This window comes from Stenotrophomonas sp. ZAC14D1_NAIMI4_1 (assembly GCF_003086775.1).
Lineage (GTDB): Bacteria > Pseudomonadota > Gammaproteobacteria > Xanthomonadales > Xanthomonadaceae > Stenotrophomonas.
In genome coordinates this window covers 1,823,594-1,880,711 of record NZ_CP026001.1, presented here as the reverse complement: position 1 = coordinate 1,880,711, position 57,118 = coordinate 1,823,594, and the positions used below count along the sequence as shown (strand labels likewise).

At 68.0% G+C, this 57,118-nt stretch carries 48 protein-coding genes and 4 tRNA genes (2 of these 52 cut by a window edge); 27 read left to right on the top strand and 25 right to left on the bottom strand.

What is annotated here, in order from left to right:
• The 4 genes in view from sdhA to C1927_RS08815 are tightly spaced (at most 57 nt apart) and all read right to left on the bottom strand, a layout consistent with a single transcriptional unit that may run on beyond the window.
• Nucleotides 1–195: the beginning of a succinate dehydrogenase flavoprotein subunit gene (gene sdhA, locus C1927_RS08830; RefSeq protein WP_079221504.1), read on the bottom strand. It extends 1,596 nt beyond the left edge of the window; 195 of the gene's 1,791 nt are visible here — the first part of the coding sequence; the start codon lies at nt 193–195; the stop codon falls past the left edge of the window.
• A 31-nt stretch (nt 196–226) separates the two neighbouring features.
• Nucleotides 227–613 carry a succinate dehydrogenase, hydrophobic membrane anchor protein gene (gene sdhD, locus C1927_RS08825; RefSeq protein ID WP_079221503.1) on the bottom strand — a complete coding sequence of 129 codons (387 nt, stop codon included), beginning with the start codon at nt 611–613 and terminating at the stop codon, nt 227–229.
• Entirely contained in the window at nt 610–1,002 is a 393-nt protein-coding gene (gene sdhC / locus C1927_RS08820) for a succinate dehydrogenase, cytochrome b556 subunit (RefSeq protein ID WP_079221502.1), read from the bottom strand. The genes sdhD and sdhC overlap by 4 nt, the downstream gene beginning before the upstream one ends.
• Nucleotides 1,003–1,059: 57 nt before the next feature.
• Nucleotides 1,060–1,233 carry a DUF1674 domain-containing protein gene (locus C1927_RS08815; protein ID WP_079221501.1) on the bottom strand — a complete coding sequence of 58 codons (174 nt, stop codon included), beginning with the start codon at nt 1,231–1,233 and terminating at the stop codon, nt 1,060–1,062.
• A 39-nt stretch (nt 1,234–1,272) separates the two neighbouring features.
• On the opposite strand from C1927_RS08815, the gene C1927_RS08810 reads away from it, so the two are divergent.
• Nucleotides 1,273–2,148 carry a folate-binding protein YgfZ gene (locus C1927_RS08810; RefSeq protein ID WP_108746477.1) on the top strand — a complete coding sequence of 292 codons (876 nt, stop codon included), beginning with the start codon at nt 1,273–1,275 and terminating at the stop codon, nt 2,146–2,148.
• A 104-nt stretch (nt 2,149–2,252) separates the two neighbouring features.
• On the opposite strand, the gene ugpC is transcribed toward C1927_RS08810, so the two are convergent.
• Entirely contained in the window at nt 2,253–3,335 is a 1,083-nt protein-coding gene (gene ugpC, locus C1927_RS08805; RefSeq protein WP_108746476.1) for a sn-glycerol-3-phosphate ABC transporter ATP-binding protein UgpC, read from the bottom strand.
• A 354-nt stretch (nt 3,336–3,689) separates the two neighbouring features.
• Here ugpC and zwf point away from each other — a divergent pair, with 354 nt between their 5' ends.
• From zwf to eda, 5 genes are all read left to right on the top strand, one after another.
• The gene (gene zwf, locus C1927_RS08800; RefSeq protein WP_079221498.1) at nt 3,690–5,126 is read left to right on the top strand and encodes a glucose-6-phosphate dehydrogenase; all 1,437 of its coding nucleotides are present in this window, start codon (nt 3,690–3,692) and stop codon (nt 5,124–5,126) included.
• Nucleotides 5,123–6,130 carry a glucokinase gene (glk, locus tag C1927_RS08795; RefSeq protein WP_108746475.1) on the top strand — a complete coding sequence of 336 codons (1,008 nt, stop codon included), beginning with the start codon at nt 5,123–5,125 and terminating at the stop codon, nt 6,128–6,130. The genes zwf and glk overlap by 4 nt, the downstream gene beginning before the upstream one ends.
• Nucleotides 6,127–6,849 (top strand): 6-phosphogluconolactonase, encoded by a 723-nt coding sequence (gene pgl, locus C1927_RS08790; RefSeq protein WP_108746474.1) that lies wholly within the window; start codon nt 6,127–6,129, stop codon nt 6,847–6,849. The genes glk and pgl overlap by 4 nt, the downstream gene beginning before the upstream one ends.
• Before the next feature lie 57 nt (nt 6,850–6,906).
• Nucleotides 6,907–8,823, top strand: a complete 1,917-nt coding sequence (gene edd, locus C1927_RS08785) for a phosphogluconate dehydratase (RefSeq protein WP_079221495.1) — start codon at nt 6,907–6,909, stop codon at nt 8,821–8,823.
• Between the two features lie 227 nt (nt 8,824–9,050).
• A complete protein-coding gene (eda, locus tag C1927_RS08780; protein ID WP_108746473.1) occupies nt 9,051–9,710 on the top strand; it encodes a bifunctional 4-hydroxy-2-oxoglutarate aldolase/2-dehydro-3-deoxy-phosphogluconate aldolase in 660 nt (219 codons plus the stop codon).
• 142 nt (nt 9,711–9,852) lie between these two features.
• On the opposite strand, the gene C1927_RS08775 is transcribed toward eda, so the two are convergent.
• The 3 genes from C1927_RS08775 to ispG form a co-directional block, all read right to left on the bottom strand.
• Nucleotides 9,853–10,500, bottom strand: coding sequence for a response regulator (locus tag C1927_RS08775; protein ID WP_079221493.1), 648 nt, complete (start codon nt 10,498–10,500; stop codon nt 9,853–9,855).
• Between the two features lie 200 nt (nt 10,501–10,700).
• A complete protein-coding gene (locus tag C1927_RS08770) occupies nt 10,701–11,450 on the bottom strand; it encodes a phosphatase PAP2 family protein (protein ID WP_108746472.1) in 750 nt (249 codons plus the stop codon).
• The gene (ispG, locus tag C1927_RS08765) at nt 11,431–12,696 is read right to left on the bottom strand and encodes a flavodoxin-dependent (E)-4-hydroxy-3-methylbut-2-enyl-diphosphate synthase (RefSeq protein WP_079221491.1); all 1,266 of its coding nucleotides are present in this window, start codon (nt 12,694–12,696) and stop codon (nt 11,431–11,433) included. Before ispG ends, C1927_RS08770 begins: the two co-directional genes overlap by 20 nt.
• 114 nt (nt 12,697–12,810) lie before the next feature.
• Between ispG and C1927_RS08760 the strand changes: the two genes are divergently transcribed.
• Complete coding sequence (locus C1927_RS08760) at nt 12,811–14,037, top strand: ATP-binding protein (protein WP_108746471.1); 1,227 nt, start codon at nt 12,811–12,813, stop codon at nt 14,035–14,037.
• Nucleotides 14,034–14,597, top strand: a complete 564-nt coding sequence (locus C1927_RS08755; RefSeq protein WP_005409063.1) for a response regulator transcription factor — start codon at nt 14,034–14,036, stop codon at nt 14,595–14,597. Before C1927_RS08760 ends, C1927_RS08755 begins: the two co-directional genes overlap by 4 nt.
• Before the next feature lie 103 nt (nt 14,598–14,700).
• Here the strand turns inward: C1927_RS08755 and pgi are convergent, their stop codons facing one another.
• The 6 genes from pgi to pcnB all read right to left on the bottom strand — a co-directional run bounded on the left by pgi (nt 14,701) and on the right by pcnB (nt 20,264).
• Entirely contained in the window at nt 14,701–16,215 is a 1,515-nt protein-coding gene (gene pgi / locus C1927_RS08750; RefSeq protein ID WP_108746470.1) for a glucose-6-phosphate isomerase, read from the bottom strand.
• Nucleotides 16,212–16,592 (bottom strand): aspartate 1-decarboxylase, encoded by a 381-nt coding sequence (gene panD, locus C1927_RS08745; protein WP_006432456.1) that lies wholly within the window; start codon nt 16,590–16,592, stop codon nt 16,212–16,214. Before panD ends, pgi begins: the two co-directional genes overlap by 4 nt.
• Before the next feature lie 117 nt (nt 16,593–16,709).
• Nucleotides 16,710–17,549: a pantoate--beta-alanine ligase gene (gene panC, locus C1927_RS08740; protein WP_108746469.1), complete on the bottom strand. Its 840-nt coding sequence runs from the start codon at nt 17,547–17,549 to the stop codon at nt 16,710–16,712.
• Nucleotides 17,546–18,361, bottom strand: a complete 816-nt coding sequence (panB, locus tag C1927_RS08735) for a 3-methyl-2-oxobutanoate hydroxymethyltransferase (protein ID WP_079221487.1) — start codon at nt 18,359–18,361, stop codon at nt 17,546–17,548. Before panB ends, panC begins: the two co-directional genes overlap by 4 nt.
• Nucleotides 18,362–18,395: 34 nt before the next feature.
• Nucleotides 18,396–18,881: a 2-amino-4-hydroxy-6-hydroxymethyldihydropteridine diphosphokinase gene (gene folK / locus C1927_RS08730; RefSeq protein WP_108746468.1), complete on the bottom strand. Its 486-nt coding sequence runs from the start codon at nt 18,879–18,881 to the stop codon at nt 18,396–18,398.
• Nucleotides 18,882–18,884: 3 nt separating this feature from the next.
• Nucleotides 18,885–20,264, bottom strand: coding sequence for a polynucleotide adenylyltransferase PcnB (gene pcnB / locus C1927_RS08725; protein ID WP_108746467.1), 1,380 nt, complete (start codon nt 20,262–20,264; stop codon nt 18,885–18,887).
• A gap of 49 nt (nt 20,265–20,313) precedes the next feature.
• On the opposite strand from pcnB, the gene C1927_RS08720 reads away from it, so the two are divergent.
• Nucleotides 20,314–20,388 (top strand) — tRNA-Glu (locus tag C1927_RS08720).
• 308 nt (nt 20,389–20,696) lie between these two features.
• Here the strand turns inward: C1927_RS08720 and C1927_RS08715 are convergent.
• From C1927_RS08715 to xylB, 3 genes are read right to left on the bottom strand one after another with little or no spacing between them, the layout of a single operon-like run.
• On the bottom strand, nt 20,697–22,121 hold the full coding sequence (locus C1927_RS08715) for a sugar porter family MFS transporter (RefSeq protein ID WP_108746466.1): 1,425 nt from the start codon (nt 22,119–22,121) through the stop codon (nt 20,697–20,699).
• A gap of 32 nt (nt 22,122–22,153) precedes the next feature.
• On the bottom strand, nt 22,154–23,494 hold the full coding sequence (xylA, locus tag C1927_RS08710) for a xylose isomerase (protein WP_108746465.1): 1,341 nt from the start codon (nt 23,492–23,494) through the stop codon (nt 22,154–22,156).
• A 23-nt stretch (nt 23,495–23,517) separates the two neighbouring features.
• Entirely contained in the window at nt 23,518–25,011 is a 1,494-nt protein-coding gene (xylB, locus tag C1927_RS08705) for a xylulokinase (RefSeq protein ID WP_108746464.1), read from the bottom strand.
• Nucleotides 25,012–25,257: 246 nt separating this feature from the next.
• Here xylB and fdxA point away from each other — a divergent pair, with 246 nt between their 5' ends.
• Nucleotides 25,258–25,581 carry a ferredoxin FdxA gene (fdxA, locus tag C1927_RS08700; protein ID WP_079221482.1) on the top strand — a complete coding sequence of 108 codons (324 nt, stop codon included), beginning with the start codon at nt 25,258–25,260 and terminating at the stop codon, nt 25,579–25,581.
• A 129-nt stretch (nt 25,582–25,710) separates the two neighbouring features.
• Here fdxA and C1927_RS08695 read toward each other — a convergent pair whose 3' ends face one another.
• Together C1927_RS08695 and dapA are read right to left on the bottom strand one after the other, a co-directional pair.
• Complete coding sequence (locus C1927_RS08695; protein ID WP_079221481.1) at nt 25,711–26,226, bottom strand: hypothetical protein; 516 nt, start codon at nt 26,224–26,226, stop codon at nt 25,711–25,713.
• Nucleotides 26,227–26,258: 32 nt separating this feature from the next.
• Complete coding sequence (dapA, locus tag C1927_RS08690; RefSeq protein ID WP_108746463.1) at nt 26,259–27,152, bottom strand: 4-hydroxy-tetrahydrodipicolinate synthase; 894 nt, start codon at nt 27,150–27,152, stop codon at nt 26,259–26,261.
• 163 nt (nt 27,153–27,315) lie between these two features.
• Between dapA and C1927_RS08685 the strand changes: the two genes are divergently transcribed.
• From C1927_RS08685 to C1927_RS08640, 10 genes are all read left to right on the top strand, one after another.
• On the top strand, nt 27,316–27,876 hold the full coding sequence (locus tag C1927_RS08685; RefSeq protein WP_108746462.1) for a glycine cleavage system protein R: 561 nt from the start codon (nt 27,316–27,318) through the stop codon (nt 27,874–27,876).
• A 91-nt stretch (nt 27,877–27,967) separates the two neighbouring features.
• The gene (locus tag C1927_RS08680) at nt 27,968–28,447 is read left to right on the top strand and encodes a peroxiredoxin (protein ID WP_108746461.1); all 480 of its coding nucleotides are present in this window, start codon (nt 27,968–27,970) and stop codon (nt 28,445–28,447) included.
• 84 nt (nt 28,448–28,531) lie between these two features.
• Complete coding sequence (locus tag C1927_RS08675; protein ID WP_079221478.1) at nt 28,532–29,932, top strand: PhoH family protein; 1,401 nt, start codon at nt 28,532–28,534, stop codon at nt 29,930–29,932.
• Nucleotides 29,929–30,438, top strand: a complete 510-nt coding sequence (locus C1927_RS08670; protein WP_108746460.1) for a hypothetical protein — start codon at nt 29,929–29,931, stop codon at nt 30,436–30,438. Before C1927_RS08675 ends, C1927_RS08670 begins: the two co-directional genes overlap by 4 nt.
• 9 nt (nt 30,439–30,447) lie before the next feature.
• Entirely contained in the window at nt 30,448–31,116 is a 669-nt protein-coding gene (locus C1927_RS08665) for a YoaK family protein (RefSeq protein ID WP_079221476.1), read from the top strand.
• 64 nt (nt 31,117–31,180) lie between these two features.
• The gene (gene thiD / locus C1927_RS08660; protein ID WP_108746459.1) at nt 31,181–31,990 is read left to right on the top strand and encodes a bifunctional hydroxymethylpyrimidine kinase/phosphomethylpyrimidine kinase; all 810 of its coding nucleotides are present in this window, start codon (nt 31,181–31,183) and stop codon (nt 31,988–31,990) included.
• Nucleotides 31,987–32,913 carry an alpha/beta fold hydrolase gene (locus C1927_RS08655; protein ID WP_108746458.1) on the top strand — a complete coding sequence of 309 codons (927 nt, stop codon included), beginning with the start codon at nt 31,987–31,989 and terminating at the stop codon, nt 32,911–32,913. Before thiD ends, C1927_RS08655 begins: the two co-directional genes overlap by 4 nt.
• Nucleotides 32,904–32,980: transfer RNA gene (locus C1927_RS08650), tRNA-Arg, on the top strand. The genes C1927_RS08655 and C1927_RS08650 overlap by 10 nt, the downstream gene beginning before the upstream one ends.
• A gap of 71 nt (nt 32,981–33,051) precedes the next feature.
• Nucleotides 33,052–33,128, top strand: a tRNA-Arg gene (locus C1927_RS08645).
• A gap of 32 nt (nt 33,129–33,160) precedes the next feature.
• A tRNA-Arg gene (locus tag C1927_RS08640) sits at nt 33,161–33,237 on the top strand.
• A 633-nt stretch (nt 33,238–33,870) separates the two neighbouring features.
• Here the strand turns inward: C1927_RS08640 and C1927_RS08630 are convergent.
• Entirely contained in the window at nt 33,871–34,785 is a 915-nt protein-coding gene (locus tag C1927_RS08630; protein ID WP_108746457.1) for a LysR family transcriptional regulator, read from the bottom strand.
• Nucleotides 34,786–34,925: 140 nt separating this feature from the next.
• Between C1927_RS08630 and C1927_RS08625 the strand changes: the two genes are divergently transcribed.
• Nucleotides 34,926–35,627 carry a pirin family protein gene (locus tag C1927_RS08625; RefSeq protein WP_108746456.1) on the top strand — a complete coding sequence of 234 codons (702 nt, stop codon included), beginning with the start codon at nt 34,926–34,928 and terminating at the stop codon, nt 35,625–35,627.
• 173 nt (nt 35,628–35,800) lie between these two features.
• Nucleotides 35,801–36,940, top strand: a complete 1,140-nt coding sequence (locus C1927_RS08620; protein WP_108746455.1) for an MFS transporter — start codon at nt 35,801–35,803, stop codon at nt 36,938–36,940.
• Between the two features lie 9 nt (nt 36,941–36,949).
• Here C1927_RS08620 and C1927_RS08615 read toward each other — a convergent pair whose 3' ends face one another.
• On the bottom strand, nt 36,950–38,095 hold the full coding sequence (locus tag C1927_RS08615; protein WP_108746454.1) for an alpha/beta fold hydrolase: 1,146 nt from the start codon (nt 38,093–38,095) through the stop codon (nt 36,950–36,952).
• Between the two features lie 183 nt (nt 38,096–38,278).
• On the opposite strand from C1927_RS08615, the gene C1927_RS08610 reads away from it, so the two are divergent.
• Together C1927_RS08610 and C1927_RS08605 are read left to right on the top strand one after the other, a co-directional pair.
• Complete coding sequence (locus C1927_RS08610; protein ID WP_108747802.1) at nt 38,279–39,625, top strand: cytochrome c; 1,347 nt, start codon at nt 38,279–38,281, stop codon at nt 39,623–39,625.
• Nucleotides 39,622–40,545, top strand: a complete 924-nt coding sequence (locus C1927_RS08605; RefSeq protein ID WP_108746453.1) for a c-type cytochrome — start codon at nt 39,622–39,624, stop codon at nt 40,543–40,545. The genes C1927_RS08610 and C1927_RS08605 overlap by 4 nt, the downstream gene beginning before the upstream one ends.
• A gap of 4 nt (nt 40,546–40,549) precedes the next feature.
• Here the strand turns inward: C1927_RS08605 and C1927_RS08600 are convergent, their stop codons facing one another.
• On the bottom strand, nt 40,550–41,914 hold the full coding sequence (locus tag C1927_RS08600; RefSeq protein ID WP_254051561.1) for an OmpA family protein: 1,365 nt from the start codon (nt 41,912–41,914) through the stop codon (nt 40,550–40,552).
• A gap of 311 nt (nt 41,915–42,225) precedes the next feature.
• On the opposite strand from C1927_RS08600, the gene C1927_RS08595 reads away from it, so the two are divergent.
• Nucleotides 42,226–44,604 carry a TonB-dependent receptor gene (locus C1927_RS08595; protein WP_108746451.1) on the top strand — a complete coding sequence of 793 codons (2,379 nt, stop codon included), beginning with the start codon at nt 42,226–42,228 and terminating at the stop codon, nt 44,602–44,604.
• A 7-nt stretch (nt 44,605–44,611) separates the two neighbouring features.
• A complete protein-coding gene (locus tag C1927_RS08590) occupies nt 44,612–46,723 on the top strand; it encodes a phospholipase C, phosphocholine-specific (RefSeq protein ID WP_108746450.1) in 2,112 nt (703 codons plus the stop codon).
• Between the two features lie 146 nt (nt 46,724–46,869).
• Here the strand turns inward: C1927_RS08590 and C1927_RS08585 are convergent, their stop codons facing one another.
• Entirely contained in the window at nt 46,870–51,555 is a 4,686-nt protein-coding gene (locus tag C1927_RS08585) for an ATP-dependent helicase (RefSeq protein ID WP_108746449.1), read from the bottom strand.
• 91 nt (nt 51,556–51,646) lie between these two features.
• On the opposite strand from C1927_RS08585, the gene C1927_RS08580 reads away from it, so the two are divergent.
• Entirely contained in the window at nt 51,647–53,992 is a 2,346-nt protein-coding gene (locus tag C1927_RS08580; protein ID WP_108746448.1) for a TonB-dependent receptor, read from the top strand.
• Nucleotides 53,993–54,062: 70 nt separating this feature from the next.
• On the opposite strand, the gene C1927_RS08575 is transcribed toward C1927_RS08580, so the two are convergent.
• The gene (locus C1927_RS08575) at nt 54,063–56,594 is read right to left on the bottom strand and encodes a TonB-dependent siderophore receptor (protein WP_108746447.1); all 2,532 of its coding nucleotides are present in this window, start codon (nt 56,592–56,594) and stop codon (nt 54,063–54,065) included.
• Between the two features lie 90 nt (nt 56,595–56,684).
• On the bottom strand, nt 56,685–57,118 hold the 3' portion of the coding sequence (locus C1927_RS08570; protein WP_108746446.1) for a FecR domain-containing protein. The gene runs 721 nt beyond the window's last position; 434 of the gene's 1,155 nt are visible here — the last part of the coding sequence; its start codon lies beyond the right edge, outside the window — the gene reads right to left on this strand; its stop codon occupies nt 56,685–56,687.

Sequence of the window (57,118 nt, the reverse complement as noted above, 5' to 3'; positions counted from 1 at the left end):
TTCGCCCATGTTGGCGAGCGCCGCGGAAATACCGCCCTGGGCAGCGACGGTGTGCGAACGGGTCGGGAAGACCTTGGTCAGGCACACGGTCTGCAGGCCCTTGGCGGCAAGGCCGAACGTGGCGCGCAGGCCGGCGCCGCCGGCGCCCACCACGACCATGTCGTACTTGTGTTCGGTGATCTTGTAAGCGGACATCTAGTCTGGATTCCTGTCTTGGTGCCTGGGCTCAGGCAACGCCGAGGGCGATGCGGCCCACCGCAAACACACTGACGATCATGCCGAGCACGGCGACGAACTTCACCGCGGTCTGCAGCACCAGGGCCAGCAGCGATTCGTGGATGTAATCTTCCAGCACGACCTGCATGCCGAGCTGTGCGTGCCAGAACATGGTGATCAGCAGGCCGATCAGCGGCACGGCATTCCACGGCTTGGCGATGGTGGCCACGGCCGTGGCGTAGTCGGCGCCGGCCATGCGCACCACGAACACCAGGAACCACAGGCCCAGCACCACCAGGGCGGCGGCGGTCAGGCGCTGGTGCACGAAGTGCTCGGTGCCGGTCTTGGCCGAGCCAAGGCCGCGCACGTTCTTCAGCGGGGTACGGAACTTGCTCATGCGGCACCTCCGAACAACACGTAGGCCCAGACCAGCGCGGTGATCACCAGGCTGCCGAAGACCGAGATCCAGCTGCTGCGGACGAAGGCCGGGATGCTGAAGCCGACGGCGAAGTCCTGCACGACATGGCGGATGCCATTGCACAGGTGATAGGCGAACGACCATGTCCACGCAAACAGGAACACGCGGCCATACCAGGCCCCGGCATGACCGGTGAAGCAGTTCCAGGAATCGGGTCCCATCATCAGGGCCAGCAGGCCAGCGGCGATGATGAGGGCACCCACGGACAGAAAGACGCCAGTGGCTCGATGCAGGATCGAGGTGGCCATCTGAATCTGCCAGCGATACACCTGAAGGTGCGGGGATAGGGGGCGTTGTCTGGTCGCCATTTCGCTGGGCTCGTTGTCTCGGCTGGGCGGCACGATGCCGCGTTGGCTCAATGCTGATCAGAAATCGATGCAGCGTCCGTTTTTCTCCCAATCGCCATACCGCACCGGATCAAGTCCGCCGCGGCCGCCGAATTCTTCTTCCGCCTCTGGTTTTTCCACGGGCACAGGTGCCGCGGGAACCAGCGGGGCTTCAGTTTCGTCGTCGGGAGTGGGGGTTGTTTGGCCTATCATGTTCGGTCTCGCAACGCACAAATTTTAGACCTCGTTCACGTGCCTGACAACCTTCCCCCTGCTTTCGTCGCATATCCGCGCCTGCCCGGCCACCAGTTGCTGAGCCTGCAGGGCGTGGATGCGGCCGTTTTCGCCCATGCCCAGTTCAGCAGCGACGTCACCGCCCTGCCCCTGCAGCACTGGCAATGGAGCGCGTGGCTGAGCGCCAAGGGCCGCACCCTGGCGGTGTTCCAGCTGCTGCGGCTGGCCGAGGATCACGTGATGCTGGTGCTGGCCGATGGCGATGCAGATGCGATTGCGTCGCAACTGCAGCGCTTCGTGTTCCGCCGCAAGGTGAAGCTGCAGGTGCACGCGGATCTGGCCGTGGCCGGTGCCTTCACTGCACCGGAAGCGGCCAGTGGCGCAGCGATCGCCGGGGGTGGCGAGGCGGGCTGGGAGCTGGACCTGGGCAGCGATGCCCTGCCGCGCACTCTGCGCATTGGGCCGGCTGAGGGATTTGCGGCCGGCAGCGAGGCCGATGAAGCCGCGTTCGCCCTGGCCTGGCGCCAGGCCGACCTGCGCTTCGGCCTGCCCCGCCTGGACGAAAGCCAGCGCGAAGTGTGGACGCCGCAGCAGCTGGGCCTGGACCGGCTGAACGGCTACAGCGTGAAGAAGGGCTGCTACCCGGGCCAGGAAATCGTGGCCCGCACCCATTTCCTCGGCAAGGCCAAGCGTGCGGTGCAGCTGCTGCATACCGCCGCCCCGGCACAGGCCGGCGATGGCGTGCAGCAGGACGGTGCGGCGCTGGGCAGCATTGCCAGCGTGGCCGCCGACCTGGCCCTGGCCGTGCTGCCACTGGAAACCAGCGACGCCGAACTGCAGGTGGGCGGCGTGGCCGCGCAGCGCATGCCGCTGCTGGACGGCCTGGCGCGCTGAGGTCCGCAGCCGAGCGTGGGCTCGGCTCTACAAAATCGGGTGGGTGCGGACCGTTGGTCCGCACTCCGGTCATGACGCCGGGCATGGCCCGGCGCTACCGCCCCTTACAGGCGCTCGCCGGTATCGGCATTGAAGAAATGCAGGCCCTGCGGGTGGATCGCCACGCGGATGTCCTCGCCCACGCCCGGCAGCGACTGCGGCGCCACGCGCATGGTCAGGGCATGCTTGCCGCTGCTCATGTTGACGAAGATCTCGTTGCCGACCGGCTCGATGCCCTCGATGCGTGCGGTGAACGCATGCGTATCGTCGGCACCCGCCGGCTGCAGGTGCTCCGGACGCACGCCCACGGCAATCGGCTTCTGCAGCCACGCCGGGTCGATGGTGGCCTGGCCCAGCGGCGCGCGCCATTCGCCGTCGAGCACCGACACACCTGCAGCATCGCCCTGCAGCGTGCCGCGCAGCACGTTCATCGCGGGGCTGCCGAGGAAGCCGGCCACGAACAGGTTGGCCGGGCGGTCATACAGCGCCATCGGCGTGTCGATCTGCTGGATGATGCCGTCCTTCAGCACCACGATGCGCTGGCCCAAGGTCATTGCTTCCACCTGGTCATGCGTCACGTAGATCATGGTGGTGCCCAGCTTGCGGTGCAGCTGCGCGATCTCGGTACGCACGCTGTGGCGAAGCTTGGCATCCAGGTTGGACAGTGGCTCGTCCAGCAGGAACACCGCCGGTTCGCGCACCAGTGCACGGCCCAGGGCCACGCGCTGGCGCTGGCCGCCGGACATCGCCTTTGGCAGCTTGTCCATCATTTCGGTCAGGCCCAGCGTCTGCGCCGCCTCGGCGATGCGCTTGTCGATGGTCGCCTTGTCGTGGCCACGCAGCTTCAGGCCGAAGGCCAGGTTCTCGGCCACGGTCATGTGCGGGTACAGCGCATAACTCTGGAACACCATGGCGATGTCGCGGTCCTTCGGCGCCACATCGTTGACCACCCGGTCGCCGATGGTCAGCGTGCCGCCACTGATCTCCTCAAGGCCGGCCACCATCCGCAGCAGGGTCGACTTGCCACAGCCGGACGGTCCGACCAGCACCATGAGCTCGCCATCGGCGACCTCGAAGGTGGCGTCCTTCACCGCGACCTGGCCGTTGTCGTAGACCTTGCGCACACCCTGCAACTGCACTTTTGCCATATCAATCTATCCAGTCCGCCCGACGCCCGGGCTGTCATTGGGGACTGCCTCGGCCCTCCCGATGGCAGTGATGATTGCGCAGCTGCCGCATGACGGCGACCACTGCAATCGAATACAGTTGCCCATTCTGCCATGTAAACGTTTTCACGTGGCACTATCCGAACGTCGGTGCGCGCCGATCTGCTTCGACGACCAGACGAAAGGTCATCGTCGTAGTGGTTACGCATGGAACGGTCTTCCGGTTCGCCGGAAATCCGACCCCAGCGAGCCTCGGACAGACAGTAGCGCGGATGTCCCCTGAACCCAGCCATGAAGCGATTGACAACGATGTCACCCGGATCTGAAACTCGAGCGATGCACGACACCCTCTTCCTGTTTGGTGCCACAGGTGATCTGGCCCAGCGCTACCTGTTCCCTTCGCTGCTGCGCCTGCTTGGCGACGGCCTGCTGCCGGAGGACTTCCGCATCCGTGCGCTGGCCCTGTCCGGCCATGACACCGAAGCCTTCCATGACATCCTGCGGCCGCGCCTGCAGCAGGCCATGCCGATGGCCAGCCAGGAGGACATCGCCTCCCTGCTGCGCCGCATCGACTACCGCTCGGTGGACCTGCGCGACGTCGACTCGGTCGCCGCCGCGGTGTCCGACCTGGTCGACCGCCGCTGCGTCAGCTACCTGGCCATCCCGCCGGGCCTGTACATCTCCACCTGCGAAGGCCTGGCCAAGGGCGGCGCCCTGGCAGCACCGTCGCGCCTGATGCTGGAAAAGCCGATCGGCAGCGACAGCGAAAGCGCCGAGGAGATCATCTCCACCATCGGCCAGTGGATCGACGAAGACCGCGTGTTCCGCCTGGACCATTACCTGGGCAAGGCGGCGGTGCAGAACCTGATCGCCCTGCGCTTCGGCAACACGCTGCTGGAAGCGGTGTGGAACCGCAACTACATCGAATCGGTGCACATCCTGGTGGCCGAGAGCGAAGGCGTGGACGGCCGCGATGCCTACTACGCCCGCTCCGGCGCCCTGCGCGACATGGTGCAGAGCCACATCCTGCAGCTGCTGTGCATGGTGGCGATGGAGCCGCCGGCCTCGCTCGAAGCCGACCGCATCCGCGACGAGAAGGTCAAGGTGCTGCGCGCCCTGCGCCCGCTCGATGCCAGGCACGCGGCGCGTGACAGCATCCGTGGCCGCTACACCGCCGGCAGTATCAACGGCCAGCCCGCCCAGGCCTACCAGCCGCCGGAAGGCAGCGACGTGGAAACCTTCGCCGGCGTCACCGCGCACATCGACAACTGGCGCTGGAGCGGCGTGCCGTTCCACCTGGTGACCGGCAAGCGCCTGCCCGAGCGCACCACCCGCGTGGTGGTCACGCTGAAGCCGGTCACCCACTGGCTGTTCGAGCGCCCGCAGCGTGCGCAGGCCGCGCCGAACCGCCTGGTGTTCCAGCTGCAGCCGCAGGAAAACATCGAGCTGGGCCTGATGAGCAGCCTGGCCGGCCCGGAATGGGGCGCGCTGGAACTGCACCCGCTGGAACTGGAACTGTCCGTGCCGACCGGCCTGCACCGCCGCATCGCCTACGAACGCCTGTTCCTGGATGCCTTCAACGGCAACCACACCCTGTTCGTGCGCGATGACGAAGTGCGCGCGGCCTGGGCCTGGATCGACAGCGTGGCCGATGCCTGGAAGGCCGCCAACCTGCCGCTGGAGCCCTACCCGGCCGGCCAGTGGGGCCCGGACAACGCCACCGATTTCCTGCCGCAGGGCGTGGACGCACCGGACAGCGGAGCATCGGCATGAGTGTCGGCAGCCAGCCTGTGCTGGTCGCCGACATCGGCGGCACCAACGCCCGCTTCGCCCTGGCCGACACCTCGCTGAACGCGCCCCTGCAGAAGGACAGCATCCGCGAATACGCGGTGGCCGAGTTCCCCTCGCTGGGCGATGCCGCGCGCCACTACCTGGAACAGGCCGGCGCCACCGCGCGCCGCGGCGTGTTCGCGGTGGCCGGCCGCGTCGACGGCGATGAGGCACGCATCACCAACCACCCGTGGGTGATCTCGCGCAGCCGCACCGCCGCCATGCTCGGCTTCGACGAGCTGCACCTGATCAACGACTTCGCCGCACAGGCGATGGCCGTGGCCCTGCTGCAGCCGCAGGACGTGATCCAGATCGGCGGCGCGCACTGGACCCCGGCCGCACCGGGCGAGCCGCGCAACTACGGCGTGATCGGTCCTGGCACAGGCCTGGGCGTCGGCGGGCTGATCGTGCGCCACGGCCGCAGCTACCCGCTGGAAACCGAAGGCGGCCACGTCAGCTTCCCGCCCGGCACGCCGGAGGAAATCCGCATCCTGGAAATCCTCTCCGAGCAGTTCGGCCGCGTATCCAATGAGCGCCTGATCTGCGGCCCGGGCCTGGTCAACATCCATCGCGCCGTATGCGAGATGGCCGGCTTCGATCCGGGCCAGCTGCAGCCGGTCGACGTCACCGCGCGTGCTGCGCTGGGCGACCCGCAGGCGATGCGCACCGTGGATGTGTTCTGTGCCGTGTTCGGTGCCATCGCCGGTGACCTGGTGCTGGTGCAGGGCGCCTGGGATGGCGTGTTCCTGACCGGCGGCCTGGTGCCGAAGATGCTCGATTCGCTGCAGCATTCGGGTTTCCGCCAGCGCTTCGAACACAAGGGCCGGTTCTCTTCGATCATGGCGCGGGTGCCGTCGCTGGCGATCATGCACCCCTGCCCCGGGCTGCTGGGCGCCGCCGCCTATGCCGCCGACGCCGAACGTGACGCCCAAGGAGTTGCCGCATGAGCCAGACCTTCCACGACGACCGCATCGATTTCATCAGCCACGGCGATGCCGATGGCTGGATCGAAGCGGTGGCCGCCGAAATGGCCCAGGCCATCAACCACGACATCAACGAAGTTGGCCGCGCCCGCATCCTGCTCTCCGGCGGGACCACGCCGGCGCCGGTGTACCAGGCGCTGGCCGAGCTGGACGTGCATTGGGACCGGGTGGAAGTGAGCCTGGCCGATGAGCGCTGGCTCTCGCCGCAGGATCGCGACAGCAATGCCTGGCTGGTGCGCGAGCATCTGCTCAAGCGTGCCGAAGGGGCGCACTTCGATCCGCTGGTGCGCGTCGGCAAGCCGCTGGCCGAATGCGTGTACACCGCCAACCTGCAGGCCCAGCACAGCCAGGCGCCGAGCGTGGTCGCCCTGGGCATGGGCAACGATGGCCACACCGCCTCGCTGTTCCCGGGCTCGAAGGATCTGGCCCGCGCCCTGGAAAGCACCCTGCCCTATGCCTCGCTGGATGCCACCGGCTGCCCTGGCGCCAACCAGTGGCCGCTGCGCATCACCCTGACCCCGCGTGGCCTGGGCCAGTGCCGCCAGCGCCTGCTGCTGCTGCGCGGCAAGCAGAAGCTGCAGGTGCTGCGCCAGGCGCTGGACAGCAACGACGCACAGCTGTACCCGATCCTCAATGCAATCAACCTGGACGGCGCGCGCCTGCGCGTGCACTGGGCTGATTGACGTCGGCGGCGGCGCCCGCCGCCGCCAGCCTCTCGCCACCTTGAACGCTGGTAGCCAATGAGCCTCCATCCGCAACTGCAAGCCATCACCGATCGCATCATCGCCCGCAGCGCGGCTTCGCGCGCCGCCTACCTGGCCGCGATCGACGCCGCCCTGCGCGATGGCCCGTTCCGCAGCCGCCTGAGCTGCGGCAACCTCGCCCACGGCTTCGCCGCCTGTGGCACCACCGACAAGAGCCGGCTGCGCGGCGGCGTGACCCCGAACCTGGGCATCATCACCGCGTACAACGACATGCTGTCGGCGCACCAGCCGTTCGAGACCTACCCGGAGCAGATCCGTGCGGTCGCCCGCGAACTCGGCGCGACCGCACAGGTGGCCGGCGCGGTGCCGGCGATGTGCGACGGCGTGACCCAGGGCCGCGGCGGCATGGAACTGTCGCTGTTCTCGCGCGATGTGATCGCGCAGGCCACGGCCATCGGCCTCAGCCACGACATGTTCGACACCACCATCCACCTCGGCGTGTGCGACAAGATCGTGCCCGGCCTGCTGATCGGCGCACTGGCCTTCGGCCACCTGCCGGCGGTGTTCGTGCCGGCCGGCCCGATGACCCCGGGCATTCCCAACAAGCAGAAGGCCGAAGTGCGCGAGCGCTACGCCGCCGGCGAAGCCACCCGCGAGGAACTGCTGGAAGCCGAGTCCGCCTCGTACCATGGCGTCGGCACCTGCACCTTCTACGGCACCGCCAATTCCAACCAGGTGCTGCTGGAAGCGATGGGCGTGCAGCTGCCGGGCGCCTCCTTCGTCAACCCGGATACGCCGCTGCGCGATGCGCTGACCCGCGAAGCCACCGAGCGTGCGCTGGACATCACCGCACTGGGCGATGATTTCCGCCCGCTGGGCCGCATCATCGACGAGCGCGCGATCATCAACGCGGTCATCGCGCTGATGGCCACCGGCGGTTCGACCAACCACACCATCCACTGGATTGCCGTGGCCCGCGCCGCCGGCATCGTGCTGACCTGGGACGATTTCGACGAACTGTCGCAGCTGATTCCGCTGCTGGCCCGCGTCTATCCGAACGGCGAGGCCGACGTGAACCGCTTCGCCGCTGCTGGTGGCCCGGCGTTCGTGTTCGGCGAGCTGATCAAGGCCGGCCTGATGCACGGTGACCTGGTCAGCGTGGCCCGTGGCGGCATGGCCGACTACGCGCGCGAACCGCAGCTGCGCGACGGCAAGCTGGTCTACCTGCCGGGCCTGGAACGCAGCGCCGATGAAGAAGTGGTGCGCAGCGTCGACAACCCGTTCGAAAGCCAGGGCGGCCTGCGCCTGCTGCGCGGCAACCTGGGCAAGTCGCTGATCAAGCTGTCGGCGGTGAAGCCGCAGTACCGCACCATTGAAGCGCCGGCCGTGGTGGTCGATGCGCCGCAGGTGCTGAACAAGCTGCACGCCGGTGGCCTGCTGCCTGAGCATTTCGTGGCGGTGGTGCGTTACCAGGGCCCGCGTGCGAACGGCATGCCGGAACTGCATTCGCTGGCGCCGCTGCTGGGCCTGCTGCAGAACCAGGGCCGTCGCGTGGCGCTGGTCACCGATGGTCGCCTGTCCGGTGCGTCGGGCAAGATCCCGGCGGCGATCCACGTGACGCCGGAAGCGGCGCGCGGTGGCCCGCTGGCCAAGGTGCGCGAGGGCGACATGATCCGCCTGGACGGTGAAGCCGGCACGCTGGAAGTGCTGGTGGATGCGGCCGAGTGGGCGGCACGTTCGCTGGCGCCGAACACGGCACCGGCGGCGCACGATCTGGGCCGCAACCTGTTCGCGATCAATCGCCGCGTGGTGGGTCCGGCGGACCAGGGGGCGATTTCGATTTCGTGCGGGCCGGCGGCGGCGGATGGTGGGCCGTGGGATTACGATTCGGAATATGAGCTGGGGCATGATGCCGCGGCGGCGGCGGCGCCGCATGAGGCGAAGGACGCCTGAGTTGTTGGAAGAGCGCTGCGGGTTCGCGTTGGCGGTCAGTGTCCTGGTTGAGGCGGCGGATAGCCCCCACCAGGACACGCCGTGAACCCATCCATGGGGGCTCGTAGGCGCCATCCATGGCGCCTGCGGTCCTGGTGGGGGCTATCCGCCGCCTCCGGACAGTTTGCTGGCGCCCTCGCGCCGCGAAGTGATCACTGAAAAGCACAAACAAGAGCAAGGGCAAAAGCATGGGTATCGAACAACATCAGGTGAAGGCGGCGGAGCTGCTGCATGCGGCGGGGATTCTGCCGGTGGTGACGATTCATACGCTGGACCAGGCGCGTGCGGTGAGTGCGGCGCTGCTGGAAGGTGGCCTGCCGGCCATCGAGCTGACGCTGCGTACGCCGGTGGCGATGGAAGCGCTGGCGATGCTCAAGCGCGAGCTGCCCGATGTGGTGGTGGGCGCGGGCACGGTGCTGACCGTGGAGCAGATGCAGCAGTCCATCGATGCGGGCGCGGATTTCCTGGTGACGCCGGGTACGCCGCCGGTGCTGGCCGATGCGCTGGCGGCGGCACCGCTGCCGGTGGTGCCGGGTGCGGCTACGCCGACCGAGCTGCTGTCGCTCTACGCGCGCGGCTTCCGCGTGTGCAAGCTGTTCCCGGCCACGGCCGTGGGTGGCCTGGCGATGATCAAGGGCCTGGCTGGCCCGATGGCCGACCTGAAGCTGTGCCCGACCGGTGGCATCACCGAAAACACCGCCGCCGAATACCTCGAACAGAAGAACGTGGTCTGCATCGGTGGTTCGTGGATGGTGCCGGGCAACTGGATCGCCGACGGCGAGTGGGACAAGGTGCGCGCCAGCGCCGCCGACGCCGCGAAGATCATCAAGCGCGTCCGCGGCCACTAAGCCCAAGCCGCGCTCCGGCGTCATCAGGGGTCAGAGCCCTTTCCCGCCGGGAAAGGGATCCGCCCCCGAAACGCCTGCAACCTGTCCTGGGTCAGATCCCTTTCCGCAGGAAAGGGCTCTGACCCGGCTTTAGGCGACGCTGTTACAGCGGCCGCGCCGGATCCACCAGCCCGTACTGGCTGGCCATGCGCGCCAACGCGATGTTGTCGCTGATCCCCATCTTCTCGAACAACCGCGCCTTGTGCGTGTTCACCGTCTTCGCACTCAGGCTGAGCCGCCGTGCGATGTCTTCCTGGCGCAGGCCCTGGGTCAACAGCAGCGCCACTTCCAGCTCGCGCGGCGAGAGCGTGTCGAATGGCGAGGCATTGCCTTCCACCGTGGACAGCGCAAGGTTCTGCGCGATGCTGGTGCCGAGGTAACGGCGGCCGGCGGCCACGTCACGAACCGCACGCAGCAGCTCCTGCGCGTCACAACCCTTGCCGATGTAACCGGCCGCGCCCGCTTCCAGCAGGCGCTTCGGCAGCGGGCCATCTTCCAGCACGGAGACGATCACCACGCGCGTGGCACGGTGTCCACGCACGATGCGCTCGGTCACTTCCATGCCACTGACGCCCGGCAGGTGCAGGTCACACAGCACCACGTCCGGCAGCAGCTGGCGGATCTCGCGCAGGCCGTCCTCACCGGTCTCGGCTTCGCCCACCACCTCGATGTCGGCTTCACCCGACAGGATCATCTTCATACCGGTGCGGACCAGCGCGTGGTCGTCCACCAGGTAGACTCGAATCGTCATTCACGTACCTCTTCGAATGCGGCCATTGCGGGCCACGCTAGGCAGGGCATCCGACCATCGCAAGCACGACGACTGCGCAAAAACGGCGTTCTGCCTTGCGCATCACATTCTTCGCACATCGATGTAGCCCCCTGTCCCACAGAACCCGTTACAACGAAACAACCTGCTCTTTCATGGACGTCCCCGGAGGGGCATCCACGTCACTCCCCTGTTGCGATCGCTTCGCTGGCCGCTGCTGGCGGCGAACCGCGGTGTCGCCAGGGTTGCCGGCGACTGAACATGACCAGATAGCACCCTACCACCCAAACCAGCGCCGCACACCATCCGGCGAGGATATCGGAGGGGTAATGCACCCCCAGGTAGACCCGGGAAAGGCTGACCAGCAGGCTGAACAGCGGCGCCAGCACCAGTACCGGCCAGCGCCAGCGGGTGTTCCAGGCCAGCAGTACCACGGTCGCCGCCAGGGTCATGGTGCCCATCGCATGGCCACTGGGGAAGCTGAACGTTGACTCGGGCGCGATCGATTCCCACAGGCTCGGGCGGTCACGCTGGAAAAACTGCTTGCTGCCCAGGTTCAGCAGCGCCGAGCCGACGAAGCACACCGCCACGAAGGTCGCCTCGCGCCATCGCCGCCGCCACAGCAGCGCACCGACGATCAGCACGTCGGCCGGGATCAGGAACCACTCGTAGCCCAGTTTCGACAGCAGCACGAAGCACCGGTCCAGCCACGGCGAATGCAGCCCGTGCATCTGCCACAGCAGTGGGGCATCGAAATGGAACGACTCGAATTCGTGCACCTCGTCGGCCAGGGCGACGAAGCCGGCCAGCGGCAGCAGCACACCGGCAAACAGCAGCACCAGGCGCCACGCGTTGCGCCCCATCCAGTGTCGGAAGCCGGACGCCGGTTCCGGCGCGGCCAGGATCGCCGGCTTACCCGGCGATCCGGACATACTTCTGTTCGACGTATTCGTCGATGAGGGCAACGAATTCCTGGGCGATGTTGTCGCCGCGCAGGGTCACCTTCTTCTCGCCATCGACAAACACCGGCGCGGCCGGCGTTTCGCCGGTACCCGGCAGGGAAATGCCGATGTTGGCGTGGCGCGACTCGCCCGGCCCGTTGACGATGCAGCCCATCACCGCAAGGGTCATGTTCTCCGCACCGGGGTGCTGCACCTTCCAGACCGGCATCTTCTCGCGGACGTGGTTCTGCACGACCTTGGCCAGTTCCTGGAAGAACTCGGACGTGGTGCGGCCGCAGCCCGGGCAGGCGGTGACCAGCGGAGTAAACGCACGCTGGCCGGTGGTCTGCAGCAGTTCCTGGGCGACGATCACTTCCTGCGTTCGCGACTGGCCCGGCTCGGGGGTCAGCGAAATGCGGATGGTGTCGCCGATGCCTTCCTGCAGCAGCACGCTCAGCGCTGCCGCCGAGGCGACGATGCCCTTGCTGCCGATGCCGGCTTCGGTCAGGCCCAGGTGCAGGGCGAAATCCGAACGCTGGGCCAGATCGCGGTAGACCGCGATCAGTTCCTGCACGCCGCTGACCTTGGCCGAGAGGATGATGCGATCGCGCGGCAGGCCGATCTCCACCGCCTGCTCGGCCGAATCCAGCGCCGAGCGGATCAGCGCCTCGCGCAGCACGCGGCCGGCGTCCCAGGGCTGTTCGCGATGGTTGTTCTCGTCCATCAGCTTCGCCGCCAGGGCCTGGTCCAGCGAGCCCCAGTTGGCGCCGATGCGCACCGGCTTGTTGTAGCGGATGGCGAACTCGATCAGCTGGGCGAACTGCAGGTCCTTCTTCTTGCCGAAGCCGACGTTGCCCGGGTTGATGCGGTACTTGGCCAGCGCCTCGGCACAGGCCGGCTCGGCCGTCAGCAGCTGATGGCCGTTGTAGTGGAAGTCGCCGATCAGCGGTACGTCGATGCCCATCATCGCCAGCTTGTCGACGATACGCGGGATGGCCGCAGCCGCTTCCACGGTGTTGACGGTCAGGCGCACCATTTCCGAACCGGCCCGCCACAACTCGGCCACCTGCTTCACGCTGGAGGCCACGTCGGAGGTGTCGGTGTTGGTCATCGACTGCACCACCACGGGCTTGCCGCCACCTACGGTGACCCCGCCGATCTGGACGGCATGGGTCTGGCGACGGGACCAGGCGGTGGCATCGGAGGGTTGGGTCGGGCGGGTGACGGCGTCGTGCATGGGCGCATTCTACCGCCCGGCCCTGCATTCCGGGCGATTCCCATTCAGCCATCGGCACGTCTGCGGCCGATTGTCGCAGGCAGGTTGCCCGGTGAACGCATACGATGGTCGGGAATGACCGGTCCCGACGCCCCCTTCCTACGCACCCTCTGCAGCCTGCGCTGGCTGGCCGTGGCCGGCCAGGCCGCGACGATCCTGGTCGCCACGTGGGTGCTGGGCCTGCCGCTGCCGCAGCTGCCGCTGTGGGCGGGCGTGGCCGTGCTGGCCGTGTTCAACCTGTATACGCAGCTGCGCCCGGAGCCGGATGACACCGCGCCACTGACTGCCTTCGGCCATATCCTGGTCGATGTGATCATCCTGACCTGGATGGTCGGCTGGAGCGGCGGCATCGCCAACCCGTTCGGCTCGCTGTTCCTGATCCTGATCGCGCTGGCCGCCTTCGCCCTGCCCCTGCGCTGGGCGCTGGCCGTGGCCACCGCCTGCCTGCTCGGCTACGCCGCCAGCGGCCTGTTCGGGCAGCCGCTGCCGACCGGCTACTTCCATACGGTGGACCTCAACCGCTGGGGCGTGGTGGCCAACTTCCTGCTGTCGGCCGCCGTAGTGCTGACCTTCTCCACCCGCCTGGCGATGGCCCTGCGCGTGCGCGAACTGGAACTGTCGGCGCTGCGCGAGCGGTTTGCCCGCAACGAAGGCATCGTCGCCCTGGCCACGCACGCCGCCTCGGTGGCGCACGAACTGAACACCCCGCTGGCGACCATGACCCTGCTGGCCGACGACGTGGCCGAGCGCAGCGAAGAGCCGGAAGTGCGCGAGGACATGGAAACCCTGCGCGAACTGCTGGTGCAATGCCGCGAGCGCGTGCTGGCGCTGGCCGCGCCAGCCGCCACTGATGGCCCGGGCCGCAGCCATTCCAGCGCCCAGCAGGTGCTGGAACAGTGGCGCCTGGTCCGCCCGACCATCGACCTGCACCGCAATGACGACGCGCCACTGCGCCTGCCACTCGACCCCGGCGTGGGCCACCTGCTGATGGTGCTGCTGAACAATGCTGCCGACGCCGGCGAACAGGCCGGCCGGCCACGCGTGGATCTGGAGCTGCGCATCGACGGCGAGGACCTGATCGGCGAAGTCCGCGACTACGGTCATGGCTTCAACGCGCGCGCCGCCGTGCTGCCGGGCAAGCTGTTCGGCAGCAGCAAGAGTGAAGGCATGGGCGTGGGCCTGGCCCTGTCCCACGCCACCATCGAACGCCTGCACGGCGAAATGTGGATGCGCCCGGCCCAGGGGGCCGGCAGCCGCGTCGGCTTCCGCCTGCCCCTGGCTCCACGCGAGGAAACCCCATGAGCGCCTCAACCCTCGGCCTGCTGGTCGACGACGACGAACTGTACCTGCGCACCCTGCAGCGCAGCCTGGCCCGCAAGGGGCTGGAAACGCAGACGGCGCAGGATGCCGCCAGCGCGCTGGCACTGGCCCGCCAGCACCCGCCGGCGTTCGCGCTGATCGATCTGAAACTGGGCAGCGATTCGGGCCTGGCGCTGATCCAGCCGCTGCGCGCCCTGCGCGCGGACATGCGGATCCTGCTGGTGACCGGCTACGCCAGCATCGCCACCGCGGTGGAGGCGATCAAGCTGGGTGCGGATGATTACCTGCCGAAGCCGGCCACGGTGCCGATGATCCTGCGCGCGCTGGGCGAGGAAGATGATGGCCCGGCCGATGACGGCGAAATGGAAGTGCCCGACGCGATGACGCCGATCAGCCGCCTGCAGTGGGAACACATCCAGCAGGCGATGCACGAGACCGGCGGCAATGTGTCGGCCGCTGCGCGCCTGCTGGGCATGCACCGGCGTTCGCTGCAGCGCAAGCTGGCCAAGCGGCCGAGCCCGGAACGCGACCCGAGCCGCTGACGCGGTGTCGCCGTGCAACGGTAGTGCCGGCCGCTGGCCGGCAACCTCATGAACGACGGAAGCATCGCCTGGATGCCGGCCAGCGGCCGGCACTACCAGAGCATCAGCCCTTCAGCTGCGCCAGGATCTCGCGGGTCATCGGATCGGCAATCGCCACGTCTTCGCCCTGCAGTGCCGGCAGCAGGCCGCTGGCCAGCTGCTTGCCCAGCTCGACGCCGAACTGGTCGAAGGCGTTGATGTTCCAGATGACCGACTGCACGTACACGGCGTGTTCGTACATGGCAATCAGGGCGCCCAGCGCCTGCGGGGTCAGTGCATCCAGCAGGATCAGCGTGCTCGGGCGGCCGCCCGGGTAATCACGGTGCGGGTCGTCGCTGGCCTGGCCGTTGGCCAGCGCCTCGGTCTGCGCCAGCAGGTTGGCCAGCAGCGCCTGGTGGTTGACCGTGTACGGATCATCGTTGTGCACGCAGCCGATGAAATCGGCCGGGATGATGCTGGTGCCCTGGTGCAGCGCCTGGAAGAAGCTGTGCTGCACATCGGTGCCCGCCCCGCCCCACCACACCGGCACGGTGTCGGTGGTGACCGGCTGGCCATCGCGCTGCACGCGCTTGCCCAGGCTTTCCATCACCAGCTGCTGCAGGTAGGCCGGCAGCAGCGCCAGGCGCTGGTCGTAGGTCATCACCGCGTGCGTGGCATGGCCCAGCACGTTGCGGTTCCAGATGTCGGTCAGGCCGTGCAGCACCGGCAGGTTGCGCTCCAGCGGCGCGTCCAGCGCGTGCGCGTCCATCTGCGCGGCGCCGTCCAGCAGCTGCTCGAAACGCTCGAAGCCGATTGCCAGCGCGATCGGGAAACCAACGGCCGACCACAGCGAATAGCGCCCCCCGACCCAGTCCCACATCGGCAGCACGCGATCGGCGGCGATGGCGAAGGCCTTGGCCGCACGCTCGGGGTTGGCACTGACCGCGTACAGGCGATCGCTGCCACCCAGCCAGTCGTGCAGGATCTGCCCGTTGAGCAGGGTTTCCTGGGTACCAAAGGTCTTGGAAATGAGGATGCCGGCAGTCTTTGCCGGATCCAGCGTGGCCAGCGTGCGCTGCATGGCGGCGCCGTCCACGTTCGACACGAAATGCACGCGCAGGCGTGCACCGCTGACCGGGCGCAGCGCATCGGCCACCAGGCGCGGGCCCAGATCGGAACCGCCGATGCCGACGCTGACCACGTCGGTCACGCCGCTGTCTTCCAGCGCGCGGACCAGCACGCCCATGCGCTGGCGGATTTCGCGCGCGGTGGCATAGGCCTCGGCCGCCACCGGCGCATCGACCACATCGCCGCGCAGCGCGGTGTGCAGCGCGGCGCGGCCTTCGGTCAGGTTGACCTGCTCGCCACGGAACAGGCGGGTGATGGCACCGCCGACATCACGGTCGGCGGCCAGTGCCAGCAACGCCTGCAACGCCGCGGCATCGTATTTCTGCCGGGCGAAATTGACGTACAACGGACCGACCCGCAGCGCCAGGTCCTGCACGCGGCCGGGTTCGGCGGCGAGGAGGCTGGGGATGCTTGCGCCCTTCAGGCGCTGGGCGTGGGAATGCAGCGAGTCGAATCCGTTGTTCGTTGTCATGCGGCCTGGGTCGGGATCGTGTCGTTGGTGTGGGTGATCTGGTTGTTGCCGTCCACGTACACCAGCTTCGGCTTGAAGCTGTCGGCTTCCTGCTCGGTCATGCTGGCAAACGCCGCGATGATGATGATGTCACCGACCTGCACGTGGCGTGCAGCGCCACCGTTGAGCGACACCACGCCGCTGCCGGCTTCGGCACGGATGGCGTAGGTCGAGAAGCGCGCACCGTTGGTCACGTCCCAGATGTGCACCTGCTCGAACTCGCGGATGCCCGTGGCAGCCAGCAGGTTGTCGTCGATGGCGATCGAGCCTTCGTAGTTCAGCTCGGAATGGGTGACGGTGGCGCGGTGGATCTTGGTCTTCAGCAGGGACAGATGCATGGCACGGCACAACGCAAAGGAAAGCGGGGATTCTAGCACCCGCGCAGCGCGGGGCATCACGGCCGGCAACCCGTTCAGGTAGCGCCAGGCCAGGCCCGGCGCTCCCGCAGGCGGAACTCAGAATTCCAGGTTGTCGATCAACCGGGTGCTGCCCAGGCGGGCGGCGATCAGCGCCACCCGGCCACCGCCGTCGAAGGTCGGCTCAGCCAGCTCAGGGGTGCGCAGCACCGCGTAGTCGACCTGGAAGCCGGCGGCCTGCAGCGCGGCTGTGGCATCAGCCTCGATCTGCGCGCGCGCCTGCCCGGCCACGTAACCTTCGCGCATGCCCAGCAGGGTGCGGTGGAGGGTGGTCGCCAGCGGGCGCTGGCTGGCGTCCAGGTACTGGTTGCGCGAGCTCTTGGCCAGGCCATCGTCGTCACGCACGATCTCGGCACCGACGATCTGGATCGGGAACGACAGCTCGGCCACCATCTGCTTGATCACGGCCAGCTGCTGGTAATCCTTGCGGCCGAACACGGCCACGTCCGGCTGCACCTGCAGGAACAGGCGCGCCACCACCGTGCAGACGCCATCGAAGTGGCCCGGGCGGCTGGCGCCCTCCAGCACTTCACTCACGCCCGGGGCGTGCATTTGCGTGGTCTTGTCCACGCCCAGCGGGTACATCGCCTCGACGCTGGGCAGCCATACGGCATCGCAGCCGACCTGCTCCAGCCCGGCCACGTCGGCCTCGGGCGTGCGCGGGTAGCGGCTGAAGTCCTCGTTCGGCCCGAACTGGGTCGGGTTGACGAAGATGCTGGCCACCACCTTGTCGGCATACTGGCGCGCCAGGCTCACCAGCGAATGGTGGCCGCCGTGCAGGTTGCCCATGGTCGGCACCAGTGCCACGCGCAGGCCCTGCTGCTTCCACTGCGCAATCTGCTCGCGCAGCGCGCCGAGCTCGTTGAAGGTCTGGATCATTGTGCGTACGCGTGCTGTTCGTCGGGGAAGCTGCCGTCGCGCACGGCGTCGGCGTAGGCGCGGGTGGCACCGGCCACCGAGCCGCCTTCGGCCAGGAAGTCCTTGACGAACTTCGGACGGCGGTGGCCGCTGTCCAGGCCGATGAAATCGTGCAGCACCAGCACCTGGCCATCGCAGTGCGGGCCGGCACCGATACCGATGGTCGGCACGTCGACGGCGGCGGTCACTTCCGCGGCCACCGGGGTCGGCATGCATTCGAGCACGATCAGCGTGGCACCCGCCGCGGCCACGGCCTTGGCGTCTTCCACCAGCTGGCGCGCGGCATCGCCACGGCCCTGGATCTTGAAGCCACCCAGGCGCAGCACCGACTGCGGGGTCAGGCCCAGGTGCGAGCAGACCGGAATCTCGCGCTCGACCAGGTAGCGCACGATGTCGACCTTGAAGCCGGCACCTTCGATCTTGACCATCTCCGCACCGGCCTGCAGCAGCTGCAGCGAAGCGTCCAGCGCGCGTTCCGGGGTGGCGTCGGCGCCGAACGGCAGGTCCGCCACCAGCAGCGCACGCTGCAGCACGCGGGATACCGCACGGGTGTGATAGACCATGTCGGCCACCGTCACCGGCAGGGTCGAATCATGACCCTGCACGACCATGCCCAGCGAATCGCCGATCAGGATCAGGTCCACGCCATTGGCGTCGAAAGTGCGGGCGAAGCCAGCGTCGTAGGCGGTCAACATGACCAGCTTCTGGCCATTGCGCTTGGCCTCGGCCAGGGCGGGAACGGTCCAGGGCTTGCTGTCTGCGTGGGTGCTCATGTGCTGATAACCGGGGGAGATAACCCGGCCATTATCACCCTATCGGCGCGATCCCGCAGGCATCGACCCGCACCACTGCATCCTGCACGCGTCCATGGCCGGGAATCACCAGCTCCGGTGCGATTTCGGCCAGCGGCACCAGCACGAAGGCGCGCTCGTGCAGGTACGGATGCGGCACCTGCAGGCCGGGCTCGTCCAGCACCTGCGCGCCGTACAGCAGCAGGTCCAGGTCCAGCGCGCGCGGGCCCCAGTGCACGGCAGGGTCGCGCACGCGTCCGAACTGCTGCTCCAGCGCCAGCATCGCCTGCAGCAGATCGCTGGCGGCCAGGGTGGTCTCGACCGCAGCCACCGCGTTGACGAACGGTGGCTGGTCTTCATTGCCCCAGGCCGGCGTGGCGTACAGGCGCGACGCCTGGCGCAGCTGCGTGCCGGGCAGCCCATCCAGCGCGGCGATGGCCGCGCGGACGGTGCTGGCCGCGTCGCCCAGGTTGGCCCCCAGGCCGATCCAGGCAAGGGTCATGGCTTACTCGGCAGCGCCGCCGCCGGCAGCACCGGTGCGACGACGACGGCGGCGACGCTTGCGCGGTGCCCCACCCTCCTCGTCGCCACCATCGGTGTGCATGGCATCCAGCGAGGATTCCAGCTCATGCCCGGACTGCGCCTGTGCCTCGCGCCAGAACGCCACGTCGGCTTCGTGCTCGGCCGAGGCGACCTGGCGCAGGGCCAGGAAATCGAAGGCGGCGCGGAAGCGCGGGTGGGTGAGCGTGCGGAACACGCGCTTGCGCTGGCGCGAGCTGAAGCGCGCCTGCAGAAGCCAGATCTCCTGCATCGGCAGCGAGAAGCGGCGCGGCAGGGCGATGGTGCTCAGCTGCTGCACGGTGACCCGGTCGGCGGCGCGACGCTGCGCTTCTTCCGGAGCCACGCCCTGCTTGAGCAGGCTGGCCTGGGCGCGGCAGTAGGCCGGCCACAGCAGCAGCGCGAACAGGAACGCCGGCGAGACGGGCTCGTCGTTGGCCACGCGTGCATCGGTATTGGCCAGGCCTTCCACCAGCATGCGGCGCAGCGCGCCGGTGCGGTTGGACTTCAGTGCCTTGCCGCTTTCCGGGAACAGCACGTCGAACAGGCCGTAGCGTTCCAGGCCTTCGAAGCTGGCCACGCCGTGCCCGGACAGGAACAGCTTGAGCACTTCCTCGAACAGGCGCGCCGGGGCGGCCTCGTTGAGCAGGTTGGCCAGGTGCGGGATCGGTGCGGCGGTGCCTTCTTCGATCTGGAAACCGAGCTTGGCGGCCAGGCGCACCGCACGCAGCATGCGCACGGGGTCTTCCTGGTAGCGCTGCACCGGATCGCCGATGAGCTTCATCAGGCGTGCCTGCACGTCCTCGAAGCCGCCGGTGTAATCACGCACCGAGAAATCCTCGATGGCGTAGTACAGGGCGTTGCAGGTGAAGTCGCGGCGGACGGCATCGTCTTCGATGGTGCCGTACACGTTGTCGCGCACGAGCATGCCGTTTTCCATTTCGCGGTCGCCGCTGCCGTCATCGCTGTTGGCGCGGAAGGTGGCGACTTCGATGATCTCGCGGCCGAAGACCACGTGGGCCAGGCGGAAACGGCGGCCGATCAGGCGGCAGTTGCGGAACAGCTGCTTGACCTGTTCGGGCGTGGCGTCGGTGGCCACGTCGAAATCCTTGGGTTGGCCATTGACCAGCAGGTCGCGCACCGCGCCACCGACAAGGTAGGCGCCGAAGCCGGCATCGCGCAGGCGGTACAGCACGCGCAAAGCATTGGGGCTGATGTCCTTGCGGGAGATCGTGTGCTGGTCGCGCGGGATGACGCGCAGGCTGAACGGTGATGGAGCAGAGGAAATGATGTTGGCGCTTCCGGTTGAAGTTTCGGGATTGCCCAATGGCATCGAGGTGCATATACTAGCGCTCCTGCCCCGGCAGCGACACACTGCTCCCTTCGTCTAGTGGTTAGGACGTGGCCCTCTCAAGGCTAAAACAGGGGTTCGAGTCCCCTAGGGAGCACCAGTCGCCGCAGCAGGAACCGAAAAAGCCCGCCTTTGTGCGGGCTTTTCTGTTTTCCGGGGTTTGATGGCTGCGGTGGGTTGGTCGCTGTGGCGCCCGCCTGTTCCTGCGTTTGAGGGGGCGGGCCACCCTGGCCTGGACACGCAAAAGCCCATCCATGGTGCTCGATGGCGCCTTGCTCGTGTGCGCAGGACAGCGCACGCGAGCAAGGCGCCATCGAGCCCCCATGGATGGGTTTACGGCGTGTCCTGGATCGGCTGGCCTGCCGCCTCCCCCACGGAGAAAGGAGGCGCTGAAACGCAGGCCGGCCGTCAGCCTTCCATCTGCTCCAGTTCCTTGCCCTTGGTCTCGCGGACGTAGCGGACCACGAAGAAGATCGAGAGGAAGGCCGCCACGGTGTAGATGCCGTACGCACCGGCCAGGCCGATGCCGGCCAGCAGCATCGGGAAGGTGACGGTGATGGCGAAGTTCGACGTCCACTGCGCCGCGCCGGCCACCGCCAGCGCCGAGCCGCGGATCTGGTTCGGGAACATCTCACCCAGCATCACCCACATCACCGGGCCCCACGACATGTTGAAGAACACCACGTAGACATTGGCGGCCACCAGCGCCAGCCGGCCCATGCCGTCGGACAGCTGCAGCCTGCCATCGACCAGGCTGCCACTGGCAAAGGCCACCACCATCAGCGCCAGCGCAACGGCCATGCCCACCGAGCCGACCCACAGCAGCGGCTTGCGGCCGATGCGGTCGATCAGCAGCACCGTCACCAGGCAGGCACCGATGCTGAGCGCGCCGGACAGCACGTTGATCAGCAGCGCATCGTTCTCCGAGAAGCCCACTGCCTGCCACAGCACCGCGCCGTAGTAGAACACCACGTTGATGCCCACCAGCTGCTGCAGCACCGCCAGGCCGATACCCACCCAGACGATGCTGCGCAGGCGGCCGGTGGCCTTGTCCTTCAGGTCGGCGAAGCTCGGCCGGTGCTGGTCCTGGGCCAGGCTGCCCTCGATCTCGCTGCGCTTGGTCCGCGCCTCGCCCGCACCGTACAGCTTCACCAGCACCGCCTCGGCCTGCGCCTGGCGCCCCTTGGCCACCAGGAAGCGCGGGCTTTCCGGGATGGCCAGCAGCAGCACCAGGAACAGCAGCGACGGAATCGCCTGCATCCAGAACATCCAGCGCCACGCCTCCTGCCCCAGCCACAGCACCTCGGTGGAAGCACCGGCGGCGCGCGCCAGCAGGAAATTGCTGAGGAACGCCGCGAACAGGCCGCTGATGATGGCCATCTGCTGCACCGTCGCCAGCTTGCCGCGGTAGCGCGCCGAGGCCACTTCGGCGATGTAGGCCGGCGACATCACGCTGGCCGCGCCCACCGCGAAGCCGCCGACCATGCGCGCGGCCACGAACAGCCACGAGGCATGCGCCGCGCCCGCGCCCAGCGCCGACAGCAGGAACAGCACCGCCGAAATGATCAGCACGCTGCGCCGGCCCAGCAGGTCGCCCAGCCGCCCGGCCACGAATGCACCGATCGCGCAGCCCAGCAGCATCGACGCCACCTCGAAGCCCAGCGCGGCCTCGCTGGAATTGAACGCCTGGCGCAGGCCGTCGACTGTACCGTTGATCACGCCGCTGTCGAAGCCGAACAGGAAGCCCCCCAGGGTGGCCACGCAACTGATCAGGACGATGAAGGCGGTGTTTTCGCCGCGCGTGCCGGCGTTTGCAGGAATCGCTGTGGACATTGGGTCTTCCGCGAAAGGGGTGGGCCGGCCGCTCAGCGCAGCAGGTACTGGTTCAGCAGGTTCTCATAGGCTTCCTGCCGGCCGCTACGCTGGCGCGGTTCGCCGGCCTGCTGGGCATGCGCGCAGAGGTCGTCCAGGCTGAGCTGGCCGGCGGCAAAGGCCTGGCCCGGGCCATGGTCGAAGCTGGCATAGCGCTCGCGCCGCCACGTCTCCAGCGGCGAGGCCTGCAGCAGCGCATGGGCCACTTCCAGGCCGCGGGCGAAGGCATCCATGCCGCCGATATGGGCCAGGAACAGGTCCTGCGGGTCGCTCGACTCGCGGCGCACCTTGGCATCGAAGTTCAGGCCGCCATGGCCCAGCCCGCCCTGCCGCAGCACCACCAGCATGGCGCCGGTGGCGTCGTACAGGTCGGTCGGGAACTGGTCGGTATCCCAGCCGTTCTGCGGGTTGCCGCGGTTGGCGTCGATGCTGCCCAGCAGGCCGGCATCGGCAGCCACCTGCAGGTCGTGTGCGAAGGTATGCCCGGACAGGGTGGCGTGGTTGGCCTCGATGTTCAGCTTGAAATCGGCGTCCAGGCCGTGCTCGCGCAGGAAGCCGACCACGGTGGCGCTGTCGAAGTCGTACTGGTGGTGCATCGGCTCCATCGGCTTGGGCTCGATCAGGAAGGTGCCCTGGAAGCCGATGCTGCGGCCATGGTCGCGGGCCGCGGCAAGGAACCGCGCCAGATGCGCCTGTTCGCGCTTCATGTCGGTGTTGAGCAGGCAGGCATAGCCTTCGCGACCGCCCCAGAACACGTAGTTGCTGCCACCCAATGCCACGGTGGCCTCCAGCGCCGCACGCACCTGCACCGCCGCGCGCGCGACCACGGCGAAGTCCGGGTTGGTGGCCGCACCATTCATGTAGCGCGGGTGCGAGAACAGGTTGGCCGTGCCCCACAGCAGCTGCATGCCGGTCTGCTGCTGGCGCTGGCCGGCCAGCTCGACCATGTGCGCGAGGTTGGCGCGGTATTCGCCGATGTCGTCCGCATCCGGCGCCAGGTCCACGTCATGGAAGCACCAGTACGGCACGCCCAGCTTGGTGAAGAACTCGAACGCGGCGTCGCAGCGCGCTTCGGCGCGGGCCAGCGCGGTAGCGCCGTGGTCCCACGGGTAGGCCCGGGTGCCCGGCCCGAAGGGGTCCTGGCCGGCGCCGCAGAAACTGTGCCAGTAGGCCACGGCAAAGCGCAGGTGCTCGGCCATGCTGCACCCGCCGATCTGCTTCTGTGCGTCGTAGACCTTGAAGGCCAGGGGATTGTCGGAATCGCGGCCCTCGAAGGGGATGCGGCCGATGCCGGGGAAGTACTCACGCTGACCAACATGGAACGGGGTTGCCATGGACGATGCTTCCTTCTTCGGGATCAGGGCAGGCGCTGCTGGAACAGCGGCGTCAACGCCTGCAGGTGGTGGACGAAACGCTGGTAGCCGGCCTCGTAGGCGGCGGCGCGCGTGGGATCGGGCCGGGCGGCAAGGGCGGCGTCGAACTGCAGGTGCTCATCAACCAGATCGGCCAGCGCCCGGCCCTGCCCTTCGCACAGCCACAGCGCCTGCAGCGCGGCACCGAAGGCTGCACCTTCGGCCTGCACCGGCACGACCACCGGCAGCTGGAACAGGTCGGCAATCAGCTGTCGCCACGCTGAGCTGTTGGCGCCGCCGCCGGTCAGCACCAGGCGTTGCCCATGCAGGCCACCTTCGACCAGCGCGTCATGGCCCAGCCGCAGGCTGTAGCTGGCGCCCTCCATCGCGGCGCGGTAGAGGTTGGCCGGGGTCAGGTTGTGCAGGTCCAGCCCATGCAGGGCGCCGCGCGCCAGTGGCAGGTCGGGGCTGCGCTCGCCATTGAAGAACGGCAGCATCACCAGCCCATCGGCACCGGGCGTGCTCTGTGCCAGCAGGTCTTCGCACTGCGCGGGCGACTGGCCCAGCAGCGCGGCGACCTGGCCGGTGGCGATCGTGCAGTTCATCGTGCAGATCAACGGCAGCCAGCCGCCGTCGGAAGCGCAGAACGCGGCCCAGCGCCCTTGCGCATCGACGCAGGGCGTGGCGCTCCAGGCGAACAACGTGCCGGAGGTGCCCAGGCTCATGCTCAGCCGCCCCTCGCGCACCGCACCAGTGCCGATCGCCGCCATCATGTTGTCGCCGCCACCGACTGCCACGCGGATGCCGGGCGGCAGCCCCAGCAGTGCGGCGATCGCCGGCAGCAGCGTGTAGCCCTGCTCCGGGCCGACCAGCGGCGGCAGCAGCGCCGCCAGATCACGGCGCTCATCCGTGGCGGCCAGCATTGCCGGTGACCAGTCGCGCCGGCGCACATCCAGCCAGCCCGTGCCGGAGGCGTCACCGGCCTCCATGAAGCGCTGTCCGGTCAGCCACAGGTTCAGGTAGTCGTGCGGCAGGGCGATGCCGTCCAGGGCCGCATCCACCTCGGGCCGGTGCTGGCGGGTCCAGCGCAGTTTGGATGCGGTGTAGCCCACCCGCAGGTCGTTGCCCGCCTCGGCAATGCACGCTGCCGCCCCGCCCAGGGTGGCGGTGATGTCCTCGCATTCGGCGCTGGTGCTGGTGTCGCACCAGAGCTTGACCGGGCCCAGCGCGCGGTTGTCGCGCCCCAACGGCACGAAGCCGTGCTGCTGGCCGGACACCGCCAGCCCTCGCACCTGCGCGCGCACCGGCCCGGGCAGGGCCTGGATCGCCTCCACCAGCGCCTTTACCCAATCGGCGGCGTTCTGCTCGCGGCCACCGTCGGCTGTCGCCGACAGCTCCAGCGGCCGGGCCTGCTGCGCCAGCACCGCGCGTGCCGCCGCGTCGTAGGCGATCACTTTCACGCTCTGCGTGCCGGCGTCGATGCCCAGATACACGCTCATGCTCTGCCCATCCCTGCGATCCGCACCGCTTCACCGCCCGTTGTCCACCGATGGACAACGAGTCTGCCGGGGGCTTCCCCGGCTTGGCAATGTGCAGTGCCGCAAAGTGCCGCTGCGCGGTGGCCGCACACCCTCGCCACCTGTCCAGAATCGCCACTGCGCACGGTGCCGGTTGGTCCAACGGCAGCGCGCGCGTTCAACCTGTTCTAGAATTGTCCGCTTGAAGACGGATCTGCCTCCCCCCTTATGCCCTTTGTCGTCACCGAAAACTGCATCAAGTGCAAACACACCGATTGCGTGGAAGTGTGCCCCGTGGACTGCTTCCACGAAGGCCCGAACTTCCTGGTGATCGACCCGGACGAGTGCATCGACTGCACCCTCTGTGAGCCGGAGTGCCCGGTCAACGCGATCTTCCCGGAGGACGATGTCCCGGCCGGCCAGGAAGTGTTCGTGGGCCTCAATGCCGAGCTCGCCAAGGAGTGGCCGGTGCTGACCGTGCGCAAGGATCCGCCCGCCGATGCCGGCGAGTGGGACGGCAAGCCGGACAAGCTGCCGCTGCTGGAGCGCTGAGAAGCGCCTGTTGCGGCAACGAAAAAGGGCGCCCTGGGCGCCCTTTTTTGTGGGTGGCGCCAACCAAGGTTGGCGTCTACCAGAGCGAAGGGTAGCGCCGGGCAATGCCCGGCGGAACCTCGACCGCGCTTACTGCGCCAGCTTCGCCTTCAGTGCGGCAATCAGCTTCACCGGGGCTTCGGCGGTGGCCGGCAGGCCACGCGGGTCGACCGCGGAGATGTAGGCACCGGCATCGACGGCGACCACGCGGACCAGGAAGTTGCTGCCTTCATAGGCCACGTCATACGAACCCAGCAGCTGCGCGCGGCTGGCGATGGTCAGGCCCTCCACGCCTTCCAGCGCGGTGCCGACCTTGCCGAAGGCCTCTTCCTTGCTGCCCGGGATGGTGAAACCGCTGTTGCCAGCGGCCGGGGCGGCGGCGGCCGGAGCGGCCGGCTTGGTGGCCGAGCTCAGCGCCGGCACCTGGTTGCCACCGGCACCGGCCGGGACGTTCAGATCCGGCGGCACTTCCAGCGGGCGCATTTCGGGCGCCAGGGCGTAATCACCCTTGGCGCCACGCTTGAAGCAACCGGTGGTGCCGGCAGCGACGGCGATGGCAAGCAGGGCGTAGGACAGCACGCGGACAGTGGAAACGGATTGACGCATGTGGATCTCCTGGATCAGGCCACGACAACAGGTCAGTGGCTGGAAAGGGCTTCAAGGGCGGCGATGTCACCGGCGAGATGGTCGGCCGCGGGCTGGTGTGCGGCCGAAAGCGGCAGCAGCGGCAGGCGCAGGTCATGGCCGATGCCGATGCGGCGCAGCAGCGCCTTGACCGGGATCGGGTTGGGTTCGACGCCGCAGAAATCATGGAACGGCTGCAGGCGCGCATCCCAGGATTCAGTGGCGTCATGTTCGTGGGCGGCAGCCAGCGCGCACATGCGACGGTAGGCACCGGGCAGCACGTTGGAACCGACCGAGATCAGCCCGGCCATGCCGGCCTGGATCGAGCGGGCGGCGGTGCCGTCATCGCCACTGAGCACGGCGAACTCCGGACCCGCCAGGGCCAGCAGGGCCTGCACGCGCCCCATGTCGCCCACCGCTTCCTTGATGGCGACGATGTTCGGGTGGCTGGCGAGCTCGGACACGGTCTCCGGCAGCATGTCGCAGCCGGTGCGGCCGGGCACGTTGTACAGCACCACCGGCAGGCCGCCCTGGTCGGCCACGGCGCGGTAATGCGCGATCAGGCCGGCCTGGGTGGGCCGCACGTACGGCGGGGTCACCACCAGGGCGTGGGTGGCGCCGAGCGCGGCGGCGCGGCGGGTCTGTTCAATGGTCTTGGCGGTACCGGACAGGCCGGTGCCGGCCAGGACCGGGACGCGGCCGGCGATGCGCTCGACGGCGCTGGCCAGCAGCTGGTCGTACTCCGCATCGGACAGGGTGGCTGCTTCGCCGGTCGAGCCGGCAACGACGACGCCCTGGACGCCGCCCTCCAGCTGCAGGTGCAGCAGGCGCTGCCAACCGTCGGGGTCGAGGGAGCCGTCGGCCCGGAACGGGGTCGCCAGCGCGGTGATGAGGCCGGAAAGGGACAAGGACGTGCTGCTCTTGGCTGGGGAGGGAAAACGCCCGCCACGACAGGCCGGGGGCACCTGAATGTTACTTGCGGCGCGAAAGCACGGGCAAGTATGCTGGACACCGGTGGATTCCCGCCCCCGGCGGGCATTCAGACTCACCCATGCATTACCCGGAATCGCCTTGACCGACACCACCCCGCGCCCCGCGCCGAGCGAAAACCACCTCCTGATCAACGCCTACACGACGCATCCGGAGTCCCCCCTGCTGTCCGTCACCCGCCGCATTGCCGACAGTGGCTGCAATCTGGTGGACGCTCGGCTGGCCACGGTCGGCCGCGATGTCTCGGTCACCGCCCTGGCCACCGGCTCCTGGGATTCGGTGGCCAAGCTGGAAGCGATGCTGACCCGGCTCGAGCGCGAGGAAGGCCTGAAGCTGGTCTGGTACCGCACCGAGGCCAAGCAGGCGCAGTCCAACCTGCTGCCGTACATCGTCGAAGTGATCGCCGCCGACAAGCCGGGCATCCTGTTCCAGCTGGCCGATTTCTTCGACCGCCAGGGCATCACCATCGAGAGCCTGCAGAGCACGCGTTACCGCGCCATGCAGACCGGTGCTGAAATGTTCAGCGCGCAGGTCACCATCGGCGTGCCGGCCAACATGCACATCGCCGCGCTGCGCGACGATTTCCTCGAATTCTGCGACCACCTGAACCTGGACGCGATCATGGACCCGATGAAATTCTGATCGGACGTGCGGATTTTCGCGCGCCTCTCACGGGCGCGTGGCGTTTCATGCAATTGTCGTAGAAACAACCCAGGCTCGACAGAAGGACCTCATGAACAACGGCGATACCCTGGACAGCACCACCCTTTCCCTCCCGCTGGCACTGTCCGGCGGTGACCAGACCACCCTCGGCGATTACGCAGGCCAGTGGCTGGTGCTGTACTTCTACCCCAAGGACAGCACCCCCGGCTGCACCACCGAAGGCATCGACTTCAACGCGCTGCTGCCGGAACTCAAGAAGGCCGGCGCGGTCGTGCTCGGCGTCTCCCGCGACTCGGTGAAGTCGCACGACAACTTCTGCGCCAAGCAGGGCTTCAACTTCCCGCTGGTCAGCGATGCCGACGAAGCGCTGTGCACCGCCTTCGACGTCATCAAGATGAAGAACATGTACGGCAAGCAGGTACGTGGCATCGAACGCAGCACCTTCCTGATTTCTCCCGACAGCCAACTCGTGCAGTCCTGGCGCAAGGTCAAGGTCGCCGGCCATGCCGACGCCGTGCTTGCCGAACTGAAGGCCGCCCAATCCAAGTGAGTTCCAACGCCCACTGTGTCCGCCACCACCCTGCCCTGCAGCAGGTCGTGGTGGTTTTTCCCTGTCCGTAACCAGGAAATGACGATGACCCGAGGCAAGCGCATCTACGTGCTGGATACCAACGTGCTGATGCACGATCCCACCGCGCTGTTCAAGTTCGAGGAACATGACGTCTACCTGCCCATGCAGGTGATCGAGGAGCTGGACAACGGCAAGAAGGGCACCTCCGAAGCGAGCCGCAACGCCCGCCAGGTGAGCCGCTTCCTCAATGAGCTGGTGCAGGAATCGGGCCTGGACAACCTGGCCGACGGCATTCCGCTGGAGCGCCCGAACGGCCTGCAGCTGCGCGGCAAGCAGAGCGCCGGCAAGCTGCGCTTCCAGACCAGCCATTTCGATGCGGGCAAGAGCTTCGGCAAGGTCATCCCGGACAACGCCATCCTTGGCGCGATCCTGGCGCTGAAGGAAGAAACCCCCGACCTGCCGGTGGTGTTCGTTTCCAAGGACATCAACCTGCGGATCAAGGCCGCCATCGCCGGCATCGTGTCCGAGGACTACGAAAACGACCGCGCGCTGGACGATTTCAGCCTGCTCTACACCGGCGCCACCGAGCTGCCGGAAGACTTCTGGAAGCGCCACGGCGAGGACCTGCGCAGCTGGAGCGACAAGGGCCGCACGCATTACGAGATCCTCGCGCAGGATGGCGAGGAGTGGTACCCGAACCAGTACGTCTACCTGCCCGGCGAAGACGAGGTCGAACTGCGCGTGAGCCGCGTGGTCGGCGATGGCAAGGTGGTGCTGTCGCTGGTCGATGATTTCCGCCACGGCAGCCACGCCGTGTGGGGTATCAGCGCGCGCAACCGCGAGCAGAACTTCGCGCTCAACGCACTGATGGACCCGGAGATCGACTTCGTCACCCTGCTCGGCACCGCCGGCACCGGCAAGACCCTGCTGGCGCTGGCCGCCGGCTTGGCGCAGACGATGGACCAGCAGCGTTACCGCGAGATCATCATGACCCGCGCCACGGTCAGCGTGGGCGAGGACATCGGCTTCCTGCCGGGTACCGAAGAAGAAAAGATGACGCCGTGGATGGGCGCGCTGACCGACAACCTGGAAGTGCTCACCCACAACCAGGAAGGCGGCACCTGGGGCCGCCAGGCCACCAACGACCTGCTGGCCAGCCGCATCAAGATCCGCTCGATGAACTTCATGCGCGGGCGCACCTTCCTGTCGCGCTACCTGATCCTGGATGAAGCGCAGAACCTCACCCCGAAGCAGATGAAGACGTTGATCACCCGTGCCGGCCCCGGCACCAAGATCGTCTGCCTGGGCAACGTCGAGCAGATCGACACCCCGTACCTGACCGAAACCACCTCTGGCCTGACCTACGCGGTGGACCGCTTCAAGAACTGGCCGCATAGTGCGCACATCACCCTGCGCCGCGGCGAACGTTCGCGCCTGGCCGATTACGCTTCGGAGGTGTTGTGAAACGTTGCACCCGCCTGCTGCTGCCCACGGCTGCGATCACCCTCGCAGCCGCACTGGCCGCCTGCACCACCACGCGCGGCCCGGCCAGCGTGCCGACCGCCGAGCGTACCGGCCAATCGTGGGTGGTGACCCGCCCCGCCATCGCCGCGCAGGTGCTGGACACCTGCTCGCGCACCAGCCCCGGCCGCGAGGCCGGGCGGGTAAGCGGCTACTGGGCACCCAGCCGGCAGCAGGTGGACCAGATGGAAGCCAAGCTGTCCTCGCTGGAAGCCCAGGTGCCGCACGTACTGGATTTCGACCGCCAGTACGTGGGCATCGAAAGCGGCGGCCAGCAGCTGATCTACATCAACGCTTTCCACCTGCCTGAAGGCGCCGGCAGCAACCCCGCCCGCGAAGCGATCCGCGTCTGCGATGGCGGCCGGCAGTTCTGGGGTGCGGTGTTCGATCCGGCCACCGGCACCTTCAGCGACCTGCAGTTCAACGGCGGCAAAGTGCCGTCGCCCTGAGGCGGCGGCATGGGAATACGCCTGCCCACCTGGGTCTGGATCGGCGCGGTGGCGCTGTCCAGCGTGGCCGGCATGGTCAACGTGGTGGGCTTCCTGGGCTTCGAGCACCAGGCGGTGAGCCACATGACCGGCAGCACGAGCCAGCTGGGCATGGCCATCGCCCAGGGTGACTGGCGCGCGGTCGGCCACCTGTGGGGCCTGCTGATCGCGTTCTCGCTGGGCGCGATGCTCAGCGGCCTGCTGATCCAGGACAACACGCTGCAGCTGGGCCGGCGCTACGGCGTGGCCCTGGCGATCGAATCGGCGCTGCTGCTGGTGGCCATTCCGCTGTTCGAACAGCAGCAGATCTGGGGTGCGCTGGCCGCTGCCATGGCGTGCGGCCTGCAGAACGCGATGGCCACCACCTTCAGCGGCGCCGTGGTGCGCACCACCCATCTGAGCGGCATGTTCACCGATCTCGGCATCGGCCTGGGCCACCTGCTGCGCGGCCTGCCGCTGCAGGTCCGCCGGCTGACCCTGAGCGGGCTGATCATCAGCGGCTTCCTCGGCGGCGGCATTCTCGGTGCCTGGTTGTTCATGCATTTCCGCTACGACGCCCTGCTCGCCCCCGCCCTGCTGACCGGGCTGACCGGTATCGTCTATGTGCTCTACCAGCAGTGGGCGCGCTGGCGGCATTGAACCGGGGGCATCCGCGCATGGCGTGGATCTACTTTCACAGGCGGGACCACGGCACAATCGAGGCATGAGCCCGACCACTCCCGCTTCTGCCCTCACCATCGCCGGTTCCGATTCCGGCGGCGGCGCCGGCATCCAGGCCGACCTGAAGGCCTTCGCCGCGCATCGCGTACACGGCCTGTCCGCCATCGCTGCACTGACTGCACAGAACACCCGCGGCGTGACGGCCGTGCACGTGCCGCCGGTCGCCTTCCTGCGCGCGCAGCTGGATGCCTGCTTCGATGATTTCGACATCCACGCGGTGAAGCTCGGCATGCTGGCCAATGCGGAGGTGATCCACACCGTCGCCGACGTGCTTGAACAACGCCGCCCTGCACACGTGGTGCTCGATCCGGTGATGGTCGCCACCAGTGGCGCGCGCCTGCTGGAAGACAGCGCGCTGCAGGCCATGCGCGAACGCCTGATACCGCTGGCCACGCTGATCACGCCCAACACCCCCGAAGCCGAACTGCTGGTCGGCCGCAGCATCAGCAACGCCGACCAGGCCGAGCAGGCTGCCGCCGCCCTGCTGGACATGGGTGCCGGCGCCGTCCTGCTGAAGGGGGGCCACCTGCACGAAGGCAACCGGGTGATCGACCGCTACTTTGACGGCGTCAGCAGCGAGGAATTCATCCACGCACGGCTGCCGCTGGATGCACACGGCACCGGCTGCACGCTGGCCTCGGCCATCGCCGCACAGCTGTGCAACGGGCTCAGCCTGGCCAACGCCTGCGAAGCCGGCATCGACTACGTGGCACGCGGCCTGCAGCAGGGGTACGCACCCGGCCGCAGCGAGGTGCTCGTGCTGGACCACTTCGGCGCGGCACCGCACGCATGAGCGATACGCCGCGCACGATCGCCGTGGACAGCGGCGATGGCCACCGTTACGAAATCATCGCCTGCGTGCCGCCACGGCCACTGGCCCGCCTGCTGTGGCTGCCGGCACTGGGCGTGGCCGCACGCCACTACGTGCCGCTGGCGCAGGCACTGGCAGCGCGTGGGATCGCTGTCTACCTGCATGAGTGGCGCGGCAACGGCAGCAGTTCCCTGCGCCCTTCGCGCACGGCGGACTGGGGTTACCGCGAGATCCTCGAACAGGACCTGCCGGCCAGCCAGGCCGTGCTGGGCCGCGAAGACGAAGCAGAGGCTGCGCTCCCGTGGATCATCGGCGGGCACAGCCTGGGCGGGCAGCTGGCCTGCCTGCATGCGGGCCGCACTGCGGATCGATTCCAGCGCTTGTGGCTGGCGGCCAGCGGCACGCCGTTCTGGCGCGTGTTCCCGCCGCCGCGCGGCTGGCTGCTGCCGCTGTTCTACCGCTTCCTGCCGTGGATCGCGCGCCGGCAAGGGGTACTGCACGGCCGCCGCCTCGGCTTTGGCGGCACCGAGGCACGCGGGCTGATCGCCGACTGGGCGCGCGTGGGCCTGAACAACCATTACGCCGCCGTCGGCATGCACGAAGACCTCGATGCGCAGTTGACGCGCATCCATGGCAGCGCGCAGGCGGTACTGATGGCCGATGACTGGTTCGCGCCCCTCGGGTCGATGCAGGCGCTGCTGGCGAAGCTGCCGAATGTGGCCTCACGCGTGCGCGTGCTTTCCGCGCAGGAACTGGGTACGCGTGCGGATCACTTCGCCTGGATGAAGGCGCCGGATGCCGTGGCTGAGCACTTTTTCATTCAGTTGAATGAAAATTTTCACAAAAGCGTTGACGGCAGCCGCCGACATCCGCATAATTCCGCTCCTGTCGCAGGGCGCCCGTAGCTCAGTTGGATAGAGTACCTGGCTACGAACCAGGCGGTCGGGAGTTCGAATCTCTCCGGGCGCACCACTCGACAGGCTTCCAGCATCCGCCGCTGGAAGATGCAGTAAAATGTAGTAACAAAATTGATTGTGTACCGCGCGCCCGTAGCTCAGTTGGATAGAGTACCTGGCTACGAACCAGGCGGTCGGGAGTTCGAATCTCTCCGGGCGCACCACACACGATCAACACAACAAGTTTATGTAATTGGCGCCCGTAGCTCAGTTGGATAGAGTACCTGGCTACGAACCAGGCGGTCGGGAGTTCGAATCTCTCCGGGCGCACCATTACACCGAAACAGCAGGCTCCGGCCTGCTGTTTTTTTTTGTGTTTTCGGCAGGGCTGCGCCCTGCACCTGCAGAGGCAACGTCAACTTCAAAAGCCGAAGCGGCATTCCGTGGGATGGCGGGGCACTGTGGGTGTGCGGGGACGCCGTAAAGCCATCCATGGGGGCTTGGTCGCCGCATCCATGCGGCTCACACGCCGCAAACCCACAGTGCCCCGCCTTCGACAGATCCCCTCGGCTGTTGGAACCTGCTGGTGGTGGGTGCCGACCGTTGGTCGGCACATCTGTCAGATATCGAATGAATCATCCACGCATGGCGTGGCTCTACTGTGTCGACCAAGGTCGACACCTACCAGATCCAACCCCGTGCCGACCAACGGTCGGCACCCACCACCATCAACAGCAGGCTCCAACAGATCGCGGAAGTCTGTCGAAGGCGGGGTGGGGCCGGTTGAGGGGGCGTGAGCCGCATGGATGCGGCGACCGAGCCTACATGGACGTATTTACGGCGTCCCCCTCAACCGGACCCACCCCGCCATCCCACGGATAACCAGCTGTTGCTGTTGCTTCGGCTTCGGCAGGTGCAGGGCTGCAAGCCCTGCAAACAAGACCCTCATCCACGCATGGCGTGGATCTACCCCACCGCCTGCCACCACTGCGCCAGCAGCTCCGGCCTGCGCAACCGCTCGCGCCACCAGCGCAATGCCGCACCATCCTCACCCGTGCGCCACGCCAGCCAGAATGTCTCCTCCGGCTTGGGTTCCTCCACCTCGCGGATCACCAGCTGGCCGCGCGCTACCGCCGCGCGTGCACACGGCCCGGGCAGGAAACCGAAGCCCACGCCCTGGCACTGCAGCTTCAACTTGCTGGCCATGTCCGGCACCGTCAGCATTTCCTGGCCCATCAACAAGCCCACCGTCCGCGGCAGCAAGCGGCGCGCGGAATCGGACACCGCGATCGCGCAATGCTCGGCCAGCTGCTCGCGGCCCAGCACGCCCGGCACCTGCGCCAACGGATGATCCGGCGCTACCGCAAACACGAAATCGACGCTGCCCAGCGGTTCCACGACATAGCCACCACCACTGGGGCCTTCGCCCGCGGCACCCACCAGCAGGTCGGCACGGCGATCCAGCAGCGCTTCCCAGGTACCTGACAGCGCTTCACCGAACAGCCGCAGGCGCGTCGGCGCTTCAATCCCACGAAACGCAGCGATGTCCGGCCCAAGCAGCCAGGTCGGGAACATCGAATCCACCGCCAGGGTCAGCTCAGCCTCCCAGCCGGAGGCCACCCGGCGCACCCGCAGCTCCAGTTCGCGGGCGGCACGCAGCAGGTGGCGGCCCTCGTCCAGCAGGGCGCGGCCGGCCTCGGTCGGCTCCGCACGGGGGCCGACCCGATCGAACAGCTGCACGCCCAGGTCCTCCTCCAGCTTGGCCACGGTGTAAGAGATGGTCGAGGGCACCTTGTGCAGGGCCTTGCCGGCGCCGGCAAACGAGCCGCGGCGGTCGATGGCGTCCAGGATCTGCAGGGCGTCGAGGCTGAGCTTGAGCATTCGAAATTTTCGATGATGGCTGTCAAAACTATCCGTTTTTCAAACCCGGGGTGCAAGCGGATACTTCTCTCCAACGGGGAAACACAGCGGCCACCGGCCCACCCCGCCCCATCGAAACCATCGAACAAGGAGAAATCATCATGCTGCAGATCCGCAAGAGCGCTACCCGTGGCCTGGCCGAGCATGGCTGGCTGTCTTCCCGCCACACCTTCTCCTTCGCCGGCTACTACGATCCGCGCTACGTCAGCTTCGGCCCGCTGCGCGTCATCAACGAAGACAAGGTCATCGGCGGCCAGGGCTTCGGCACCCACAGCCACAGCAACATGGAAATCATTTCCTACGTGCTGGGCGGTGCGCTGGAGCACAAGGACTCGATGGGCACCGGCTCGGTGCTGCGCTACGGCGACGTGCAGGTGATGAGTGCCGGCAGCGGTGTCAGCCACAGCGAGTTCAACCACTCGGCCACTGATCCGGTGCACTTCCTGCAGATCTGGGTCTTCCCGGCCAGCGAGAACATCGAGCCGTCGTACCGCGAGACCCACTTCGCGCCGGAGACCAAGCGCGGCCAGCTGCGCCTGATCGCCTCGCCCGATGGCGCCGACGGTTCGCTGCGCATCCAGCAGGACGCCCGCATCTACGCCACCATCCTCGATGGCAGCCAGAAGCTGCACCACGCACTGGGCAACGGCCGTGGCGCCTATGTGCAGGTCGCCCGTGGCCAGCTGCAGGTCAACGGCATCACCCTCGACGCCGGTGATGCGCTGCAGGTCAGCGACGAGGCCCAGCTGACCCTGGAGAACGGCAACGACGCTGAAGTGCTGGTGTTCGACCTGCCGCTGTAAGCACCAGGCAGTACCCTGCCGCGAGGCCCGCGATACCCATCGGTATCGCGGGCCTTTGCGTGTGCGACGGGCGACGCTGCATTCGTATTCGCACTGGAATGACACAAATGGCACTTGCCCGGCCGATCTGAAAACGTTTTCATGGCCGGGATCCTCCGGAGCCTTCCCTGCGCATGACGCCTTCTTCCCCGCGTGCCCAGCAGCACGCCACCCGCGCCGCCTTCTTCATTCCCGGCTTTGCCACCGCCGCCTGGGCGCCGATGGTGCCCTATGCCAAGGCCAAGGCCGGCCTGTCCGATGCCAGCCTGGGCGCGGTGCTGCTCTGCCTGGGCCTGGGCTCGCTGCTGGCGATGCCCTTGGCCGGCGCGTTGAGTGGACGCCTGGGGTGCCGTCGCCTGATGGTCATCACCACGGCGTTGATCCTGCTGGCCCTGCCACTGCTGGCGCTCGCGCCATCGCCGCTGGCACTGGGTGCGGCCCTGTTCCTGTTCGGTGCCGGCGTTGGCGCGATGGACTGCACGATGAACATGCAGGCCGTCGCGGTCGAACGCGATGCCGGTCGCGCGATGATGTCCGGCTTCCACGCGTTCTACAGCATCGGCGGCTTCGTCGGTGCCGGCTGCATGACCGGCCTGCTGTTGCTGGGCACGCCGCTGTGGATGGCGGCCCTGCTGTCGGTGGCAGCCATGCTCGTGGTGGCATTGCTGTCGGCACCGCACTGGCGCCCGCAGCGCATCGCCCATGACGGACCGATGCTGGCCGTTCCGCATGGCGTGGTGCTGTTCATCAGCGTGCTGGCCTTCATCGTGTTCCTCGCCGAAGGCTCGATGCTGGACTGGAGCGCGGTGTTCCTGGCCGAAGTGCGGCAGGTGCCGCGCGACCAGGCCGGCGCCGGCTTCGCGGTGTTCACCCTGGCGATGACCGCGATGCGCCTGTTCGGCGACGGCATCGTCGAGCGCCTGGGCCGTACGCGCACGATCGTGCTGGGGGGCATCACCGCAGCCACGGGCTTCGCCCTGGCCACGCTGGTGCCTTCCTTCGCGGTGGCGCTGGCGGGCTACGTGATGGTCGGCCTGGGCTGCGCCAACATCGTACCGGCGCTGTTCTCGATGGCCGGCCAGCAGCGTGCGATGCCTGAGAGCATTGCGATCACGGCCGTGACCACGCTGGGCTATGCGGGCATCCTCGCCGGCCCGGCAGCGATCGGCGGGCTGGCCCACCTCACCACCCTGGGCTTCGCCTTCCTGTGCGTGGCAGCGCTGCTGCTGGGCGTGGCCGCCTCCGCCCGGGCGCTGGCACGCCGCCTGCCGTAAGGAAGAACGTCAGCTGCGGGTGGGCGCAGCGGCAGCGGTATCGCGCACCAGCCACTCGGCCTGCGCCGGCAGCTGCGGCGCCGGGCAGGTTGCGCGGGGATGGTGTTCGTCCTGGGCCATCCAGTCATCGACCACGCCGGCCAGCAGGTCCAGCCGCAGCGGCAGGGTGATGTGGTCTTCGCCGCGCATCTCGATGTAGTGCGCGCGCGGATTGGCCAGGGCGAGCTCGCGACCCTGGCTGACCGGGATGTGCTGGTCGCCCTGCCCGTGCAGCAGCAGCACGCAGGCGCGGGTATCGGCCAGCGCGCGGGCGACGTCCACCTGGTCCAGGTCGACGTCGATGCGGCGGCTGGCCGCGGCGATCACCTGGTTGATGTCCTGGCCGCCATAACGCCAGCGAGCGTAGGACGCCACTGCCTGCGCCTTCAACCCCTCCGGCTGCAAGGCCATCAGGTGCGGGATCATCGTGCGGATCGCCACGCCGGCATTGGCGAACGACTCCATCGCCACCACGCCGGCCACCTGGTCGCCCAGCTTGTCTGCAGTGAACACCGCCGTCGCGGCGCCGTAGGACACGCCGAACAGGTACAGCGGCCCGGCGACCTCACCACGCGCACGCAGCTCGCCGATGACATCGACCACGTCATCCGATTCGTAGGTGCCGTAGCCCGACGGGCCGCGCCCGGACTGCCCGTGGTTGCGCAGGTCCAGGGTGACCACGCGGTAGCCCGACTCGGCCAGCTGCAACGACCACGGCAGCATCGAATCACCATTCATCATCCAGCCGTGCAGCAGCACCACGGTGCCGCGCGGCGCCTGCGCATGGAACGGCTGCGGCACCGACAGGCTCAGCCCGGTATCCAACGGCTGGCCGTTTTCATGGCGCTGCGGCAGGTAGTGGTAGCGGGCGCCGTAATCGCCCGGGTCGAAGACGCGCCAGAAGATCGGCACGTTGTCGCGCCCCGGCAGGAAGCCATGGCGGTTGGGCAGCTCGGCGATGGCCGCGGCGATGCGCGGCTGGTCCAGCAGGGTGGACACGCCACCGGGCGCGACCAGCTGGTCGCTGAGCGAGGTGGACGAGGCGGTGATCGAGGATGAGCATGCAGCCAGCCACAGGCCGGCGCACGCCAGCAACAGCAGCAGCGGGCGCTTCATGGGCAATCAGGGAAAAGGTGCGACAGCGTGGCAGGTTAGCGGGCGCGGCCGGGCGCATCTATCGCAGCTCGATGACGGGTTGATGACAAGCCGGGATCGATTCAGCTTCGTGCGATGTCGCATATGGACAAAGCATTGATCCGGATCAATGAACGCGCCTGCGCGTTTGCCGACAGTGCGCCCATGCGTACCTCGTTCAAGCTCCTCCTTGTCCTGGCCGCCGCCACCGGTGCGGCCTGGGGCATTGCCCGCAGCACGCCGTACTGGTTTGCGCCGCGCCAGCACGCCGTGGTCGACATCCACGATCCCGCGTTGATCGCCCGCGGCCAATACCTGTCGCGCGCGGCCGACTGCGCCGCCTGCCACACGGCCCCCGGCGGCAAAGCCTTTGCCGGCGGGCTGGGCATGCAGACGCCGATGGGCACGATCTATTCCACCAACATCACCCCGGACGCGGATACCGGCATCGGTCGCTACGACTATGCGGATTTCGAGCGCGCGGTCCGCCGCGGCGTCCGCCACGACGGCCAGCCGCTGTACCCGGCCATGCCCTACGCCTCCTACGTGATCGCCAGCGATGACGAGGTCCAGGCGCTGTACGCGTACTTCATGGGCGCGGTGCAGCCGGTGCGCCAGCACAACGCCGACAGCACGATCCCCTGGCCGGCCAACATGCGCTGGCCCCTGGCATGGTGGCAACTGCTGTTTGCCCGCCCCCGCAGCTTCGTTGCCGATCCTTCGCTGGATGCCGGCCAGCAGCGCGGCGCCGAACTGGTGGAGGGCCTGGCCCACTGTGGCGCCTGCCATACCCCGCGCGGGCTGGCCTTCCAGGAAACCGCCATGGCTGATGACGAAAGCCGCCGCTTCCTCTCCGGTTCGGTACTGGAAGGCTGGTATGCGAAGAACCTGCGCAACGAAGCCACCGGCCTGGCCAGCTGGAGCCAGGACGAGATCGTCGAGTTCCTGCGTACCGGCCGCACCGATCGCTCCGCCGCGTTCGGCGGCATGGCCGACGTGGTGGAACACAGCACCCAGTACCTGACCGACGCCGACCTGCTGGCCATGGCCCGTTACCTGAAGCAGTTGCCGCCGCGCGCCGGCCGCAGCACGCAGTGGATTGCCGGCCCCGACACGACCACCACCGCGCTGCGCGACGGCGATTACCGCGTGGAGGGTTCGCTGGCCTATGCCGAGCACTGCCAGGCCTGCCACCGTGCCGATGGCCGTGGCATGCCGCGCATCTACCCTGCCCTGGCCGGCAACTCCATCGTCTTCGCCGATGACCCGAGTTCGCTGGTGCAGGTCACCCTGGCCGGTGGCCGCACGCCGCACACGCCGCACGACCGGATGGCCTTCTCGATGCCCGGCTTCGAGCATCTGCCCAACGCCCAGCTGGCGCAGATCCTGACCTTCATCCGCAGCAGCTGGGGCAACCAGGCCAGCGCGGTGAGCGAAGCCGACATCGCGCGCATGCGCAGGGTGGTGCGCGACAAACCGGTGCATGTGGTTCCGCAGGAGGTGGCACCATGAGGCCCTCACGCAAGCGCAGAAGCGCGGCCATCGTCATTGCCATCGGCGCACTGGTGGTGGCCGCAGCCGCCGCACTGCTGTACGCGTACCGCCATCCGTCGCTGGATGCCACTCCCGCCACGTTGGACATCCTCGACGCACAGGGCGCGCGGGTCGGCGCGTACCACATGCCCAGCGCCGAAGAGATCGCCAGCCTCGGCAATGGCGATGCAGTGATGTACGGCCGCCGCCTGCTCAACGAGACCGCACGCCTGCTGCCGGACAACGTGGGCAATGACCTGAACTGCAACTCCTGCCACATGGCCGAGGGCAAGCGGCCTTTCGGCAACCACTACCTCAACACCGGCGGCGGCAGCTACCCGCGCTACATGACCCGTCCCGGCAAGGAGATCGGCCTGGTCGAACGCATCAACGGCTGCCTGCAGCGATCGATGAACGGCAAGCCGCTGGCCCGCGACGCACCGCCAATGCGCGCGATGCTGGAATACATGGCCTGGCTGAGCCGCCCCGTACCCGACGGCGCGCGCGTGGCGGCGCCAAGCGAAGGGCCGATCGACTCCTCGCTGGTGCCCGACCGCGTGCGCGGCCAGGCCCTGTATGCAGCGCAGTGCGCCGCCTGCCACGGCGGCAACGGCGAGGGCCGCCGCGATGGCAGCGGCGATATCGCCTTCCCGCCGCTGTGGGGCGAGCGCAGCTTCAACATCGGCGCGGGCATGGCACGGCTGTACAAGGCGGCCAGCTTCGTCAAGCACAACATGCCGCCGGCAGCGGGCCGCGAACCACCGCTGGGCCAGCAGGTGATGCCCGACCAGGACGCGGTGGACATCGCCGACTACTTCATCCACCAGCCGCGGCCGGATTTCGCCGGCAAGGGCAAGGACTGGCCGCGCGACCCCAAGCCCAAGGATGCGCGCTACTGACCCGTCAGCGCTTGACCAGCTCGACGCGTCGATTGCGTGCCTTGCCCTCTTCGCTGCCATTGTCGGCCACCGGTTTGTCCGCACCGAAACCGGCTGCCTGCAGGCGCTCGGCCGCAATGCCCTTGCCGGCCAGCGCCGCCACCACCGATGCCGCCCGGGCTTCGGACAGGCTGCGGTTGTGGGCCGCCGCACCGCTGTTGTCGGTGTGGCCTTCAATGGACAGTTTCAGCGAGGGATCGGCACGCAGCAGCTCCAGCACCTGCGCCAGCTGGGGTTCGGACGTGGGCAGGATGTCCGCCTTGTCGGTGGCGAAGTTGACCTGGATGGCGACCCGGCCAGCGCTGTCCAACTGCTTCTTCAGTGCATCGGCCGGCAGCAGCGCAGCGGTCTGGGTGAAGCCCTTGCGTTCGACCACCACCCAGCCGGCGCTGAGATATTCCAGCCGCGCATGGACCCAGAGCTGGCGACCATCGGCCAGGTCAACCTGGTAGACCACGGTGTCGTAGTCCTGCCAGCTGAAGCCGGCGGCATGGCTGTAGGCCGCCTTGACCGCCTGCGGCACACCGTCGGCCGCCTCGCGCGGGATGCGGCCTTCGAACACCTTGTGGCCACCGGCCTGCGCCATCATCGCCTCAAGGTTGCGCCGCACTTCGTGCATCGAATACGCGTGCTCGCCCTTGTCGAAATCCTGCGCCCAGGTGCGTCCTTCCACCTGTTCGAAGCGCTCGCCGTTCCAGAACGGGAAGGCGTCGAAGTCGCGCTTCTGCGGCGCATTGCGGTCGCTGTAGCCGGCCGGCAGTGCCAGGTGCGGGAAGCTGCCGGACCACTGCGCGGTGGCCTTGAACGGCACCGCATCCAGCACCACCAGCCCGGCCCCGTTGCTGTCCACTGCCAGCTGCACCCAGACCGTGCGATCGGCCTGGCGCACCACGTACACCGTGGTCGCCGCGTCCTGGTCCATGTTCACCGCATCGATGAAGCCACCACCGATTTCGTCTTCCAGCTGCGGGCCGTAGTAGATGTCACGCAGCAGCTTGCCTTCGAACACCTTGTGCCCACCGGCCGCCGCCAGCACGCCGTCGAAGTTGCGCTGCACTTCCAGCGCAGAGAAGGTCTTGTCCGCGGCAGCACTGGTGTCTGCCACGATGCGCGCCGACCAGCTGGGGCCTTCCTCCCAGTGCACCCCATCACCGATGCGGAACGGGAAGCGCGCCCATGCACGCTTGCTGGCGCTGTTCTGCGGCGCATAGCCCTGCGGCAGGCTGAAGAACGGCAGTTCCCCCAGGGCCACGCTGCTGCTCGACAATGCGGTGGTGTCGAAGGCCAGCACCGGCACGGGCTTGCCATCGCGGTCGGTGAGGCCCGGCACGACGTCCGCAGCCGGTACAGCGCTGGCGGCGGCAGGAGGGGCCGCGGGTGCGTCTGCAGGCGCCGTCGCCGCATCCGGCGCCGGTACGGGTGTCCGTTCGCAGCCTGCCAGTACCAGCAGCACCGCGGCCCCAAGCCAGATCTTCGTCCATGCCTGCATCGCCACACCTCACGTCCATTGAGAAGGGCCCGAGCATAGCCCATGGCCGTGACGGGCCACACATTGCCATCGTTCCTGCGTTCGCGCGTCACCGTGATGTCATTCGCGCTGCTGAAACTCCCGGGCTTTCCCCCACTCAAGGTCCGGTTTCGATGCGAACGATTGCGCGTTTTCCCCGAGTCTCGCTGCTTGCCCTGCTGATCGCCCCCGCGCTGGACGCCCTGGCCGAAGCACCGCAGGGCGAAGCCGCCGAAACGCACAGCACCGACGCACGGACCCTGGACCAGGTGCAGGTGATCGGCCAGGCCACCAGCTACGCCAAGACCTCTGTGCGCGCCGAAACGCTGAACCGACAGACCGTGCTCAGCAGCGTCAATGGTGCGCTCAACGAAGTGCCGGGCGTGGTGGTCAGCGAAGCCGACGCCACCGGTTCATCGGTGTGGGGCACGCAGATCAGCATGCGCGGCTTCGTCACCAACCGCGACACGCAGCAGATCGGCACCACCATCGATGGCCTGCCCAATGGTGGCTCGGGCTACGGTGGCGGCTCGATGGCCAACCGCTACATCGACACGCTCGACCTGGAGACGGTGGAAGTGAGCCAGGGCACGGCCGATATCTCCTCGCGTTCGAACGAGGCGCTCGGCGGCACCCTCAACTTCCTCACCAGCGATCCGCTGCAGGACAGCCGCCTGCGTTTCGTCGCCGGCGCCGGTGACAACGATGCGCGCAAGTACTACGTGCGCTACGACACCGGGCTGCTGGGCGGCCACACCCGCGCCTGGGTCAGTGCGTCCTCGGCCCGGGTGAGCGACTGGATCGACGGCAGCGGCAAGACCAGCAACGACCACATCGCCGGCAAGTTCATCACCGAACTGGACCGCTGGACGCTGACCGGCTACCTGTCCTACAACGATGCCGACGAGCCGGAATACACCAGCGTCTCGCCGCAGGGTTTCGCCACCAACCCCGACCGCGACAACCTGGTCGGCACCCTCACCGGCATCCCCTACCTGGACCAGAACTACCGTTCGGGTTCGCGTGCGCTGCGCGAAAACACCTTCGGCTACCTGCGCGCGGCCTTCGACGCCGGCAACGGCTTCAAGGCCTCGATGGCCGCCTATGGCCACCGCATGCAGGGCCGCGGCGACTGGCTGCCGCCTTACCTGGCCGATGTCACGAATGATGGCGCCGGTCGCCCGCAGTCCGAATACCTGGGCGGCAGCACCGTGTACGGCGGCAGCAACCTGGGCCAGATCTACTTCGTGAACCCCGATGGCAGCAGCGCCCAGCCGATTGCCGGCTGCACCCCGCGCGTGGGCTTCAGCGCCGAGTACGATCCCAACTGCTACGCCGGCAACGTGCTGGGTGCGCAGTCCTATCGCCACACCCACTACGACAACGACCGCATGGGCGTGACCGCCGATGTCGAATGGCGGCAGACTTTCGGCGGCGTCGACAACTCGATCCGCGGCGGCCTGTGGGTGGAGAAGCTGGACCGCTCCGCGCGCCGCGACTGGCACCGCCTGCTCAACGTCGGCCAGGACATCGGCTTCGACCACCAGCCGTACTGGGTGCAGTTCGAGGACAAGTACAAGGTGGACGAGCAGATGTACTACGTCGAGGACGTGGCCCGCTTTGGCCCCTTCAGTGCGCGCGTGGGCGTAAAGCAGTTCTTCGTCGACCAGTCGCGCAACCGCGTGATCGGCGCCAGCGAACACGTCACGTCTGATTCCAAGTCCGATCCGCTGCTGTCCACCGGCTTCACCTGGGCGCCGGGCGTGGAAGGCATGGAGCTGTTCGCCGGCTTCTCGCAGAACTTCGCCGCGATTCCTTCCGGCGTGCTTGGCGAGACCGATCCGCAGCGCTTCCGCAACGTCGAACCGGAAACGGCCGACAACATCGAAGTGGGCATGCGCATCAGCCGCTGGCCGCTGACCGCCTCGGCCACCCTGTACAACATCAAGTTCGACAACCGCATCGTCTACCTGCCGGCCGGCTTCGTCAGCGGCATCGACTACCTGGGCGAGACCGATGGCGTCTACGAGAACTTCGGTGGCGTGGAAAGCAACGGCCTGGAAGCCGCGTTCGGCTATGGCTGGGACAACGGCTGGCGGGTCAACGCGGCCTACACCTACAACCGTTCCAAGTACCTGGGCAGCGGCGACGCCGCGCGTGACACCCAGCTGGGCATCGTCGATGGCGCCAAGGTGATCGGCCAGCCCGAACAGATCCTGGTGCTTTCGGCCGACTGGCAGGGCGAGAACTGGAACTTCGGCCTGTCCGGCCGCTACCTCGGCACCCGCTACCTGGACGCGGCCAACGTCAACAAGCTGCCCTCGGCCACCGTCTTCAACGCCAACATCGGCTTCGATCTGCAGGGCCTGTCGCCGCGCCTGAAGGGCATGGGTGCCAACCTGGTCGTGAGCAACCTCACCGACAAGCGGTATCTTGCAGGGGTCGACGGTGCCAACGCCGCCTTCATCGGCGCACCGCGCACCGTCGGCATTTCCTTCCGCGTGGATCTGTGAGGCATTCGTGACTGATATCGGCCGACGCCGGTTGTTGCAGGCCGGCGTCGCCGCCGGTCTGGCTCCGCTGCTGCCCAGCATCGCCCGCGCTGCGGCCATCGCCCCGGCCGCGCAGACGCGCAGCCTGCAGGACCTGCAGCACATCGTGGTGTTCATGCAGGAGAATCGCTCGTTCGACCACTACTTCGGCACGCTGCCGGGCGTACGTGGTTTTGGCGACCGCTTTGTTGCCCCTGCCGCGCCCCTGGCCGGCGGGGACAGCGCGCGCAGCCTGTGGCTGCAGCCCGATGCGAGCGGCCAGCGTGCGATCGCGCCGTTCCCGCTGGATACGGCCGCGCACTTCGGCTACATGCGCGTGGAAGGCACCCCGCACACCTGGCCCGATGCGCAGCGCGCGTGGGACCATGGCCGCATGGGGCACTGGCCGATGGCCAAGCAGAACCACGCAATGGGCTATTTCCAGCGTGCCGACCTGCCCTTCCAGTTCGCCCTGGCCGAAGCGTTCACGATCTGCGACGCGTACCACTGCGCCATGCAGGCCGGCACCAACCCGAACCGGGTGTTCCTGTGGACCGGCCACAACGATGCCTTCGCCCGCGCCGGCGGGCCGGTGATCGCCAACTCGCATGACAATTTCCCCGAGCACGGCGGCCATCCGGATTCGTACCGCTGGGCCAGCTATGTCGAGCGCCTGCAGCAGGCGGGCGTGTCCTGGCAGATCTACCAGGACATGGCCGACAACTTCACCGACAACCCGCTGGCCGGCTTCGAGACCTTCCGCCAGGCCTACAGTGCCGCACCGGGGCACGATGCCGCGCTGCGCCAGCGCGGGGTCAGCACGCGGGGCCTGGCCCAGCTGCGCCAGGACGCCATCGAGGGGCGGCTGCCGCAGGTCAGCTTCATCATTGCCGACGCCGCTGGCAGCGAGCACCCCGGCCCGTCCAGCCCTGCGCAGGGCGCGGCCTACACCGCACGCGTGCTGGATGCGCTGACGGCCGATCCGGATGTCTGGAGCCGCACTGCCCTGCTGCTGATGTTCGACGAGAACGACGGCTTCTTCGACCACGTGCCGCCGCCGGCACCTCCATCGGCACAGCCCGGTGGCGGCTGGGCAGGCGCTTCATCGGTGAGCACCGAGGGCGAGTACCACCAGCACCCGGCACCGGGCGACGAGAAGTACGACGAGGCCGGACTGCGGGGCCGCCCGTATGGATTGGGCCCGCGCGTGCCGCTGTACGTGATTTCGCCATGGAGTCGTGGCGGCTGGGTCGATTCCCAGGTGTACGACCACACTTCGGTGCTGCGCCTCATCGAACGCCGCTTCGGCGTGGCCGCGCCGGACATTTCGCCGTGGCGCCGCGCCGTGTGTGGCGACCTGGTCAACGCCTTCGACTTCGCCCAGCGCGATACCCGCCCGTTCGTGCGCGGGCTGCCCGATGTGAGCGCCACCGCCGCGCGCGCAGCGGCCCTGCCGGGCCGCACCGTGCCGGCACTGCCCGAGGGCCTGCAGGCGGCGCGGCAGGAAGCGGGCACGCGCCCATCGCGCGCGTTGCCGTATCGGCCGCAGGCGCAGGTGCAGGCGATTGCCGCGGACGGCGTGGCCCTGCACCTGGCCTGCGAAGGTGCCGCCAGCGTACTGCACGTCTACGACCGCCTGCAGCTGGCCGCCCTGCCACGCCGCTATACGGTGCTGCCCGGCGCGCCGCTGCAGGACCGCTGGGCGCTGGATGCGCAGGGTCGCTATGATCTGTGGCTGCTCGGCCCCAACGGCTTCCATCGCCACTTCCGTGGCGTTGCCGGTGCGCCGGTGCTGCAGGCGCAGGTGGACCCGGTCGAGGGCCAGCTGCGGTTGCAGCTGCGCAATTCAAGCAGCGCCGCGCAATCGATCCGCGTGCGCGCCGGAGCCTACGCCGGGCACATGCCGGAGCAGACGCTGATGCTGGCCGCGGGCGCGCAGACCACGCTGGCCTGGGACGCTGCGCCCACCAGCGGGTGGTATGACCTGCACGTGGTGGCCGGTGACAGCGAGCTGCGCCTGGCCGGCCGCGCCGAAGACGGCCGTCCCGGCACCAGCGACCCGGCGATGGGTGGCCAGCCACTGCGCTTCGAGCACGGCTGAAGGTTTCTGTAGAGCCGAGCCGATGCTCGGCTGCGCGGTCCTGTAGAGCCGAGCCGATGCTCGGCTTAGTCGAGCTTGGCTCGACGCTACGAAATACAGCCGAGCGTGGGCTCGGCTCTACAAAGCCAGTCGAGCATGGCTCGACGTCAGCCGTTCCAGCCCAGCCCGCGCGGCTCATTGCTGAACCCTGCCGCGCGCAGGGCGTCCACGGCAGGCCCGCGGTGGACCGGCTCCTCATTGATCCGCTGCAGCGTGAAGGACAGGCGCCGGCCGCGCCGCAGGCCGACTGCCAGCGCCTGCGCCGCCGCCGTCCAGCGCGCCGCAACGTCGTCGGCCGTCTCATCGATCCAACTGGACAGCTGGCGGCCCCCCTGCGGCAGATACAGCTGAAGCCGGCCTCCACCGATCACCACCAGCGCACCCGCGCGGCGCACTGGCCTGGCGCCGGCCGTCGTCTGCGGCCAGGGCAACAGGCTGCCGAACGGACTGGCCGGATCCAGCGCGGACAGTGCAACCCATCCGCCAGGGCCACCGGCACGCTCGGCACAGGCCCGCAGGCGGTCGATATCCTCGCGCTGGGCGAACTGGGCGCCGCCCATGCCCTCCACGAAGCGCCCGCGCAGCAACTGACCGGCGTCTTCCATGCTGCGCAGCACCGGGCGCAGTGCCGGGAAGCCGCCGGCCACGGCTTCGCTCATCGCCGCGCTGCGGGTGACCACCGTGTAGCGGTCCAGCAGCGCCTCGGTCTGCGCCAGCGCGCGCAACGTGTCACTGGCCCGCTCCTGTGGCAGCAGCGACCAGCGTCCGGCCTGCGTTGGCCCCGCGCTGCTGGCCAGCTCCAGTCCTGCACTGCCCGCCGCCAGCGGCGCGAAGGCAAAGCCGCGGCGGCGGCGGGACACGGGCATCGCGCGCGCCCGAACCGGGCGCACGCCGTCGAGCGCACGCAACGGGGCCCACAGGTCACTGCTGATCTGACCGCGCCAGGCCAGCTGCCACAGCGCCGTCTGGAAATCCTCGCCGGCATTGCCTGCATCCGCGAGTTGAGTCTGTACCTGCATCGCCAGTTGGCGCGCGAAGAACGCACCGCCTTTGGCCAGCACCTGCAGGACCGCCAGCTGCATCGGCGACGCGTTGGCATCCGCGTCCATGAGCGGCAGGGTTTCGGCCGCATGCTCCCGCAGGTGCAGCGACACCCATCCGTCATCGTCGCCCAGCCGGCCGTGTCCGGCCCAGAGCACCGTACCGGTGGCCAGCAGTTCATCCAGCAGCGCAGGCGTGTAACCGGGCACCCGCGCAGGCAGCACCTGCTGCTCCCACAGCGAGGCTGGCAGTGGCAACCCCGCCAGTTGTTCGATCACCTGCAGCACGCGCTCGCTGCCACGATCAGGCGCGGCCTCGTGCAATACGCCCTGCCCTTCCAGCAGCACGCCGACATAGGCTTCCACCGGTACCGGGCGCGTTGCCTCGCGGGCGGCCTGCAACGAGCGCAGCCGCAGCCGCTGCAGCACATCGGCCGCCACCCATTCGTGGTCCGCGCGCGCGGCAGGCGGTGTGGTGTTGTCGGGAAGCTGGCGGCGATCAAGGCCGAAGCGACCACGAATGATCCGGCCCTGCTCCTGCAACAACTGCAGCGCGTCATCCACCACCGCCACACCCACTCCGAAGCGGGCAGCCACGCTGCCGCTGCTGAAGGGCCCATGGTGGCGCGCATGGCGGCCGAGCAGGTCACCGAGTGGATCAAGCACCGGTGCCAGGAATACCTCGGCAATGCCTGCCGGCGGATCGATGCCGAGGGCATCCCGCAGCCGCGCAGCGTCTTCCACCGCTGCCCACTGTTCAACACCGGCAACGGTCACGCGGATGGCGCGGCCAGCGGCGTGCAGCGCCTGCAGCCAGGCCGCCGCCTGCGTGGGTTCGGTGATGCGCTGCGCGATGTCGCTGGCCGGCAACGGGCCAAGCTCACGCAGCAGGTCGGCCACGCCTTCGCTGCCCCGCGCGTGGCGGGGCGGATCCAACCGCTGCAGCTCACGCGCCACGGTGGCCACCACGTCATCGTCCAGCAGCTCACCGAGGTCGACCTGGCCAAGCAGCTCGGCGAGCAGGCCACTGTCGAGCGACAACACCGAGGCACGCCGTTCGGCCAGGGGCACGTCGGCCTCGTACATGAACTCGGCGACATAGCCGAACAACAGGTTCGCCGCGAAGGGCGACGGCACGGCGGTCTCCACTTCCACCACCTGCACCTGGCCGGCCTGCACGCGCAGCATCAGCGCATCCAGCGCGTCCAGGTCGTAGACATCCTGCAGGCATTCGCGCGCGGTCTCGACCAGGATGGGGAAATCCTCGTGGCCGCGCGCGATCTCCAGCAACTGCCCCGCACGCAGGCGCTGCTGCCACAGCGGCGAGCGCTTGCCCGGCGTGCGCCGCGGCAGCAGCAGCGCACGCGAGGCGCACTCACGGAAACGGGCGGCAAACAATGCGGAACCGGCGACGGAGCGATTGATGACCTGGCGCAGGTGGGACGCATCGAACAGGAAGAGTTCTGCGCCTGGCGGTGTACCGCTGCGGTCAGGCATGCGCACGATGATGCCGTCGTCGCTGGCCACCACGGCCGGGTCGATGCCCACCTGCTCGCGCAGCCGCGCGGCCACCGCCAGGGCCCAGGGGTCGTGCACGCGGCGTCCGTAGGGCGAATGCAGCATCACCCGCCAATCGCCCAGTTCGTCGCGGCAGCGCTCGACCACCAGGCGCAGGTCGGTCGGCAGCACGCCGGTCGCCTGCTGCTGCTCGGCAACAAGCGCCAGCATGTTGCCGATCGCGCTGTCGTCCAGGCCACGTTCGCGCAGGCGCGCGAGCAGCGGCGGTGACGGCTCGCCAGCGCCGCCCGGATCGGCCTCCAGTTCGGCAAGGAACGCGCCGGTGGCCTGTCCCAGCTCGGCCGGACGACCGATGCCCTCGCCACGCCAGAACGGCAGCCGCGCCGAGCGCCCGGGTGCGGGCGTCACCACGACCTGGTCAAGGGTGATCTGGTCGATGCGCCAGGACGTGGCGCCGAGGGTGATGACATCGTTCACCCGCGACTCGTGCACCATCTCCTCGTCCAGCTCGCCCACCCGGCGCGAACCGGCCTGCTCCTCGCCCTCAGGCAGCACCACCGCGTACATGCCGCGGTCCGGGATGGTGCCGCCACTGGTGACCGCCAACTGCCGGGCACCCGGGCGCGCGGTCAGCGTGCCCGTTTTCCGGTCCCACACCAGGCGGGGGCGGAAGCCAGCAAATTCGTCGGACGGATAGCGCCCGGCCAGCATGTCCAGCACCGCGTCAAAGGCACTGCGCGGCAGCGTGCGGTAAGGCGCGGCGCGGCAGACCCGCGCAAACCAAGCCTCCACATCGAGTGGCTCCATCGCCACGGCGGCAACGGTCTGCTGGGCCAGCACATCCAGCGGGTTGCGCGGTGGATCGATGGCTTCAATGCGCCCATCCAGCATGCTGTCCACCACCACCGCGGCATCGACCAGGTCGCGCCGTGTCCGCGGGTAGAGCAGGCCGCGCGACATGCCGCCGACCTGATGTCCCGCCCGCCCCACCCGCTGCAATGCACTGGACACCGACGGCGGCGCCGCCACCTGGATGACCAGATCCACCAGGCCCATGTCGATGCCCAGCTCGAGGCTGGAGGTCGCGACGACGCAGCGCAGCTCGCCCGACTTCAGCGCCTGCTCGATCGCGGCGCGCTGCTCCTTGGACACCGAGCCATGGTGCGAGCGCGCGATCACTGACTCGGGTGCAGTGACACGGTTCACCGTGCTGCCGGTGAATGAGCCGTAGGAGGTTGCGGCTGCATCGTCGGTGTCGCTCGCGTGCCCAGCGTCCGCGCGCTCGGCATGCAGCTCGTTGAGCCGCGCCGTCAGGCGTTCCGCCACGCCGCGCGAATTGGCAAAGACAATCGTGGAGCGATGCCGCATCACGTTGTCGAGGATGCTGGCTTCCACATGCGGCCAGATAGATCCCGCCCGTGTGCCGGCACCCCGCCCTTCCGCCGGGCCGTGCATGGCCAGGTCGGTCATGTCCTCCACCGGCACCACGATCTTCAGCTGCAGCTGCCGCTGTGAAGGCGGCTGCACCACCTGCACCGGGCGGTCACCGCCGAGGAAGGCCGCAACGCCCTCGACCGGGCGCACCGTGGCGGACAGGCCGATGCGCTGTGCGGGTACCTGCAGCAGCGCGTCGAGCCGCTCCAGGCTCAGGGCCAGGTGCGAGCCGCGCTTGCCGCCGGCCACCGCATGGATCTCATCGAGGATCACCGTATGCACATCGCGCAGGATCTCCCGCGCCTGTGACGTCAGCATCAGGTACAGCGACTCGGGTGTTGTGATCAGGATGTCCGGCGGACGCCGCACCAGCCGCGCGCGCTCGCTGCTGCTGGTATCGCCGGTGCGCATGGCCACGGTCAGGGCAACGGCCGGGTCGCCGCGTTCGCTGCGGCGCGCACTGATGCCCTGCAGCGGCACCTGCAGGTTGCGCTGCACATCGCTGCCCAGCGCCTTGATCGGCGACAGGTACAGCACGCGCGTGCGTGCCACGGGTCTGGCCGCCGGGTCGCGGCGTGCGTCGCCATCGCGCTCGGCGAACACCTGGTCGATTGCATGCAGGAAGGCCGCCAGCGTCTTTCCCGACCCGGTGGGCGCAACCACCAGCGTGTGCTGGCCTGCGGCGATCGACGCCCATGCCTGGTCCTGCACCGGCGTCGATGCCGCGAACGCGGAATGGAACCAGTCACGGGTGGCGGGATGGAAGTGCTGCAGGGAATCCAAGGCAGGGCCGGTCGCCATCGATGATGGCTTCGATGATACGGCGAAGAAATCGTTTGTCGTTACGTATCGTTACGTTATAACATTTCACGCCATTTTTACGGAGCGTGTCATGCGTCGCCACCTGCTAGCTGCAGCCATCCCCCTCGCCCTTCAGTCCGTCGCCCTCCATTCCGCCCGGGCGGCGGACGCGCCTACCCTGCCCACCCTGCAGGTGGAAGCCAGCCAGCCCTCGCGCATCGACAGCCGGGTCACCGTCGACAACCCGCAGGCACAGAACCGCACCCTCGGCGGCCTTCTCGAACACGTTTCCGGCGTGCAGAGCAGCGCCTTCGGGCCCAACGCCGGTGCCCCGGTCATCCGCAGCCTCAGCGGCAGCCGCGTGCAGATCCTGCAGGACGGCCAGTCGATCCTGGGCATGAACGCAATCAGCGGCGACATCAACATTCCGTTTGACCCGCTGTTCGTGCGCAGCGTCACCGTCAACAAGTCCTCCGATACCGTGCGCCATGGCGGCAATGCCATCGGCGGCAGCGTCGAGGTCGATTCCGGGCTGATTTCGCGCACGATGGAAGACAAGGACCAGTCGATGGAACTGGTGCTGCGCAAGGGCTTCAACGCCGCCGATGCGCAGGGCTTCCGCATGAACTTCAACAACCAGCGCAACGTCTCCACCAACCTGCAGGTCTCGCGGCAGCGCATCTCGCACTACGACATCCCCGGCAACAGCAAGGCGGCCGCGTGCAATACGCAGCTGTTCCCGGCCGCCGGCGGGGTCAACTCGGCACTGGCCGACGCCTGCCAGAAAGAGGCGCGGGTACAGCAGGTCTACAACAAGGCATCGCAACCCTACATCGACCAGTTCATGACCGAGAACCCGGACTGGGCCGATGGCGAGTTCTCCTTCTACACCAGCAACCCGACCTCGGTCTGGCAGCGCCAGACCTACGTCAATCCGGCCAATCCGGACTATGTCGCCGGCACGCCGTCCTATGTGCAGAAGCGGATCAACAACGACGTCACCCCGGATTACCACCATCGCCTCGGCAACAGCTACTCGCGCAGCTCGCAGGTGGCGCTCGGCTCGACCCTGTTCTTCGACCGCGGTTACGTGGGCATCAGCATCGACGCCAAGGACAGCGAGTACGGCGTACCCGGCTTCTCGATGCAGAACCTGTCCTTCGGCGCCAACTACGCCGATGGCCTGCCGGTGGGCGTGGTCATCAAGCAGGAGCGCTATGCACTGGAAGCCCTGCTGCGCGATCCGGTGCCGGGCATCGAACGCGCCGAGCTGCGCGTCTCGCAGCTGGACAACACCTCCGGCGAACGCCTGGGTGCCCGCAAGGCCAACGATTACGACTTCGAAAGCAGCCAGGCCGAACTGCTGCTGGCCCACCGCCGCGTGGGCCCGCTGAGCGGCCTGCTCGGCCTCAGCCAGCAGTCACGCGACCTCACCGGCAGCGGTCCGCACCGCTACCTGCCAAACGTCGACACCCGCACCCAGGCGGTGTTCCTGAAGGAAACGCTGGACTTCGACTGGGCCTCGTTCGACGCGGGCGTGCGCCACGAACGCGTGGACCACACGCTGCGGCCCAGCAGCTTCAAGACCGCGCGCAATTCCGCCAACACCACGCTGCAGGACCGCGACTTCCGGCTCAACAGCTACAGCATCGGCTCCTACGTTGAACTCGGCCCGCTGTTCGCCGCCAAGCTGCGCTATTCCTCCTCGCAGCGCGCGCCGGAGATCAACGAGCTGTACGCCAGCAACGCGCACTACTCGGTGATGACCCAGGAAGAAGGCAACCAGAACCTGGAACCGGAACGCGCGAAGAACCTGGAGCTGGCCGGCGTGTTCCACCTGGGCGGCTTCCAGCTCACCGCCACCGCCTACCGGATGCGCTACGAGAACTACCTGTACCTGGGCTACTCCGGCCTACAGACGGCCAACCGCCTGCCGCTGAAGTACTGGAAGCAGACCGATACCACGGTGAAGGGCTTCGAGATCGATGCCTCGCAGTCGGTGGCACTCGGCCGCTTCGGCAGCCTGGAGATGTCCGCCTTTGCCGACCTGGTGAAGAACAAGGCCGACCATCCCGACGCACTGCGTGCCCACAACGACGGCGAGTATCTGCCCAACATGCCGACCAACCGCTATGGCGCGAGCCTGCAATGGCAGCGTGAAGGCTGGAAGGCGCAGCTGTCGAGCACCTACTACGACACGCAGAAGTACCTGGGCCGCAACGTCAGCGAAGAAGTGCCGCTGGATGCGTTCAACCTGGTCGACCTGCAGCTGAGCCGCGAGATTCCGCTGCGCACGACCGCTGTCGCGGGCATGGAGGTCTTCATCAACGGCAGCAACCTGCTCAACGAGGAGGCGCGCCCGCACAACTCGCCGCTGAAGTACATCGCGCCGCTGCCGGGGCGTGGCTTCCAGGTGGGCGTGACCGTGCGGCTCTGAGCTGTTTCTTTTCGATGCACGCAGCGCCCGCGGATGTGATCTGCGGGCGCTGGCTTCCTCACCTATCGCATCAGTAGCTGCCCCGCAGGGTCAGCATCCAGTTGCGCGGTTCGCCGTAGTAGTTGCCCAGGGTAGACGAGCCCACGGTGCGGTAGTACCACTTGTCGAACAGGTTGTTGCCGTTGAGGGCGACCTGCCAGTGCGGGTTCACCCGGTACTCCACCATCGCATTCCACACCGCATAGCCGGCCTGGGTATAGGCAAAAGCCGTGCTCGGGCCAGTCCAGTTCTGCGCGGACTCATTCCAGGTCGCCGCAGTGCCCTTTACGTACTGGTTGCTGTTGATCGTCGCGCCACCGCCGATCTTCCACGCCGAGGCCGCGCCCGGCAGCTGCCAGGTGCCGAAGAACTTCAGCGAGTGCTTCGGCGTGATCGTGCTGAACACCGCGCTGTCGGTCTTGTTGCGGTTGCTGTTGAAGGTGTAGCCGGCGTACAGGTTCAAGCCACGCGCGACCTCGCCGTTCACCTCCATATCAACGCCCTGGCTGACCACCTTGCCGGAATTGACATAGCAGCAGGTGCCGGCAAACAGCGTTTCGGTGATCGGGTAGCGCGCATCCTGGATCGCACGATCCTTCTGGATCACCCGGTACAGCGCGAAGGACGTGTTGAGGCGGCCATCAAGCAGCTCGCCCTTCACACCCACTTCCGTATTGCTGCCGTGCATCGGCTTGAGGCCGCTGCCCGGTGCCGGGCCGGACTTGTAATAGGCCTGCGGATTGAAGATCTCGGCGTAGCTGGCATACGCCGACCACTGCGGCGAGAGATCGTAGATGACGCCACCGAACGGTACGACCTGGGTCGGCTCGCTGTACTGGGTGGCGCTGGCCACGCGCCAGGTATCGGTCATCTGCCAGCTGGCATCCAGGTAGGTGCTGTAGATCTGATCAAATTTGTACTTGTTGGCGCGCGCACCGACGACCACCTTGGTGTTGTCGGCCACTTCCAGCCGCAGCGTGCCGTAGACGCCGTACTGGCGGGTGTCGTTGGGATCGTAGCTGCGGAACAGCTGGCCACGCGCCAGGTTGCCCGGCGCGTAGGGCGTCGAGCCGATATCGAACAGGTTGGCCACCTGGCCGGTGGCACGTTCTACGACGAAGCTCTGCCAGCGGCTGCGGATGTCCTGCATGTCCGCGCCGACCAGCAGCTCATGCGTCCGCCCGAACAGATCAAACGCGCCGCTGAGGTTGAGGTCGATCATGTGCTGGCGGTTCCAGCTGTGCTGGTCCGAGCCGACCCAGCGCGAGCCGGCCAGGGTGGTCGGATTGACCGCACCGGAGACATAGCCGCCGTTGACGTCGCGGTCTTCCTCGGTGAACGTCGCATTGACCCGCATGGTCCAGCGCGGCGCCACGCGCCAGCTCAGCTTGGCGAAGAACTCGGTCGAGGTGGTGTCCTCGAACGCCCACGGCGAGGTCAGCGCGGTATGCCGCGGCAGGCCGAGGTCGGCGCCGTTGCTGTAGCGCGGGAAGCCCTGGGGCGTACCGTTTTCCTTGACGTGCTGGTAGCGCGCGCCCACCGCCACCACCGCATCGGGACCGACGTCAGCTTCCAGCACGCCATAGAAAGTCGGCTTGCGGGTGGAACGCAGGTCGGTGAAGTACTTCCGGTCGTCATACGCAGCCACCGCGCGACCGCGCAGCTTGCCGTCGAAGGCGAGCGGGCCGGAGGCATCGATCTCGGTACGGTAGTTGTCCCAGCTGCCGGCACTGGCGGTGATCTTGAACTGCGGCACCGCAGTCGGCATCTTGCGCACCAGGTTCACCGCGCCGCCCGGGTTCCCGGTGCCGTTGAGCAGGCCGGCCGCGCCACGCAGCACTTCGACACGGTCGAACTCGGTCATGTCGTAGGAGATGAAGGTGTAATTGCCACTGGAGGTCGACATCGGCGCACCGCCATCGATCTGCACGCTGTCGATGGCGAAGCCGCGCGAATAGATATCAGTCAGGCGATGGCCACTGTCCTGGACGGTCAGGCCGACGATCTGCTCGGCGGCCTTGCCCAGGTCAGTGATGTTCTGGTCTTCCAGGCGCTGCTTGGTCAGCACCGAGACCGACTGCGGCAGTTCGCGCATGGCCTGCGCCGTCTTACCGATCGTCAGGCCGTCGCTGGTGTAGGAGCCGGTACCTTCGGTTTCACCAAGGCGCCGCGCCTCCACGCGTACTTCGCGCAGCGTGCCGACCGTCCTGTCATCTTCATGGCGGTCCGGTGCGCGACGCACGATCACATCCGATCCCTGGATGTCAGCGCTCAGGCCACTACCGGCCAGCACCTTCTCCAGCGCCTGCTGCGGCGTCAGCCGCCCCGACACGGCCGGAGCCTGCTTGCCCGCCACCAGGTCCGGATGCACCATCAGCTGCAGCTGCGCCTGCCGCGCCAGCTCATTCAACGCGGTGCCCAGCGGCTGCGCGCGCAGCGAGATCGTGACGGTGCCAACGGAAGTGGCCTGGGCATGGGCTGGCGCAGCGACGGTTGCCAGCAGCGGCAGGGCGACGGCGGTGGCCAGCGCAAGCGGCGCGAGGCGGAGGAACGGGTGCGACATGCGGGGGGAGCTCCAAGGTAGTGTGATTCCTACCTGTGCAGACGCACGACCCCGGCATGTGTTGAGGTCATCCGCGAAATTCCTTCCCCCTCACTTTGCGCCGGACGAGACCACTTCCGTGCGCCCGTCACGCGTATCCAGGCGCACCGGCAGCACCTGCGGCAAGGCCCTGGCAAAGGCGGCTGCCTGCCGCAGGTTGAAGCTGCCCTGCACTTCCAGCGCAGCGACCGCAGGATCACGGATGACCAGACCGGTATCGCCATAGCGCTCGAACTCGGCCAGCGCCTCGTCCAACCGGGTGCCATTGAAGCTGGCGCGTCCCTCGCGCCAGGCCATGTCGACCGCGTTTCCGACCGGTCCAGGCGTGCCGCCCGGTCCAACAATGACCGACTGGCCCGCCAGCAGATCCACCGCGTTACCCGCCGCATCCGGTTCCTGCACCTTGGCCACACGTACATGGCCTTCTTCCACGGCGACACCCACGTGGCCATCGCCGCCCAGGCCGCTGCCGGTACGTCGCACCG

Excerpts from the sequence above, each read along its gene's own strand:
- sdhC (WP_079221502.1), bottom strand. The coding sequence starts at position 1,002 with ATGGCGACCAGACAACGCCCCCTATCCCCGCACCTTCAGGTGTATCGC.
- glk (WP_108746475.1), top strand. The coding sequence starts at position 5,123 with ATGAGTGTCGGCAGCCAGCCTGTGCTGGTCGCCGACATCGGCGGCACC.
- panD (WP_006432456.1), bottom strand. The coding sequence starts at position 16,592 with ATGCATCTGTCCCTGCTGAAGACCAAGATCCACCGCGCCACCGTCACC.
- C1927_RS08675 (WP_079221478.1), top strand. The coding sequence starts at position 28,532 with ATGACCCGAGGCAAGCGCATCTACGTGCTGGATACCAACGTGCTGATG.
- C1927_RS08620 (WP_108746455.1), top strand. The coding sequence starts at position 35,801 with ATGACGCCTTCTTCCCCGCGTGCCCAGCAGCACGCCACCCGCGCCGCC.
- C1927_RS08775 (WP_079221493.1), bottom strand. The coding sequence starts at position 10,500 with ATGACGATTCGAGTCTACCTGGTGGACGACCACGCGCTGGTCCGCACC.
- C1927_RS08595 (WP_108746451.1), top strand. The coding sequence starts at position 42,226 with ATGCGAACGATTGCGCGTTTTCCCCGAGTCTCGCTGCTTGCCCTGCTG.
- C1927_RS08770 (WP_108746472.1), bottom strand. The coding sequence starts at position 11,450 with ATGTCCGGATCGCCGGGTAAGCCGGCGATCCTGGCCGCGCCGGAACCG.
- C1927_RS08695 (WP_079221481.1), bottom strand. The coding sequence starts at position 26,226 with ATGCGTCAATCCGTTTCCACTGTCCGCGTGCTGTCCTACGCCCTGCTT.
- fdxA (WP_079221482.1), top strand. The coding sequence starts at position 25,258 with ATGCCCTTTGTCGTCACCGAAAACTGCATCAAGTGCAAACACACCGAT.
- C1927_RS08630 (WP_108746457.1), bottom strand. The coding sequence starts at position 34,785 with ATGCTCAAGCTCAGCCTCGACGCCCTGCAGATCCTGGACGCCATCGAC.
- sdhD (WP_079221503.1), bottom strand. The coding sequence starts at position 613 with ATGAGCAAGTTCCGTACCCCGCTGAAGAACGTGCGCGGCCTTGGCTCG.
- C1927_RS08585 (WP_108746449.1), bottom strand. The coding sequence starts at position 51,555 with ATGGCGACCGGCCCTGCCTTGGATTCCCTGCAGCACTTCCATCCCGCC.
- C1927_RS08715 (WP_108746466.1), bottom strand. The coding sequence starts at position 22,121 with ATGTCCACAGCGATTCCTGCAAACGCCGGCACGCGCGGCGAAAACACC.
- panC (WP_108746469.1), bottom strand. The coding sequence starts at position 17,549 with ATGATCCAGACCTTCAACGAGCTCGGCGCGCTGCGCGAGCAGATTGCG.
- C1927_RS08625 (WP_108746456.1), top strand. The coding sequence starts at position 34,926 with ATGCTGCAGATCCGCAAGAGCGCTACCCGTGGCCTGGCCGAGCATGGC.
- C1927_RS08575 (WP_108746447.1), bottom strand. The coding sequence starts at position 56,594 with ATGTCGCACCCGTTCCTCCGCCTCGCGCCGCTTGCGCTGGCCACCGCC.
- folK (WP_108746468.1), bottom strand. The coding sequence starts at position 18,881 with ATGACCCTTGCCTGGATCGGCCTGGGGGCCAACCTGGGCGACGCGGCC.
- C1927_RS08615 (WP_108746454.1), bottom strand. The coding sequence starts at position 38,095 with ATGAAGCGCCCGCTGCTGCTGTTGCTGGCGTGCGCCGGCCTGTGGCTG.
- thiD (WP_108746459.1), top strand. The coding sequence starts at position 31,181 with ATGAGCCCGACCACTCCCGCTTCTGCCCTCACCATCGCCGGTTCCGAT.
- panB (WP_079221487.1), bottom strand. The coding sequence starts at position 18,361 with ATGAGCACCCACGCAGACAGCAAGCCCTGGACCGTTCCCGCCCTGGCC.
- pgi (WP_108746470.1), bottom strand. The coding sequence starts at position 16,215 with ATGACAACGAACAACGGATTCGACTCGCTGCATTCCCACGCCCAGCGC.
- C1927_RS08815 (WP_079221501.1), bottom strand. The coding sequence starts at position 1,233 with ATGATAGGCCAAACAACCCCCACTCCCGACGACGAAACTGAAGCCCCG.
- C1927_RS08655 (WP_108746458.1), top strand. The coding sequence starts at position 31,987 with ATGAGCGATACGCCGCGCACGATCGCCGTGGACAGCGGCGATGGCCAC.
- C1927_RS08580 (WP_108746448.1), top strand. The coding sequence starts at position 51,647 with ATGCGTCGCCACCTGCTAGCTGCAGCCATCCCCCTCGCCCTTCAGTCC.
- C1927_RS08605 (WP_108746453.1), top strand. The coding sequence starts at position 39,622 with ATGAGGCCCTCACGCAAGCGCAGAAGCGCGGCCATCGTCATTGCCATC.
- edd (WP_079221495.1), top strand. The coding sequence starts at position 6,907 with ATGAGCCTCCATCCGCAACTGCAAGCCATCACCGATCGCATCATCGCC.
- C1927_RS08665 (WP_079221476.1), top strand. The coding sequence starts at position 30,448 with ATGGGAATACGCCTGCCCACCTGGGTCTGGATCGGCGCGGTGGCGCTG.
- zwf (WP_079221498.1), top strand. The coding sequence starts at position 3,690 with ATGCACGACACCCTCTTCCTGTTTGGTGCCACAGGTGATCTGGCCCAG.
- pgl (WP_108746474.1), top strand. The coding sequence starts at position 6,127 with ATGAGCCAGACCTTCCACGACGACCGCATCGATTTCATCAGCCACGGC.
- xylB (WP_108746464.1), bottom strand. The coding sequence starts at position 25,011 with ATGAGCGTGTATCTGGGCATCGACGCCGGCACGCAGAGCGTGAAAGTG.
- C1927_RS08680 (WP_108746461.1), top strand. The coding sequence starts at position 27,968 with ATGAACAACGGCGATACCCTGGACAGCACCACCCTTTCCCTCCCGCTG.
- C1927_RS08755 (WP_005409063.1), top strand. The coding sequence starts at position 14,034 with ATGAGCGCCTCAACCCTCGGCCTGCTGGTCGACGACGACGAACTGTAC.
- ugpC (WP_108746476.1), bottom strand. The coding sequence starts at position 3,335 with ATGGCAAAAGTGCAGTTGCAGGGTGTGCGCAAGGTCTACGACAACGGC.
- C1927_RS08760 (WP_108746471.1), top strand. The coding sequence starts at position 12,811 with ATGACCGGTCCCGACGCCCCCTTCCTACGCACCCTCTGCAGCCTGCGC.
- ispG (WP_079221491.1), bottom strand. The coding sequence starts at position 12,696 with ATGCACGACGCCGTCACCCGCCCGACCCAACCCTCCGATGCCACCGCC.
- C1927_RS08610 (WP_108747802.1), top strand. The coding sequence starts at position 38,279 with ATGCGTACCTCGTTCAAGCTCCTCCTTGTCCTGGCCGCCGCCACCGGT.
- xylA (WP_108746465.1), bottom strand. The coding sequence starts at position 23,494 with ATGGCAACCCCGTTCCATGTTGGTCAGCGTGAGTACTTCCCCGGCATC.
- eda (WP_108746473.1), top strand. The coding sequence starts at position 9,051 with ATGGGTATCGAACAACATCAGGTGAAGGCGGCGGAGCTGCTGCATGCG.